52 protein-coding genes (1 of these 52 only partly in view) are annotated in these 55206 nt (G+C 64.5%); 31 read left to right on the top strand and 21 right to left on the bottom strand.

Annotated features, from left to right (window positions below; translation table 11 throughout):
* The 3 genes from BTJ49_RS14570 to BTJ49_RS15595 all read left to right on the top strand — a co-directional run.
* Positions 1–1525: the 3' portion of a M56 family metallopeptidase gene (locus BTJ49_RS14570; protein ID WP_113066155.1), read on the top strand. Its footprint begins 38 nt before the window's first position; 1525 of the gene's 1563 nt are visible here — the last part of the coding sequence; the start codon falls outside the window, past its left edge; the stop codon is at positions 1523–1525.
* A gap of 143 nt (positions 1526–1668) precedes the next feature.
* Positions 1669–2814: a serine hydrolase domain-containing protein gene (locus BTJ49_RS14565; protein WP_168184765.1), complete on the top strand. Its 1146-nt coding sequence runs from the start codon at positions 1669–1671 to the stop codon at positions 2812–2814.
* Positions 2811–3212: a hypothetical protein gene (locus BTJ49_RS15595; RefSeq protein ID WP_146742366.1), complete on the top strand. Its 402-nt coding sequence runs from the start codon at positions 2811–2813 to the stop codon at positions 3210–3212. Before BTJ49_RS14565 ends, BTJ49_RS15595 begins: the two co-directional genes overlap by 4 nt.
* A 180-nt stretch (positions 3213–3392) precedes the next feature.
* On the opposite strand, the gene trxC is transcribed toward BTJ49_RS15595, so the two are convergent.
* The 3 genes from trxC to BTJ49_RS14545 all read right to left on the bottom strand — a co-directional run bounded on the left by trxC (position 3393) and on the right by BTJ49_RS14545 (position 7908).
* The gene (gene trxC, locus BTJ49_RS14555; RefSeq protein WP_113066175.1) at positions 3393–3830 is read right to left on the bottom strand and encodes a thioredoxin TrxC; all 438 of its coding nucleotides are present in this window, start codon (positions 3828–3830) and stop codon (positions 3393–3395) included.
* A 114-nt stretch (positions 3831–3944) separates the two neighbouring features.
* Positions 3945–6254 (bottom strand): Tex family protein, encoded by a 2310-nt coding sequence (locus BTJ49_RS14550; protein WP_113066152.1) that lies wholly within the window; start codon positions 6252–6254, stop codon positions 3945–3947.
* Positions 6255–6369: 115 nt separating this feature from the next.
* Entirely contained in the window at positions 6370–7908 is a 1539-nt protein-coding gene (locus BTJ49_RS14545; RefSeq protein WP_113066151.1) for an oligopeptide:H+ symporter, read from the bottom strand.
* 336 nt (positions 7909–8244) lie between these two features.
* Between BTJ49_RS14545 and BTJ49_RS14540 the strand changes: the two genes are divergently transcribed.
* The 4 genes from BTJ49_RS14540 (at position 8245) to BTJ49_RS14520 (ending at position 14004) form a co-directional block, all read left to right on the top strand.
* Complete coding sequence (locus BTJ49_RS14540; RefSeq protein WP_113066150.1) at positions 8245–8997, top strand: DUF2189 domain-containing protein; 753 nt, start codon at positions 8245–8247, stop codon at positions 8995–8997.
* A 314-nt stretch (positions 8998–9311) separates the two neighbouring features.
* A complete protein-coding gene (locus BTJ49_RS14535) occupies positions 9312–10895 on the top strand; it encodes a serine hydrolase (RefSeq protein ID WP_168184764.1) in 1584 nt (527 codons plus the stop codon).
* 179 nt (positions 10896–11074) lie between these two features.
* The gene (locus BTJ49_RS14525) at positions 11075–11839 is read left to right on the top strand and encodes a hypothetical protein (protein ID WP_146742365.1); all 765 of its coding nucleotides are present in this window, start codon (positions 11075–11077) and stop codon (positions 11837–11839) included.
* A gap of 215 nt (positions 11840–12054) precedes the next feature.
* A complete protein-coding gene (locus tag BTJ49_RS14520; RefSeq protein ID WP_113066146.1) occupies positions 12055–14004 on the top strand; it encodes a M61 family metallopeptidase in 1950 nt (649 codons plus the stop codon).
* A gap of 65 nt (positions 14005–14069) precedes the next feature.
* Here BTJ49_RS14520 and BTJ49_RS14515 read toward each other — a convergent pair whose 3' ends face one another.
* Together BTJ49_RS14515 and BTJ49_RS15590 are read right to left on the bottom strand one after the other, a co-directional pair.
* On the bottom strand, positions 14070–14864 hold the full coding sequence (locus BTJ49_RS14515; RefSeq protein WP_146742364.1) for a sel1 repeat family protein: 795 nt from the start codon (positions 14862–14864) through the stop codon (positions 14070–14072).
* A gap of 235 nt (positions 14865–15099) precedes the next feature.
* The gene (locus BTJ49_RS15590) at positions 15100–15549 is read right to left on the bottom strand and encodes a hypothetical protein (protein WP_146742363.1); all 450 of its coding nucleotides are present in this window, start codon (positions 15547–15549) and stop codon (positions 15100–15102) included.
* A gap of 42 nt (positions 15550–15591) precedes the next feature.
* Here BTJ49_RS15590 and soxR point away from each other — a divergent pair, with 42 nt between their 5' ends.
* The 3 genes from soxR to BTJ49_RS14500 all read left to right on the top strand — a co-directional run bounded on the left by soxR (position 15592) and on the right by BTJ49_RS14500 (position 19356).
* The gene (gene soxR / locus BTJ49_RS14510; RefSeq protein ID WP_113066144.1) at positions 15592–16041 is read left to right on the top strand and encodes a redox-sensitive transcriptional activator SoxR; all 450 of its coding nucleotides are present in this window, start codon (positions 15592–15594) and stop codon (positions 16039–16041) included.
* A gap of 179 nt (positions 16042–16220) precedes the next feature.
* On the top strand, positions 16221–18332 hold the full coding sequence (locus BTJ49_RS14505) for a sulfatase-like hydrolase/transferase (protein WP_113066143.1): 2112 nt from the start codon (positions 16221–16223) through the stop codon (positions 18330–18332).
* Between the two features lie 100 nt (positions 18333–18432).
* Positions 18433–19356 (top strand): M14 family metallocarboxypeptidase, encoded by a 924-nt coding sequence (locus BTJ49_RS14500; protein ID WP_113066142.1) that lies wholly within the window; start codon positions 18433–18435, stop codon positions 19354–19356.
* Between the two features lie 64 nt (positions 19357–19420).
* Here BTJ49_RS14500 and BTJ49_RS14495 read toward each other — a convergent pair whose 3' ends face one another.
* A complete protein-coding gene (locus tag BTJ49_RS14495) occupies positions 19421–19912 on the bottom strand; it encodes a sulfur transferase domain-containing protein (protein WP_240601854.1) in 492 nt (163 codons plus the stop codon).
* A gap of 283 nt (positions 19913–20195) precedes the next feature.
* Here BTJ49_RS14495 and BTJ49_RS14490 point away from each other — a divergent pair, with 283 nt between their 5' ends.
* Positions 20196–20891: a DUF3011 domain-containing protein gene (locus tag BTJ49_RS14490; protein ID WP_113066140.1), complete on the top strand. Its 696-nt coding sequence runs from the start codon at positions 20196–20198 to the stop codon at positions 20889–20891.
* A 69-nt stretch (positions 20892–20960) separates the two neighbouring features.
* Here the strand turns inward: BTJ49_RS14490 and BTJ49_RS14485 are convergent, their stop codons facing one another.
* Both BTJ49_RS14485 and BTJ49_RS14480 read right to left on the bottom strand, forming a co-directional pair.
* The gene (locus BTJ49_RS14485) at positions 20961–21716 is read right to left on the bottom strand and encodes an alpha/beta fold hydrolase (protein ID WP_113066139.1); all 756 of its coding nucleotides are present in this window, start codon (positions 21714–21716) and stop codon (positions 20961–20963) included.
* 111 nt (positions 21717–21827) lie between these two features.
* A complete protein-coding gene (locus BTJ49_RS14480) occupies positions 21828–24230 on the bottom strand; it encodes a glycoside hydrolase family 3 N-terminal domain-containing protein (RefSeq protein WP_113066174.1) in 2403 nt (800 codons plus the stop codon).
* A 225-nt stretch (positions 24231–24455) separates the two neighbouring features.
* Between BTJ49_RS14480 and BTJ49_RS14475 the strand changes: the two genes are divergently transcribed.
* Positions 24456–25355 (top strand): endonuclease/exonuclease/phosphatase family protein, encoded by a 900-nt coding sequence (locus BTJ49_RS14475; RefSeq protein ID WP_113066138.1) that lies wholly within the window; start codon positions 24456–24458, stop codon positions 25353–25355.
* A gap of 19 nt (positions 25356–25374) precedes the next feature.
* On the opposite strand, the gene BTJ49_RS14470 is transcribed toward BTJ49_RS14475, so the two are convergent.
* Positions 25375–26271 (bottom strand): GGDEF domain-containing protein, encoded by an 897-nt coding sequence (locus BTJ49_RS14470; protein ID WP_168608162.1) that lies wholly within the window; start codon positions 26269–26271, stop codon positions 25375–25377.
* Between the two features lie 385 nt (positions 26272–26656).
* Here BTJ49_RS14470 and BTJ49_RS14460 point away from each other — a divergent pair, with 385 nt between their 5' ends.
* On the top strand, positions 26657–27043 hold the full coding sequence (locus BTJ49_RS14460) for a YkgJ family cysteine cluster protein (RefSeq protein ID WP_113066135.1): 387 nt from the start codon (positions 26657–26659) through the stop codon (positions 27041–27043).
* A 336-nt stretch (positions 27044–27379) separates the two neighbouring features.
* Positions 27380–29005 (top strand): S8 family peptidase, encoded by a 1626-nt coding sequence (locus BTJ49_RS14455; protein ID WP_113066134.1) that lies wholly within the window; start codon positions 27380–27382, stop codon positions 29003–29005.
* Between the two features lie 72 nt (positions 29006–29077).
* Here the strand turns inward: BTJ49_RS14455 and BTJ49_RS14450 are convergent, their stop codons facing one another.
* The gene (locus BTJ49_RS14450; protein WP_206098433.1) at positions 29078–30004 is read right to left on the bottom strand and encodes a DUF4886 domain-containing protein; all 927 of its coding nucleotides are present in this window, start codon (positions 30002–30004) and stop codon (positions 29078–29080) included.
* A 137-nt stretch (positions 30005–30141) separates the two neighbouring features.
* Positions 30142–30645 (bottom strand): hypothetical protein, encoded by a 504-nt coding sequence (locus BTJ49_RS14445; RefSeq protein WP_113066132.1) that lies wholly within the window; start codon positions 30643–30645, stop codon positions 30142–30144.
* Positions 30646–30845: 200 nt separating this feature from the next.
* Between BTJ49_RS14445 and BTJ49_RS14440 the strand changes: the two genes are divergently transcribed.
* From BTJ49_RS14440 to BTJ49_RS14420, 5 genes are all read left to right on the top strand, one after another.
* Positions 30846–31400, top strand: coding sequence for a hypothetical protein (locus BTJ49_RS14440; protein WP_113066131.1), 555 nt, complete (start codon positions 30846–30848; stop codon positions 31398–31400).
* Positions 31401–31464: 64 nt separating this feature from the next.
* On the top strand, positions 31465–31971 hold the full coding sequence (locus BTJ49_RS14435; protein WP_113066130.1) for a GNAT family N-acetyltransferase: 507 nt from the start codon (positions 31465–31467) through the stop codon (positions 31969–31971).
* A gap of 62 nt (positions 31972–32033) precedes the next feature.
* Complete coding sequence (locus BTJ49_RS14430) at positions 32034–32915, top strand: alpha/beta hydrolase-fold protein (RefSeq protein WP_113066129.1); 882 nt, start codon at positions 32034–32036, stop codon at positions 32913–32915.
* Positions 32916–32991: 76 nt separating this feature from the next.
* The gene (locus tag BTJ49_RS14425) at positions 32992–33570 is read left to right on the top strand and encodes a hypothetical protein (protein WP_146742361.1); all 579 of its coding nucleotides are present in this window, start codon (positions 32992–32994) and stop codon (positions 33568–33570) included.
* A gap of 88 nt (positions 33571–33658) precedes the next feature.
* Positions 33659–34120, top strand: coding sequence for a hypothetical protein (locus BTJ49_RS14420; protein ID WP_168184763.1), 462 nt, complete (start codon positions 33659–33661; stop codon positions 34118–34120).
* Between the two features lie 25 nt (positions 34121–34145).
* Here BTJ49_RS14420 and BTJ49_RS14415 read toward each other — a convergent pair whose 3' ends face one another.
* The gene (locus BTJ49_RS14415) at positions 34146–35003 is read right to left on the bottom strand and encodes a UDP-2,3-diacylglucosamine diphosphatase (RefSeq protein WP_113066126.1); all 858 of its coding nucleotides are present in this window, start codon (positions 35001–35003) and stop codon (positions 34146–34148) included.
* 266 nt (positions 35004–35269) lie between these two features.
* Between BTJ49_RS14415 and BTJ49_RS14410 the strand changes: the two genes are divergently transcribed.
* The gene (locus BTJ49_RS14410; protein ID WP_113066125.1) at positions 35270–35779 is read left to right on the top strand and encodes a fasciclin domain-containing protein; all 510 of its coding nucleotides are present in this window, start codon (positions 35270–35272) and stop codon (positions 35777–35779) included.
* A gap of 56 nt (positions 35780–35835) precedes the next feature.
* Here the strand turns inward: BTJ49_RS14410 and BTJ49_RS14405 are convergent, their stop codons facing one another.
* Together BTJ49_RS14405 and BTJ49_RS14400 are read right to left on the bottom strand one after the other, a co-directional pair.
* A complete protein-coding gene (locus tag BTJ49_RS14405) occupies positions 35836–36813 on the bottom strand; it encodes a zinc transporter ZntB (protein ID WP_113066124.1) in 978 nt (325 codons plus the stop codon).
* Between the two features lie 54 nt (positions 36814–36867).
* Positions 36868–38325, bottom strand: a complete 1458-nt coding sequence (locus BTJ49_RS14400; RefSeq protein WP_113066123.1) for an alanine/glycine:cation symporter family protein — start codon at positions 38323–38325, stop codon at positions 36868–36870.
* A gap of 129 nt (positions 38326–38454) precedes the next feature.
* Between BTJ49_RS14400 and BTJ49_RS14395 the strand changes: the two genes are divergently transcribed.
* The 4 genes from BTJ49_RS14395 to BTJ49_RS14380 are packed head-to-tail and all read left to right on the top strand — an operon-like array spanning position 38455 to position 40973.
* The gene (locus BTJ49_RS14395) at positions 38455–39579 is read left to right on the top strand and encodes a saccharopine dehydrogenase NADP-binding domain-containing protein (RefSeq protein WP_206098432.1); all 1125 of its coding nucleotides are present in this window, start codon (positions 38455–38457) and stop codon (positions 39577–39579) included.
* Entirely contained in the window at positions 39576–40124 is a 549-nt protein-coding gene (locus BTJ49_RS14390) for a DUF4166 domain-containing protein (protein WP_168184762.1), read from the top strand. Before BTJ49_RS14395 ends, BTJ49_RS14390 begins: the two co-directional genes overlap by 4 nt.
* A complete protein-coding gene (locus BTJ49_RS14385; protein WP_113066120.1) occupies positions 40121–40513 on the top strand; it encodes a thiol-disulfide oxidoreductase DCC family protein in 393 nt (130 codons plus the stop codon). Before BTJ49_RS14390 ends, BTJ49_RS14385 begins: the two co-directional genes overlap by 4 nt.
* Positions 40514–40517: 4 nt before the next feature.
* On the top strand, positions 40518–40973 hold the full coding sequence (locus tag BTJ49_RS14380) for an FKBP-type peptidyl-prolyl cis-trans isomerase (protein WP_240151518.1): 456 nt from the start codon (positions 40518–40520) through the stop codon (positions 40971–40973).
* A gap of 345 nt (positions 40974–41318) precedes the next feature.
* Here the strand turns inward: BTJ49_RS14380 and BTJ49_RS14375 are convergent, their stop codons facing one another.
* The 4 genes from BTJ49_RS14375 to BTJ49_RS14360 all read right to left on the bottom strand — a co-directional run bounded on the left by BTJ49_RS14375 (position 41319) and on the right by BTJ49_RS14360 (position 46793).
* Entirely contained in the window at positions 41319–42647 is a 1329-nt protein-coding gene (locus BTJ49_RS14375; RefSeq protein WP_113066118.1) for a bifunctional diguanylate cyclase/phosphodiesterase, read from the bottom strand.
* Between the two features lie 9 nt (positions 42648–42656).
* On the bottom strand, positions 42657–43913 hold the full coding sequence (locus BTJ49_RS14370; protein WP_113066117.1) for an HD domain-containing phosphohydrolase: 1257 nt from the start codon (positions 43911–43913) through the stop codon (positions 42657–42659).
* 132 nt (positions 43914–44045) lie between these two features.
* Positions 44046–45665 (bottom strand): carboxylesterase family protein, encoded by a 1620-nt coding sequence (locus tag BTJ49_RS14365; RefSeq protein ID WP_113066116.1) that lies wholly within the window; start codon positions 45663–45665, stop codon positions 44046–44048.
* 132 nt (positions 45666–45797) lie between these two features.
* Positions 45798–46793 (bottom strand): LLM class flavin-dependent oxidoreductase, encoded by a 996-nt coding sequence (locus BTJ49_RS14360; protein ID WP_113066115.1) that lies wholly within the window; start codon positions 46791–46793, stop codon positions 45798–45800.
* Between the two features lie 201 nt (positions 46794–46994).
* On the opposite strand from BTJ49_RS14360, the gene BTJ49_RS14355 reads away from it, so the two are divergent.
* The 3 genes from BTJ49_RS14355 to BTJ49_RS14345 all read left to right on the top strand — a co-directional run bounded on the left by BTJ49_RS14355 (position 46995) and on the right by BTJ49_RS14345 (position 49293).
* Positions 46995–47705: a hypothetical protein gene (locus BTJ49_RS14355; RefSeq protein WP_146742358.1), complete on the top strand. Its 711-nt coding sequence runs from the start codon at positions 46995–46997 to the stop codon at positions 47703–47705.
* Complete coding sequence (locus BTJ49_RS14350) at positions 47702–48358, top strand: flavin reductase family protein (protein ID WP_113066113.1); 657 nt, start codon at positions 47702–47704, stop codon at positions 48356–48358. The genes BTJ49_RS14355 and BTJ49_RS14350 overlap by 4 nt, the downstream gene beginning before the upstream one ends.
* A 308-nt stretch (positions 48359–48666) precedes the next feature.
* Complete coding sequence (locus BTJ49_RS14345; RefSeq protein ID WP_240601850.1) at positions 48667–49293, top strand: DUF998 domain-containing protein; 627 nt, start codon at positions 48667–48669, stop codon at positions 49291–49293.
* An 11-nt stretch (positions 49294–49304) separates the two neighbouring features.
* Here BTJ49_RS14345 and BTJ49_RS14340 read toward each other — a convergent pair whose 3' ends face one another.
* Entirely contained in the window at positions 49305–49679 is a 375-nt protein-coding gene (locus BTJ49_RS14340; protein WP_113066112.1) for an Mth938-like domain-containing protein, read from the bottom strand.
* 34 nt (positions 49680–49713) lie between these two features.
* On the bottom strand, positions 49714–50046 hold the full coding sequence (locus tag BTJ49_RS14335; protein WP_113066172.1) for a YhbY family RNA-binding protein: 333 nt from the start codon (positions 50044–50046) through the stop codon (positions 49714–49716).
* Positions 50047–50127: 81 nt separating this feature from the next.
* On the opposite strand from BTJ49_RS14335, the gene rlmE reads away from it, so the two are divergent.
* From rlmE to BTJ49_RS14315, 4 genes are all read left to right on the top strand, one after another.
* Positions 50128–50760: a 23S rRNA (uridine(2552)-2'-O)-methyltransferase RlmE gene (rlmE, locus tag BTJ49_RS14330; protein ID WP_113066111.1), complete on the top strand. Its 633-nt coding sequence runs from the start codon at positions 50128–50130 to the stop codon at positions 50758–50760.
* Between the two features lie 13 nt (positions 50761–50773).
* Positions 50774–52711: an ATP-dependent zinc metalloprotease FtsH gene (gene ftsH, locus BTJ49_RS14325; RefSeq protein ID WP_206098431.1), complete on the top strand. Its 1938-nt coding sequence runs from the start codon at positions 50774–50776 to the stop codon at positions 52709–52711.
* Positions 52712–52855: 144 nt separating this feature from the next.
* Positions 52856–53275 carry a biopolymer transporter ExbD gene (locus BTJ49_RS14320; RefSeq protein WP_146742357.1) on the top strand — a complete coding sequence of 140 codons (420 nt, stop codon included), beginning with the start codon at positions 52856–52858 and terminating at the stop codon, positions 53273–53275.
* 219 nt (positions 53276–53494) lie between these two features.
* Complete coding sequence (locus BTJ49_RS14315) at positions 53495–54061, top strand: papain-like cysteine protease family protein (protein WP_113066109.1); 567 nt, start codon at positions 53495–53497, stop codon at positions 54059–54061.
* 280 nt (positions 54062–54341) lie between these two features.
* Here the strand turns inward: BTJ49_RS14315 and BTJ49_RS14310 are convergent, their stop codons facing one another.
* Positions 54342–54836 carry a DUF4440 domain-containing protein gene (locus BTJ49_RS14310; protein WP_146742356.1) on the bottom strand — a complete coding sequence of 165 codons (495 nt, stop codon included), beginning with the start codon at positions 54834–54836 and terminating at the stop codon, positions 54342–54344.
* Positions 54837–55206: the final 370 nt, after the last annotated feature.

The raw sequence follows: 55206 nt of genomic DNA, 5'->3' as shown, positions 1-55206 counted from the left end.
CGCATTGAGCGCCGCGGCGCTGGCTGCGGAACGCGCTTCGCGGGTGCGTCATCGGGCCACGCGCTGGTTCTGGCTGGGCGCGCTCGTCGGATCGCTGGTGTTGCCCGTGCTGATGGCTTCGGTGTCGTTCCACTTGCCGGGCATGCTTCGGTCGGGCGCGATGCGACCTCCCATCGTCTTGCGTGATGTGACGTCCATACCGATGCCGGCGCTGCTGGTCCACCTGGGCGGAGGACAGCCGTACGGTGCGGTCGATCATGTCGCGACGATGATCCGCGGCGGATGGATGGCCATGTCGCTGCTGATGTTCATCGTGCTCATCGCCGGCTCCGTGCAATTGCGCCGCCGCAAGCGCGAGTGGTCCGAGCGCACGGTATGCGGTGAACGGGTGCTGGTCACGTCCGAGGTGGGACCCGCCGTGGCGGGGTTGCTGCGACCGCAGATCGTGGTGCCTGCGTGGTTGCTGGATGTTCCGGAGCGTCAGCAGCGTGCGGTGATGGTGCACGAACGGAGCCATCTGGACGCCCGCGATCCGCAGCTAGTCGTGCTGGCTGTGACGCTGGTGGCGCTGATGCCGTGGAATCCGCTGCTTTGGTGGCAGTTCTTCCGTCTGCGTCGCGCCATCGAAGTCGATTGCGATGCGCGCGTGCTGCGTAACGGCGGCAATCTCGGCGAATATTGCGAAACGCTGATCCACGTGGGCGAACTGCAGGTGTCGCGCATCGTGCTGGTTCCGGCGATGTTCGAATCGTGTTCCTTCCTCGAACAGCGTATCAAGATCATGCTGGCGCAGCCGCGAAAGTGGGCGGGGCTGACCGTGCTGGCGCTGGCTTGCGTATCGTTCGGCATGGCGGCGTTCGCCGCGCAGGTCACGCCGCCCGAAAGCGTTCCGGCGGGGACGGGTCACATCGTCACGCTCACGCCTTCCGTGCTGGACCGCTATGTGGGGTACTACAAGGTCAGCGCGATCTCGCGGGTCGTGGTCACGCAGGCCGACAAGGGTCTCAAGTTCGACATCAGCGCGCAGGCGGCCGCGCCCAAGCCGTTCTATGCGGTGCCGCTGGGTGCAAATCGCTTTGCCGTGCAGGGACAGCCCGCTGTCGTGCACTTCGATGTGGGCGCCAAGGGTCGCGCGAACCGGCTGAAGATTGAATACAAGGGCCATGTCGTGCTGGACGTGCAGCGCACGGACAAGGCCGAAGCCGATCGTATCGAGGCCAGGCTGGCCGCGCGCATCAAGGCGCAGAAACCCTACCCTGGAAGTCTGAAGGGGCTGAAATTGCTGCTCAGCGATCCCGACAATGGCGCCGGCATGAGCGCCGGCCTGGCGCGCGCCCGCGTGCAGCAGAGAGCTTCGCGCGAGGCTTATCTCGCCAAGCTCGGACCGGTCCAGTCCTATGCCTTCGCCGGGGTCAATCGGTTCGGCGATGACGTCTACACCGTACGGCATGCACACGGAACCGAAACCATGACGCTGGTAGTCGACCGTCACGGCATCGTGACGCGAGCGTTCCGCTATCGCTGATTTCGTCCTGTCATGTCTCGACCCGGCCTTCGATGCCCGGCCGGATCGGGTTGTCTTCAGCCGCGTCGACTCACCCGCGACGGCCCAGGGTTGTCGCCAGCCGGAGCGTGGGGCCGGCATCTTCTGCACACGAGGAACCATCCATGAATATTCTGTATGCATTGCGCTGCCGCGTGAGTCGAGGATGGCTCGCGGGTCTGCTCGTCGTCGCATTCGGTCCGACGCAGGCGGCTCCGGCATCCTGTGAGGCTGCGAATGCTTCCTATGCAACGGCGCTTGCGCGTCTGGACGGCTTCGCTCTCGGTCTGACGCATGCGGATCGGTTCTCGGGCGTCGTGCTCGTTGCGCGCGACGGACGCGTGCTGCTGGACAAGGCCTACGGAAAACGTGATGCCGAACGCAGCGATCCGGTGACCGTGGACACGCGATTCAATCTGGCCTCGGCCGGCAAGATGTTCACCTCGGTGGCGATTCTTCAGCTGATTGCCGCGCATCGGCTTTCATTCGACACGCACGTCGGCGATGTGCTGAAGCATTACCCGAACCGGACGTTCGCCAACACGGTCACGGTCCGCGAATTGCTGACCCATACCGGCGGCGCTGGCGACATTCCGCTGTTTGGTATCGAGAACGCGGCCAATCGTGCGCGCGTGCACAACGTTGCCGACATGCTGGCGCTGGGCGATCGGCGTCCGCCGGCGTTCAAGCCGGGAAGCAAACTGGTCTATGGCAACTTCGGGTATGTCGTGCTCGGACGCATGGTCGAGGTGCTTTCGGGCGAGGACTTCGAAACCTATGTGCGCCGGCATGTCTTCAAGCCGGCAGGCATGACGCAGACGGGATTCGTCCATTGCACCACGCACGACCCCTCGCTCGCGGTCGGCTACTCGACGGTCGATGGCAAGCGCGTGCCCAACTGCGCGACGGAGCCAAAGCACGGCTTTCCGGCCGGCGGCGAGGTCTCGACCACGCGTGACATGTACCGCTTCGTGCGCGCCCTGCAGACTGGAAAGTTGATTCCGCATGCCCTGTTCGCGAAGGCGACGCGGACTTATCGCGCTTACATGGGTCTCGGTTTCTTCGCCACCGGGTACGGTCTTGGAAGGCCCCGTCGCGATTTCCGTTGGGGTCACGGTGGGAGCGGCGACGGCATGTGCAACGACGTGCGCACCTACCCGGAAACGGGCGAGACGATCATCGTGCTCAGCAACCGGTCGCCACCGGTGTGCTACCCGGTGGCCAATTTTCTGCACCAGTACCGTGATGGTGAGAGCCACCGAACGAATTGATCCTGACGAAGAATTTAAGAGAGGATGGTGTTCAGCGTAGTCAGGACCGGCTGATTTGGTCGGTGGATACGGATGTCGAGGGACTATCGATGAACGCAGGTGTGCAGATATGCAGTCTTTGCAAGACGGCCATTAATCCCGGTGCGGTGGTTTGCGTAGGATGTCAGGGAAGCGTGGTCTACGGTGCAACGCAGGATGAAATGGCGACGGCGTTCAAGATTGGCGCGGTCATTGGTGGCATCGCCGCGCTCATGGCATGGCTGTATTTCGCGACCTATTCGCTCTCCGCGCTGTTGGCCATGGCGGGCGGTGCGGTGGTGTTTGGCGGCCTGCTGAGTTACTGGACCGCGAAAGCGAAAAGGGGGTTGGTGCGAACCTTCAGATACGTGCATCACTGAATCCTCAGGAGGCGTTTCACGGAAGCGTCGAAAAACGACCATTTACTGGCCCGATTCGATACGGTCGAATGTGCGCGCAGTTCTTTGTTTGCATCGGGAGTCTGCAGATATTCGTGTGGCAGGCGCTCCAAAGGTGACTTTTTTCAACCATTGATTGGAACTGCGGACGCTTCAGCGTGATTACATTATCTGGCCACGCACCCACTGCATGATGCCGGCAGCCTGCATCGCACCGGCCTGGCGCGCGATTTCGCGTCCGCCCCGGAACAGGGCTAGCGTGGGGATGCTGCGGATGCCGTGACGGGCACCGAGGTTCTGCTCGGCATCGGTGTCGACCTTGAGCAGGCGGACCCGGGGTTCGAGTTGCGACGCGGCCTTGGCGAATTCCGGCGCCATCATGCGGCAGGGACCGCACCAGGTGGCCCAGAAGTCCACCAGCACGGGGATGTCGTTGCGCGTCAGATGCTTCTGGAACGCCGCTTCGTTGACCGCCAGCGGCGCGCCCTGGAACAGCGCCTCATGGCATCGCCCGCAGGTGGGCGCGGCGTCCAGCCGGTCGGCGGGTACGCGGTTGATGGCTTCGCAATGCGGACAAACGATATGCAGCGGGGTGCTCATGACGACCATTCCCTGTGGGCTTTCCCCGGATATAGGGACGAAATGCGCCGAGAGAAAGGGGCGGTGCGGAGCCGGGGATGGGCATCCCCCGGCTCCGAGTCATGCGCCGCCGGCTCAGTCCTTCTTCGCGCGGGCGAAGGCGGCTGCCAGGGCATTGTTGGCCGGTGCGGCGGCGGGTTTCGGCGAACCCTTGCGCGCGCCCTTGCCGCGCGGGCGATCCTCGCGGGCGGGACGCTGGCTGCGCGACTCGCCGGGCACGTCGTCCAGACGCATGGACAAACCAATGCGCTTGCGCGCCAGGTCGACCTCCATCACCTTCACCTTGACGATGTCGCCGGCCTTGACCACATCGCGCGGGTCCTTGACGTACTGGTGCGACAGCGCCGAAACATGGACCAGTCCGTCCTGGTGCACGCCGATGTCGACGAAGGCGCCGAAGGCGGCGACGTTGCTGATGCGGCCCTCCAGCACCATGCCCACGGTCAGATCCTTCATCTCTTCCACGCCTTCGGCGAAGGAGGGTGTGACGAACTCGGGGCGCGGGTCGCGGCCGGGCTTCTCCAGCTCTTTCAGGATGTCGCGCACGGTGGGTACGCCGAAGCGTTCGTCGGTGTAATCCTCGGGCTTCAGATTGCGCAGGAAGGGCGCATCGCCGATCAGGTTGCGCACTTCGCGGCCGCAGCGGGCGACGATGCGTTCGACCACCGGATAGGCTTCCGGATGCACGGAGCTGGCGTCGAGCGGGTTATCGCCGTTGCCGATGCGCAGGAAGCCGGCGCATTGCTCGAAGGCCTTCTCGCCCAGACGCGGCACGTCCAGCAGCGCCTTGCGGGTGCGGAAGGCGCCGTGGCCGTCGCGGTGATGCACGACGTTCTCGGCGACGCTCGGCGACAGGCCGGCGACCCGCGAGAGCAGCGGCGCGGAGGCGGTGTTCACGTCCACGCCGACGCCGTTCACGCAGTCCTCGACGCAGGCGTCCAGCGAGCGCGCCAGCTTGGCCTGGTTGACATCGTGCTGATACTGGCCGACGCCGATGGCCTTGGGTTCGATCTTGACCAGTTCGGCCAGCGGGTCCTGCAGGCGGCGCGCGATGGAGACCGCGCCGCGCAGGGACACGTCCAGATCGGGAAATTCGCGGGCGGCGGTCTCCGAGGCCGAGTAGACCGAGGCGCCGGCCTCGCTGACCACGATCTTGGCCAGGTTCAATGCCGCGTGTTTCTTGATGAGTTCGCCGGCCAGCTTGTCGGTCTCGCGCGAGGCGGTGCCGTTGCCGATGGCGATCAGGGCGACCTTGTGCTTGCCGCACAGACGCGCCAGTTCGGCGATGGACTGGTCCCACTGGCGGCGCGGTTCGTGCGGGTAGATGGTTGCCGTGTCCAGCACCTTGCCGGTGGCGTCGACCACGGCCACCTTGACGCCGGTGCGGATACCCGGGTCCAGGCCCATCACGGCCTTGGGACCGGCTGGCGCGGCCAGCAGCAGGTCCTTGAGGTTGTCGCCGAACACCGAGATGGCAGCGTCTTCGGCGGCCTCGCGGGCGCGGCCGAACAGGTCCAGTTTCAGATGCAGGTGCAGCTTCGCGTGCCAGGCCAAGTGTACGGTGTCGGCCAGCCAGGCGTCGGCGGGTCGGCCCTGGTTTTCGATGCCGGCGTGAAGGGCGACACGCGCCTCGCCGGCGGCGTGGCCCTGCTCGGCGTCCGCGCCCGGCGGCACCAGTTCCAGTTCGAGGATGCCCTCGTTGCGCGCGCGCATCAGCGCCAGCAGGCGATGCGAGGGAATCCGCGCGATGGCCTCGCTGTGATCGAAGTAGTCGCGGAACTTGGCGCCTTCGTCTTCCTTGCCCTCGAACACGCGGGCGCGGATCGTGCCGCCGTCCCACAGCCAGTCGCGCAGTTCGCCGACCAGGGCGGCGTCCTCGGCGATGGTCTCCATCAGGATCGCTCGCGCGCCATCGAGGGCGGCCTTGGTGTCGGCCACGCCCTTTTCTTCGTCGACGAAGGCCTCGGCGCGTGCTTCCGGTGCCACGGACGGGTCTTCGCGCAGCGCCTGCGCCAGCGGCTCCAGGCCCGCCTCGCGCGCGATCTGCGCCTTGGTGCGGCGCTTCGGCTTGTAGGGCAGGTACAGATCCTCCAGTCGCGCCTTGGTCTCGGCGCTTTCGATCTGCTCGCGCAGGGCGTCGGTCAGCTTGCCCTGTTCGTCGACGCTGCTTAGGATCGCCGCGCGCCGGTCCTCCAGTTCGCGCAGGTAGCGCAGGCGTTCTTCCAGCAGGCGCAGCTGGGTGTCGTCCAGGCCGCCGGTGGCTTCCTTGCGGTAGCGGGCGATGAAGGGGACGGTGGCGCCGTCATCGAGCAGGTTCACCGCGGCGCGCACCTGGGCGGCCTGTGCGGCGATGTCTTCGGCAATGCGTTGTTCGATGCTGAGCATGGGGGCGTGCAGAGTCCTTGCGGTGTCGTGGAAACCCGAAGTCGGGCAGGGAAGCAGCGAAAGGAATCATTCTTTCGCTGCTGGCGTCAATAGCGTGGCGTGTGCGTCCGACGCGCTAGTGGGCGGGCACGGCCTCGGCCGACATGTCCGCGGCATCGCGCTTGCGTGTGCGGATCAGCTTGCGCAGGAACGGGATCAGCACGATCAGGGCAATGCCGACGGCGAGGCTTCCGCCGCCCAGCTTGGCGAACAGGCTGGCGTAGGCCGGGTCGGTCGCCAGCGCCGTGGCGCCGTCGGGTTCGGGGATCATGCCGGAGAAATCGCCCGCGTACAGCGAAGCCAGTCCCGTGACCAGCATCCAGCTGCCCATCATGATGCCCTGGTACTTGCGCGGCGCCAGCTTGCCGATCATCGCGTAGCCGATCGGCGAGATCAGCAGCTCGCCAATGCTCTGCAGGACATAGCTGCCGAACAGCCAGCCGAATCCGACCAGCCCCTGTCCGTCGGCGAAGAAGATACCTGCGGGCAGAGCGAGAAAACCCAGTCCCATCAGCAGCAGCGACACCGAGAACTGCGCCGGGATGTCGACGTTCCATCCACGCGCGCGCAGACGCTGGAACCAGGCGGCCATCAGCGGCCCGCCGACCACGATCACGACCGTGTTGATGTTCTGGATCCACTGCGGCGCGATGGTGACGCCCCACACGTGGAGGTCGACGTTGTTGACCGCGAACAGTTGCAGGCCGCTCGGCGCCATCTGGTACAGCGCCCAGAACACCAGCGAACCCAGCGCCAGGATCAGATAGGCCCACATGTTATTGCGTTCGAGCCGGTCGCGATGCCGGATCGTGAGATAGACCAGACCGGCGGCCACGGCGACACAGATGCCCTTGATCAGGGTCTCGGTCGAACCGGGGTGCAGCAGCAGGACCCAGACCACGGGCACCAGCCCGACCAGGATGGCGGCACCGACCAGGAAACGGCCCGCGTAGGCGCGACGCGATGCGTCCAGCAGCGGCGTGTTGCGGTCGGCGAGGGTCTTCCAGTTCAGCGCTACCAGCGCGATGGCGAGAAGGTTGCCGAGGGTCGCGAACAGGAACAGGCTCGCGTAGCTGCTGGTCAGCTGGTAGTGACCGGCCACGGTGAAGCCGATGAAGAAGCCCAGGTTCATGCCGGCGTAGTTCCACAGGAACGCACCTTCGCGTCGCGTGTCGTCGGGCGTGAAGCGCTGCGTCAGCATCATGTTGATGCAGGTGACATTGAGGCCGCTGCCGGTCAGGAACAGCGCCAGTCCCCAGTAGAGCATCGCCGAGGTGCCCAGCGCGATCAGACCGCAGCCGAAGACCTGCAGCACCATGCCGCCGGTAAACAGATTGCGGTTGCTCAGGAAGCGGCCGCTCAGGTACCCGCCGAACAGGTGCAGGCCGTAGTTGAACGCGCCGAACACACCCATGATCTCCGTGGCTTCCTTGATCGGAAAGTGCAGATGCTTGGTGGTGTACAGAACCAGCGTCGAGTACAGCACGGCGAAGCTCAGGGTCGAGGTCGTCTGGATGAAGAACAGAGCTGCGGTGCCCTTGGGCTGGTTCGAGAAGGCGCGGTTGAGCGATAGCAAGATGGTGTCCTGGATGTGTTGCAGGGTGCAGCGCCCCATGGCTGAGGCGTCGACATATCCGTTCAAGCATAAACCACTGCCGATTCGCGGGTGTTCAGGGCGCGAGCGCATTACCTGGCGCCGGCCAGGGAGCGGCCCGCTGCGGATGGTCGTCTCATCGGTGGTGGCGCGGCGCGAAGATGTCGCATTCACCGAGGAACGTTCGGAGTGGTCCACCGAGATTCCGGCTCCGAACGCGGTGCATGCCGCGAGCGTACGGTGACAGACTGGGCGTGGTTTCTCCGTCACGCTCTGGGGGAGCAGGCGGGCGAGACGTTGTCCGGGTTCCTTCGGCTTTGGCTATAGTTTGTTCGCCGATTCCGTCGAGGATGCGTCATGCGCGAAGAAGCCGAACGTCCCTTCGTGGTGCCTTGCCGGCGTCTGACGTGGTCCGCGCCTTGGCGCTGGCTGCGCGCCGGCTGGCGGGATGTGCGGCGGGCGCCGGGACTGACCGCATTCTTCGGCATGGTGATCGTGCTGGTCAGCGCCGTCGTGTCGCTGCTGGCCTGGCGGCTGGGTCGTTTCGCACTGCTGGCGCTGCTGCTTTCCGGCTTCGTGTACGTGGCGCCGCTGATCGGCGTCGGACTGTATTCGGTCAGCCGCGCGCTGCATGCGGGGCATCGGCCACGACTGCGTGATTCCTTCACCGTGGCGCGGCGCGTGATGGGGCAGGCCGGCATCTTCGCGCTGGTGCAGCTCGTCATCATGCTGGTGTGGTCGCGGGCGGGCATGATGCTGACCGCTTTCGTGCCGGTGCAGAAGGGCGTTGCCGCAGGCTGGATGGAATATCTGGCGATCGGATCACTGATCGGCGCGGTGTTCGCCGCGTTCACCTTCGCGGTCTCCGTGGTGTCGCTGCCGCTGATCGCGGATCGTTCCGTCGACATGGTCACGGCTTGCGTGTCCAGCCTGAATGCCGTGTTGCGCAACAAGCGTGTGATGCTGCTGTGGGGGCTGTTGATCGTGGTGTTGACGCTTGTGGGCTTTGTCACCGTGGTCGGACTGGGACTGGTCATGCCGTGGCTGGCCTACGCCACCTGGCATGCCGCGCGCGACACGCTGGATGCCTCGGACTGGCCCGCGGCGTGAGGGGCTTCCTGCGCGAGGGCGTGGGGGCGCGTTCGTGCACTCCAGGCGACAAGCGGATGCCCCTGCGATGGATACGCTGCGCAAGTCCCCGTTGGACATGCATCGAAGGTTGAAATGCCGCATGTGGATGAACCCATCCCGAGGCTTGCATTCTTTTCTGCGCGTCGGTTCATGCCCGGTGCGTCTGCAACCATCGCACTCGCGACGGTATCTGTGGTGGGCGAAGCGCAGCGTTCGGGATGCTGCGCCGCTTGAGCCTCGGCGGGCGCTATCGAAGTGCACGGCCTTCGGCAGACGCAAGGGAGATTTCATCCATGACTCAACGCATTGCTCCGTGGTTCGGAGCATGGCTCGGCCTGCTGGCGGTGCCCATGTTCGTCGCGGCTGCGCCACGTGCCTCGTCGCACTTCGACCGTTCCTCCGATACGGCCGCTGTGTCCATCTCTCATCGAGCCGACTGGCGCACGGATGTCGGTGCGTATGCGAAACGTCTGCTCGATGCCGGCTTTTTCCCCGGCATGCAGATCGCCGTGACCCGTGGCGACAAGGTCGTGTATGCGGCCAGTTTCGGTATGGCGGACTCGCGCAGCGGACGAAAAGTCGACAACCGGACACGGTTCTACATCGCCTCCACCACCAAGGCGCTGACTGCGACGGCGGTGATGCGGGAAGTGGCGCGCGGTGCGATGCGTCTGGATGCGCCGATCACCGATTATCTGCATGGCCTGCGTTTCAAGCCGCCGTTGCAGGCCGACACGGTGACGATTCGATCACTGCTCAGCATGACCGACGGTCTCGGTGCCTGCATGCCGGTGGTGTTTCGCACGGCGTTCAGTGGTGTGTTCACGCAGGCACAGCTGATGCGCCTGATGCGTGATTGTGGCCGTTCCAAGGCGGGGCATGCCTTCGTCTATCGCAATTTTCCGTACAACCTGCTCGGTATGGCGCTGGCGCCCGGTGTGAATCATGGCTGGAAGGCGGTCGTGCGCGCGGACGTGCTGAAGCCTTTGGGTATGCGCGAAACCACGGCACGGGTCTCGACGCTGCGGGGGGAGCAGATCGCGATGCCGCACGAAGCCGACGGTCACGGCTTCCGACGCATTCGGCTGGCCAAGGCGGACGCAAACCTGCATGCGGCGGGCGGCTATTTCACGACGGCGCGTGATCTGGCGAAGTTTGTTGCCGTGAACGCGGCGGATGGTCGTCTGGATGGCCGCCGCATCTTTCCGGCCGGCATGATTGCATCCATGCATGTCGAGCACGCCCGCCAGGATCGCGACTTCGGCCCGTATCATCGCTTCGGCTGGGGATACGGATGGGATCTCGGCACCTACGCGGGGCACATTCTCGTGCATCGTTTCGGTGCGTTTGCGGGGTATCGCTCGCATGTGTCGTTCATGCCCGACACCGGTATCGGTGTGGTGGTGCTGACCAATGGTGTGGGTGTGCCGTACGCGGCCGATGAAATGGCCGACTACATCTACGACCGGCTGGGCGCCCCGCGCAAGCAGGCTCGTGCGGAGCATGACGCGCAGTTCCGCCTGTTGCAGCAGCGCAAGGCGAAATTCGATCGGGCGTTGCGCGCCCATCAGCGCGTGCAGCGGTCTCGCGATGCGCATCCGCTTCCGCACCCTCTGCGCGCGTACGCCGGGCGGTATGTCAATCCGCTGCTGGGCACGATGCGATGGGCCGAATCCGGGGATCACCTTGATGTGTCGATCGGTGAGGCCCGCAGCAAGGCCGGCATCTACGACGCAGCCAGGAACGCCTTGCGCGTCGAGTTGACCGGAGGCGGCGAGGTCGTGCATTTCCATTTCGCGGACCACGCCCGCTTTGCGAATTCGCTGACGTATCACGGATACCGCTTCGATCGCGTGAAGCCGTCCGCGACGCGGTGACTGCCGCGCAGGACCTCGGACAGGCTGTGGCGACGGGTTCCATCGCGCACGACACGGTCGTGTTGCGATCGCGTCGAGAATGTACGTACAGTGCGCAGGCGGTATCGCGGCTGGTCCGGACAAGCCCGGCGCCGGTCGCCTTCCGGTCAAGAATCCTGAGCGTCCATGGAGGAAGTGCGATGCACGGAGGCGGTGGTCGTCGAGGCGGAGGGCGTCAGCCGGGCCTGTTCCAGGGTGGCGGCGGTGGCGGTGACCAGGGCGATCATGTCCTGGCCCATGGTCTGATCCGCCAGGGCATACGTGGCGAATTCCAGCGGCAGGTCGACAACGGTGTGGCGCCGAGGCAGGCCGCTCAGCACGTGGGCAACCAGATCCGAGGCATGCCCGGACACAATCGGGGCGGCCCGAATCCCTTCGATGCACAGATGAATCAGGCGATCCAGCGATTGCCGAATGTGCCCAATCTGCGCCAGCGGCGCGACGCCGTGCAGGGATTCTTCCAGGCCGCCGAGGGGTTCGAGCAGCAGAACCCGATCGGGGCCGTGCGCTTCGGCGGTGTCGGGCATGGCGAGGGACATCGCCTCAACGGCCTGCGCCAGCAGGAGCAGCAACTTCACAACGGTGGTGTCTTCAACCAGCCGCAGGCCGAGCGCAACATGCGCGGTCTGATGGACGCCGAGGCGTTTCACGGTGGCGTCGAGGCGCAGCACGACGCGAATCGACGCGGAGATGCGCCGGATGCGCATTTCCCCGGTTTCGTCGCGCTGCCGGACGGGCGGCCCAATCACGACGTCATGCATCAGGAGCAGGCGCAGCGTGGCGCGCAGATCGTGCAGATGGCGTTTCCCGAGATCCATCAAGCGCACGGCAACGTGCAGAACGTGTTCCAGCACCACCTTCAGCAGGGTGGCGACATGGACGTGGATCCGGATTTCGAGCTCTGAGCGAGCGTTGGATCGTTCGCAAGGCGGGTCGGTCGATCTGCGCTCGTTGTCATGCGCGAGGTGTGTGCCGCACCGCTATGGGCGCTCCCAGCGCCTGCGGACCTGAACGCGCCACTGCGCCTTCTGGCACGCGGAGCAGAGCGTTCGGCGCGTGGTCCATCGTCGCGGGCGCAGTGGTAACGTGAGCACTTTGCAGCGTTTTCCTTGGGGGTTCCATGTCCATCTTCTTCCGTTCCGGTCGGCCCGGTCTGCACCGCGTGCTGGTTCGTCTGGCTCTGATTTCCGGCATGGCAGTTGCCGCCGCTTCGGTGCAGGCGCAGCCGGCGCACAGCGCCAAGGTTCCCGCGCCCGTGGATACGCCGTATCCGGGCACGATTGCGCTGCATGTCGACGCCCGCGACACCGCGCAGGGCATCTTCCGCGTGCACGAGACGATTCCAGTCCGCCCCGGGCGCATGACGCTGCTGTATCCGGCCTGGATTCCCGGCGATCACTCGCCGACCGGGCCGGTTGCGATGCTGGCCGGTCTCGAACTCCGGGCGAACGGAAAGCCCCTGACGTGGACACGCGACGAATACGACGTCTACGCCTTTCATGTCGACGTGCCGGCGGGTGTCTCGCAGATCGATGCGGATTTCCAGTATCTGTCCAGTCGTCACGGCGGTTTCGAGATGACCGACCGCATGCTGATGCTGGAGTGGAACAAGATGGCGCTGTATCCGGCCGGGCACTACACCCGCCGCATCACGTTCAAACCGAGCGTGACGTTGCCGCAGGGCTGGAAATTCGGCAGCGCGCTGCGCGCCGCCTCGGCGTCGGGCGGCACCACCACATTCAAGCCGGTGACCTTCAACAACCTGGTCGATTCGCCGATCTATGCAGGCAAGTACTTCAAGCGCGTGGATCTGGCGCCGGGTGCCAAGGTGTCGGTGCATCTGGACATGGTGGCCGACGCGCCGAAGGATCTCGCGCTCACGCCCGAACAGCTGAAGATGCACCGTTCACTGGTCACGCAGGCGACCCGTCTGTTCGGTTCGCATCACTACGACCATTACGACTTCCTGCTGTCGCTGTCCGATCATCTGGCCGGCAACGGACTCGAACATCATCAGTCCAGCGAGAATGGTCTGGGTGCCGACTACTTCACCCACTGGGAGGCCAGCGCGCCGGATCGCGATCTGCTGGCGCACGAGTACACGCACTCCTGGAACGGCAAGTTCCGTCGTCCCGCCGATTTGTGGACGCCGAACTTCAATGTGCCGATGGGCGATTCGCTGCTGTGGGTCTACGAGGGGCAGACCCAGTACTGGGGCTTCGTGCTGACCGCGCGTAGCGGGATGTGGTCGCCGCGGCAGTTCCGCGACGCGCTGGCCATCGTCGCGGCCAAGTACGATCACGACCGGCCCGGTTTCCAGTGGCGCACGCTGGAGGACACCACCAACGATCCGACTGCCGCGCGCCGCGCGCCGCTGCCGTATCGAAGCTGGCAGATGAGCGAGGAGTACTACAGCGCCGGTCAGATGGTTTGGCTGGCCATCGACGCCAAGCTGCGCGCGCTGACGCACGACCGCAAGTCGCTGGACGATTTCGCCAGGGCGTTCTTCGGCGTCGACAACGGCAGCTACGTGACGCACACCTATACCTTCGACGACGTGGTGGCCGCACTCAACGGCGTGGCGAAGTACGACTGGGCGAAGTTCCTGCGCACGCACGCCTACACGCGCAACCCGCCGTTGCTGGACGGCCTGCGTGCCGCCGGCTGGAAGCTGGTCTACACCGACAAGAAGAGTCCGTACGAACAGCGTTACGACGACAGTTCACAGTCCGCACGGCATCTGTACAACTATGCCTGGTCCATCGGCATGACGATGAACAAGGACGGCACCGTCAACGATGTGCTGTGGGACGGTCCCGCCTTCAAGGCCGGCGTCAGCACGGGCGCGACGCTGATCGCGGTGAACGGACACGACTACTCCGATGCCGCGTTGAAGGACGCCATCGCCGCGGCCAAGGACGCCACGGCGCCGATCCGCCTGACCTTCAAGTATCAGGGCGGCATTCGCACGGTGAAGGTGGATTACCACGAGGGGCTGAAGTATCCGCATCTGGTGCGCATCAAGGGCACGCCGGACTATTTGAGTCGGATCATCGCGCCGCGCAAGTAGTCGCTTCTTAGTCGAAGAAGAGACCTTGCCGCGGCTGGCGGCAAGGTCTTCGCCGAGCATGCCGCTCAGTGTGAGATGTGCTTCGGGCCATGCACCTGCTTCAACGGGCCGACGTCGACGTGTCCTTCGGGAAGCAATCCTTTGAAATATCGGTCCGATGCCTTCTGCAGCTTAGCCTTGACGATGAGGGTCGGAGGGCAGGACCCCTCGGTGCCCGGGACCCCGTCACCGCCGCTTTGTGGAGGATGCGCCGCGACGCCCATCGGTGTGAGTCCGGCGATGCATACCCGGGTTCCTGCATCTCCGGCCCAACTACCGATCGCTCGCTGCATGGCGTGCGTGTAGCGCATTCTGGCGCGGTGGGCTGCGAAGGCGTCACCGTAGCGCGGGAGCAGTTGTCGATACAGTTTCATGGCCTGCGCGCGCTGCTGCGGCGATGCCACCTTGAAGGCAACTGCTGCGACGTTCTTGAACAGACGGGGTGTCTGGCGCTCGGCCGACAGCAACAGCCATGCCAGGCCACGCGCACGGTCGGTGGGTACATGATGGCCGTTGAAGTAGATCAGCCCCAGCGCGTACTGCGCGTTCTTGCTGGCCCAGCCTGCGGATCGTTTCAGGTCGTCCAGCCCTTGTTGATATCTGCCGGCGTGCCATTTGTTCATGCCATGGCAGTATGCGGTGTAGCCCGGAAAGAATTCGAACAAGTCATCAATGCACGGTAATCTTTCCGTTCGCTCCGTGGTCTGTTTGTTCAGCCCCGCATCCAGGGCTGAGTGTTTTGCAGGTGTTGCCAATGAGGCACTTGCGGCTGCAAGCAAGCAGGCACTGAGAATCGAGACAAGTGCATTCCTTGGATTCATTGTGTTTCTTCCTTTCATCAGTAGATGAAATTTTTGCTGAAATTCTTGTCGAATAAGTTAATCGCGGTGAGCGTAAAGACCATGTGAAATCAGGGTCGGATGAAGTGCTTGTGTCGAGGATGTTCGATGCGTTCGAAAATGATGTTCGATACCAGGATCTTCGGTGACGCACTCGCATTTTATTGCATGCTTGCGCTCATTGAGAATTTTCCGGTTATGCACAATGCGGCGAGTATCATGCCTCGAGATCTGCAAGATGGTCCGAGACCATCGCTGCGATAGCGGGGTGAGTAATCTGGACGAGTTCGAATACGCCGGCTTTCTTTAGTGGTTCGGCAAGTTCCAGTATGACTTTTTCGATGCGTCGCCGCGTCCATTCGCTTTCGGTCCGTTGCAATTTTCGGAGGCACGCAAGAAAAGTGCCCAGCGGCAGTTCCTGCAGCTGCACAGGTGCATAGGGCGATCCGTCTTGCCCCGAACGCGCTTGCGATTTTTCCCATGCTGACAGATGAAAAGTCTGATCGAGAAGGATGGCTCGGTCGCGCAGCGGCGCGTAGGCGTGAAGCAGTCGTTGCAGGAAGGTGCGGGCGTTTCTTTTCCGGACAGGCGGGGCATGCATGGCTTGATCCTCGTTGCGATGGTCGATATCGAGCGCGGGCTTGATCGGCTCTAGTGTCGGGATCAAGATACGGCCTCAAGTTAACTTTAGGTCAAGCAGGTGAAATCCATGTCGAACTCCGTCTCGCTCAGCGTGGGTGAAGTTGCGACACGCAGCGGGTTGAGCGTGTCCGCGATCCATTTCTACGAGAGCAAGGGGTTGATCCACAGTCGCCGCAATGTCGGGAATCAGCGACGCTACCGGCGCGATGTGCTGCGCAGGCTGGCCGTGATCCGCATCGCGCAACGGACCGGTCTGCCGCTTGCATCCATCGGCGAAGCGCTGGACACGCTGCCGCAGGCGCGCACACCGACGGTGGAGGACTGGCGGCGTCTGTCCCGGCATTGGCGCAAGGATCTGGATGAACGTATCGGGCGTCTGACTCAGTTGCGCGATCAGTTGACCGGATGCATCGGCTGCGGTTGCCTGTCGCTGAAGAAATGCCCATTGCGCAATCCCAGCGATGAACTGGGTGCGGACGGAAGCGGCCCGCGACTGTTGGATGCGGATTCGCTCTGATACGCAGCAGGATGCGTCGGCATGGCGCATCCCGCCATGCCGGCTTCATGCGTTCGTGTGCCGCGATGCGCACTCCGGCGAAAGTCATGGACGGACGCTGGCGCGACAGGTACCGTCGGCGTCATGTCCGCGCAGTGCGGCATGGAACCAATGGATGATTCACACCACGGAGGGATGACATGCAGGACGACAAGACGGTCGTCGCATCGGACGACGATGACTCGGGTGCATCGAAGGCGAAAGCGGTCGTGAATACGCGCCGGTCGCGCCCGAACATTCTCATGATCATGGTCGACCAGCTGCGCTATCCGGGCACGGATGGCGCCGAAGGCGGGTTCGCGGAGGGCATCAAGCAGGTGCTCGATTTCGTCGGCGACATCGATCCCGACAACAACGAGTGGGCGCAGTATTTCCCCGGTTTCTGCAAGCTGCGCGAGCACGGCGTGGTGTTCACCGACCACACCATTGCCGAGTCTGCATGCATTCCCAGCCGCGCCAGCATCATGACCGGACAGTACGGTCCGCGCACCGGCGTCACGCAGACCGACGGGTTGTTCAAGAGCGGCGACGCGCAGAATTTTCCGTGGCTGAAGGCCGACGGCGCGCCCACCATCGGCGACTACTTCCGCGAACTCGACTACACCACGCATTACTTCGGCAAGTGGCATGTGAGCGATCCGCCGGAGCACACACTGCAGGGGTTCGGTTTCGGCGACTGGGAGCTGTCCTGGCCGGAACCGCATGGTTCGCTGACCAACAACATGGGCGCCTATCGCGACTATCAGTTCGCGGACCTGGCCTGCACATTCCTGCGCGCCCGTGCGCTGGGTGTGCCCTATGCGCGCAGTACCGGAACGGTCAGTGCCAAGGCGCCGGAGGTCTCGACCGTGCCGCCGCCGAAACCGTTCTTCGCCGTCTGTTCGTTTACCAATCCGCACGACATCGCCACCTATCCGACGCTGCCGCGCATGCTCAAGCCGCAGTTTCCGCCGCAGCAACCGAATGAGCCGCCGCAGGAGCAGGAACCGTACGGGCCGGGCCTGTCGGTGCCGGTCCCCGAGCAGGGTACCTACAGCGCCAAGCCGCTCAACGGTACGTTCCATATTCCGCTGAATCCGGCCGGTTTCCGACAGGACTGCGCGACCGCGTCCGCGACACAGGGCGAGGATCTGTGGACCAACAACAAGCCGCGCGCGCAGTTCGATTATTCCTACAAGGTCGCGCTGGGACTGGCCGCGAAGACCGGACTGCAGGTGGCGGAGCAACTGGGCGGCGATCCGGGCGAGCAACTCGAGGAAGCGGTCAAGGCGACGCTGGCGGTGCCCATTCCCTTCCAGTTGCAGGAACGCGCGGATGCCGCCGCCACCGGTTTCCTGCAGTACTACGGCTACATGATCTCGATGGTGGACCGGCACATCCTGAAGGTGCTGGAGACGCTCGAGGAGACCGGATTGCGTGACGACACCGTGGTGGTGTTCGCCTCCGACCACGGCGAGTACGGCGGCGCCCACGGCATGATGATGGAGAAATGGCACGGGGCCTATCAGGAAAGCGTGCACGTGCCGTTCGTGATCAGTTCGAAGCACTACAACGGCGCCGTCGAGCCGGTGAGTATCGATGCGCAGAGTAGCCACATCGACATCCTTCCGACGCTGCTGGGCATCGCCGGTGCGGACGACAAGCAGATTGAACGCGCACGGCGCAATCTGTCCAAGACGCATCCCGCGGCGCCGCTGCCGGGCGCGGATCTGACTGCCGTGATCGATGCGGGCGGCGGTCCGGTCCGCGGTCCCGACGGCCGTGAGCGCCTCGGCGTGCTGTTCGCCACCGACGACATGATCACCGAGCCGCTGCCGCGCGACGATGATCCGCACAACATCAACTCGCAGCGGCAGTACGCGGTGTTCACCGCTGCGGTGGAAGCGCTGCGTAGTGGCAAGGCGCCGCGCGCTGTGCCCGACCTCACGCCGGGTCCGGTGTGTCAGCCGGCACATGTCCGCGCGCTGCGTTCGGGCGACTGGAAGCTGGTGCGGTATTGCGACCCGTGGAGTCCCGATCCGGTCCCGGATCAGTGGGAGCTGTACAACCTGGCCGTCGACCCGACCGAATACGTGAATCTGGTCGTTTACAACGGGACCTTCCCGACGCCGATTCCGGACCAGGATCTGCCCAGGGGGCTGACACAGGACCGTGTCGTCGAGGTTGCCCGGACCCTGCATGCCGAGCTGATGCGACAAGAGGCGACCCTGCTGTCGCCGTACCCGAGCGCATATCCCACCGGTCGGCCCTGAAAAGACGGAAGCGGGAAGGGCGGGGCCGCGTTTGCGCGGCCTCCGTCCGACGGCAGTGGTACAGTGGCGCGCTCTGGTTTCCATCGAGAACGAGTCGTCCATGACGCATCCCGCACCGTATCCGATCGGCACGCCCGGACGCCCTTGGGGCGCGGAGGAAAAGGCCCAGTGGCTGTCGCGGCAGCGCCGCCAGCGCAGCTACGAAGAGGACGTGTTGCAGCGCATCGAGTCGTTGCGTGCCGCGTTCGACGTCACCGAGTACGGATGTCTGGACTACGCGCCGGACCGTTATCCGCTATACGCCGTCCGCAATCGTGACTGGCGCGATGGACGGCCGCATGTGCTGGTGACGGGAGGCGTGCATGGCTACGAGACCAGCGGCGTCCATGGCGCGTTGCAGTTTCTGGAGCAGCGTGCGGAAGCCTATGCGGATCGCATCAATCTGCTGGTGGTGCCGTGCGTCAGCCCGTGGGCGTACGAGCGCATCCATCGCTGGAACGCCTACGCGCTGGACCCGAATCGGTCCTTCCACGCGAACAGTCCCGCGCCGGAATCGGCCGCGCTGCTGGATCTGGTGGCGCCGTATCGAGACCGCTTCGTGCTGCATATCGACCTGCACGAGACCACGGACACGGATGAATCCGAATTCCGCCCGGCGCTCGCCGCGCGCGACGGCGTGGCCTACGAGCCGGGCGAGATTCCCGACGGCTTCTATCTGGTCGGCGATAGCGAAGATCCGCAATCCGCTTTCCAGCAGGCCATCATCGAGGCGGTGGCGCAGGTCACGCACATCGCGCCGGCCGACGCCAACGGCGAGATCATCGGCTCGTCCGTGGTCGCGCCGGGCGTGATCAACTATCCGCTGAAGAAGCTGGGTCTTTGTGCAGGGATCACGGACGCCCGCTACCGCACCACAACCGAGGTGTATCCGGACAGCCCGAACGCCACGCCGGAACAGTGCAACGATGCGCAGGTGGCGGCAGCTTGCGCGGCCATCGACTTCGCGCTGGAGCAGGGTGTCTGATAGATACGCATGATCGTCATGAACGTGGATCGTGTCCGTACAGATCCGCGTTCATGGCATGGCGTTAGTTTTCTTTCGTGGTCGGCGCGTTCAACCTGGCGCGTACCGCCGACGCCAGACTCTTCAGGCCCCAGCGTTGCCCTTCGGCCAGCGCTTCGGCCGGGCTCTTGTGCTGCAGCCAGGCCGCACGCAGCGCGATCATGGCGCCGACACGGTTGCTGGATGCACAGTGCACCAGCGTGATCTTGTCGCCGGCCTGGCGAAGCAATGCGTCAAAGCGTTCCACATTGGCGCGCGTCAGGCCCTTGGCACCATGAATCGGCAGATTGCGGTACGTCATGCCGGCGGACCGTACGACCTTTGCTTCGTCGAATCTGGGGGTTTCCTCGGGCGTGCGCAGGCTGATGATTTCTTTGACGCCGGCTTGACGCAGCGTGGGCATATCGGCTGCGTCGAGGGCGCCGGAGGCCATTCGGTGCGGTGCCGGATGGCTCAGATTCCTGATCGAGGGCGATGCAGCGGACCCGGCGAACGCCAGGTTCGCGGCGAGCAGCATCACGCTGCACAGGCAGGCTCTCCACATGGTGCGTTCTCCTTTACGGTTCGATTCGATCGGGTGCGAGGCCGAGCGTACCCGATTGCGGTGAAGGATGGACTTTCGCGAGGGCGAGATGCCGCCAGCGTGCGATGACGCGAATCGGAGTATGCCGGCCCGTCTGGAGAGGGCTGCGGCGGGTCGCAACGCATCGCTAGGCCTTTCGACGTGTCCCCGATTGCCTATGGCGGCGGAGCGGCACGACAAGTAGAACGGGCGCACTCCATCATTGCAGGAGAGACTCATGCGCATACTCGTTTCGGCCTCGATCATTACATGCCTTGGTGTTGTGGCACTCGGCGTGCCACAGACGGCCCATGCGGACGACTTCGTGACTTGTTCCAGCAACAAGGGACGGCACACTACCTGCAGGCTGCCTCACGCAGGACGCGTGCAACTGGACGATCGGCAATCGCGCGCGCAATGTCGGCAAGGTCGCGACTGGGGCTACACGCGACACCATGTTTGGGTCGATAACGGTTGCCGGGGCCGGTTCCGCGTCAGTTGGTACGGTGGACATCACGGATATGACTATCGCGGGCATCACCACGACAAGCATCACGGCAACGATGCGGCCAAGGTGGCCGCAGGCGCGTTGATCGGTGCGGCCATTCTCGGTGCAGTAATCAAGAATCGGCAGCAGCAGAATGAAGCGTCGGTCTCGTATGATCGCGGTGGCGAGGCGAGGGAAGTGCCCAATTGGACAATCGGGACGTTCCTGGGACACAACCATCGCTACAACGCCGACGTGGTGTTGCGGGTGGAGCCGGACGGACGCGTACGCGCCACGGCGGAAGGGCAGGATGTCGACGGTTGGATCCGTGGCGATCATCTGCACGTGAGCGATGCCCGGTTCCGTCTTACGCGTACGTCGGAAGGGTTCATGACTGCCCAGGTCGGCGACAGCAGCAATCGCGTCTACTATCACCGCGTTCGCTGACCCGGACCGCACAATCTTCCCGGTCGAAGACCGTGCGGCATCGGCTTCATGCGTGAGACCGGCGAATCGCTAGTCCTTGTTGGCGCGCTGAAGCAGGGGAGCGATGGCGGGTTTCCACAGATTCCAGTTGTGGTACCCGGGGCGTTCTAGCAGATGTCCCTTCGGCAGTACGGGTTTCAGTAGCGTGATCGGCTTGCGGAATCGTTCGTTGGCGCCGTAGGTGATCCAGACGGTGCGCGTTCGATGCGGCGTGTCGGCCCAGCCGTGCAGGTATCGCCACAGTTCGCGCTGGAAGGTCGCTTCCGTCATCGGCTCGGCTGGGCCGGGCCGCCAGGATTCGAGTCCGCCAGCGGCGCGGATCTCGCGATGGATCGGGCGGTCGCCGAGGTACGGCGAAAGCAGCAGCAGTCCGGCGGCCTGCTCCGGATAGCGGCGATCGTAAAGCAGCGCGCCCATGCCGCCGAGCGAGATCCCCAGCAGCCAGACCGGTCGCTTCGGATGGGCCTCGAGCAGCGGTTCGATCACTTCGTCATGGAGTCGCTGTGGTGCGTGACCCTGGCGATAGAACGGCATGGTCAGGCCGGTCAGGATCACGTCGGCGTCCGGCCATTGGGCCTGAATCAGCGCGGCCGCATGGCGTTTCTCGAGCGATGCCAGATCGTCGCCGCGACCGGGAAGCATGACCACCACGCGTTGCGTCGCATGCGGGGCCGGATAGTAGGCGGTCGGAATCGGGCGGGTGATATCGCCGCCGGCTGTGCATCCGCCCATCAGCAGGAAGGTCAGCGTGGCAGCGAGCGCGTAGAGCCGTGTGCGTCCATTCATGCGAGGGGATTCCGTCGGGCCGATGGCCTCTCACCCTAGCGCAGTTGGCGCGCAAGAAGCAGCCCCCGGAACGCAGCGCTTCAACGCGTTGTTCCGAGGGCGGGCATCTCCTCAGGGCGTGACGATGAAGCTGGCTTCTTTGTTCGCCAGCGAGCTGTCGCCTACCCATACGGTGTAGTGGGTCGCCTCGACGACCTGCTTGCTGTGGATGTTCCAGAACGACAGTTCCGGGAAGCCCAGTTCGAAGGTGATCGTGCGCGACTCGCCCGGCTTCAGCGTCACGCGGCGGAAGCCCTTCAGACTGCGCACCGGCTGCTCGACGCTGGCGCCGAGGTTGCGTACGTACAATTGCGCGACATCGGTGGCGGTGCGCGAGCCAGTGTTCTTAACTGTCGCGGTCGCTGTGACCAAGTTCTTTGCGCCCGGACGGTTGGCTTGCGCCAGCGGCAGCTTGCTGCGTGAGACGTGCACGCCGGAGTAGGCGAAGTGGCTGTAGGTCAGGCCCCAGCCGAACGGGAACAGCGCAGAGTTGGGTACGTCGATGTAGCGCGAGATGAAGCGCGTGTCACCCTGCGGCGGTTTGCTGAGATCGGCCTTGCCCGGCGGGCGGCCGGTGGGGAACTGGTTGTAGTACAGCGGCTCCTGGCCGACGGCGCGGGGGAAGCTCATCGGCAGCTTGCCGCTGGGCGAAACATCGCCGAACAGCACGTTGGCGATGGCGTGGCCGGCTTCTACGCCCGGGAACCAGGTCTCCATGATCGCGGGCACGTGCCGGGCGGCCCAGTCCAGCACCAGCGGTCGGCCGGAGAACACCAGCAAGACGACCGGCTTGCCGGTGGCGACCATGCTTTCCAGCAACTGCTGCTGCTTGCCCGGCAGGTCGAGGTGGGCGCGCGAACCGGCTTCGCCGCTCATGTCGCCGGACTCGCCGAGCGCCATCACCACCACGTCGGCCTTTTCGGCGGCCTGGCGCGCGGCGGCGAAGCCGGCGGTGGAGTCGCCCTTGATGTCGGTGCCCTTGGCGTACAGCAGCGTGCCGCCGTTCTTCTTCATGCGTGCGGCCAGCGCCTGGCGCACGGTGATCACGTCGGACTTGCGGTACGCGCCGCCCCAGGCGCCGGTCATCTGGTTGGCATCGTCGGCCAGCGGGCCGATCAGGGCGATGGTCCGGACGTCGGAAGAAAGCGGCAGGACCGGTTTCGCGCCGACCTTGTCGTTCTTCAGCAGGACGAAGGACTCCTCGGCGGCCTTGCGCACCAGCGGGCGGTGCGCGGGCACGGCGTGGGTCACCTCGGTGCCGCGTGCGTAGGGATGCTTGAACAGCCCCAGCGCGAACTTCACGCGCAGCACGCGGCGCACGGCTTCGTCGATGGTGGCCATCGACACCTTGTGCTCCTTGAGCAGCTTGGGCAGCTGGGTGTCGTAGTAATGCGACATCATGTCGACGTCGGTGCCGGCATCGATGGCCTTCTTCGTGGCCTCGGCCGGCGTCAGCGCGATGCCGTGATGGGTCAGCTCCATGATCGAGGTGTAGTCGCTGACCACGAAGCCGTCGAAGCCCCATTCCTTGCGCAGGATGTCGGTGAGCAAGTATGGGTTGGCCGTGGCCGGCACGCCGTTGAGTGCGTTGAAGGCGCTCATGACCGTGGCCGAACCGGCCTCGATGGCCGCCTTGTAGGGCGGCAGGTAGACCTGGCGCAGACGGATGTCGGACATGTCCGTGGTGTTGTACTCGCGTCCGGCCTCGGCTGCGCCGTAGGCGGCAAAGTGCTTCACCGAGGCAGCCACGTGATCGGGTTTGGACAGGTCATCGCCCTGGTAGCCGTGGATATAGGCGCGCGCCATGGCCGCGCCGAGATAGGGATCTTCGCCGGCGCCTTCGACCGAGCGCCCCCAGCGCGCATCGCGCGAGATGTCGACCATCGGCGAGTAGAACCAGCGCACGCCGCCGGTGGTGGCTTCGCTGGCCGCCATGCGCGAAAGGTCCGTGACCAGCTTCGGATTCCATGATGCGGCCAGACCCAGCGGCACCGGATAGATGGTGCGATAGCCGTGGATCACGTCTGCGCCGAACAGCAGCGGGATGTGCAGACGGCTCTTCTCCACGGCGGCACGCTGGAACTTGTCGGTGCGCGCGGCGCCGACCACGTTGAGCATCGAGCCCATGCCGCCGTCCGCCGCCAGCTTCATGGCGTCGACGCACTGTGCCGTTGGGTTGGCCGCCATGGCCGGATTGTCACCGTCGGCCGTGGTGGGGGCAGAGCAGCCGGCGTCGTTGTACTGCATCAACTGGCCGATCTTCTCCCGCAGCGTCATCTTCTTCAGCAGTGCGTCGACCTTGCGCTCAATGGCCGGCGAGGCCAGCTGAGCGTTGGAAGGCCGGGTGGCGATCGTCGACGGCGCATCGGGCTGAGCCTGGGCGAGCGCGCCAGCGGATAGCGTCAACGCGCAGCCGAACGCGGCGCTCAACAGGGGCGCCTTGCGGCGTTGTGCGGATGGGGAAGGGGTCTTCATCATTTCTCCAGCAGTGCGCATGTACCGACATCAAGTCGCCGAGCGAGGCGACAGTCGTTTCCACCGGGTTCGGGCATCCCCGAACCGCTCTTGCATCGGTTATGGAAACGATTACATAGTGTAGCGGAGCCGTGTCCGTATGACAGCCACCGTGTTTCGAAATCCAGTCCCGGATGTGCTTTTCACGCCGGTGGAGAAGCGCTTTCCAGCCTGATCTGCGGATCCATGTCGTTGTTGCGAAGTCTTTTTTTCAGCTCGGAGTGCCCACGTGTGCCTTGTCGTCTTCTTGGTCCTGTCCTGATCGCGGTTTTCAGCCTCGCGGCATCCGTTTCTGTCGAAGCTTCGACGGCTCATGTCCTGCGGGTCATGACGTTCAATGTGCGTGTGCCGGTCGCCCGCGACGGCGTCCATGTCTGGTCCAAGCGGCGCGACCTGTTATTGCGCGTCATCCGGGCACAGCGGCCGGATGTGCTCGGGACACAAGAGCTGACCGAGGCGCAGGGCCGCTACATGGCCGCGCACCTGCCGGGCTATGCCTGGTTCGGCCAGGGACGGGAAGGAGGCGTCAAGGGCGAGCACATGGGGGTGTTCTACCGCACTGACCGTCTGAAAGTGCTGGCGTCCGGCGACTTCTGGCTTTCCGATACGCCGCGGGTGCCGGGGAGCCGGACATGGGGGCAACCGTATCCGCGCATGGTGACCTGGGCGCGATTCCGCCTGCGTGGCGAGGGATCGGTTTTCTATTACTTCAACACCCATTTCCCATATCGCCAGCAGGACGTCGAGGCGCGGAGACGCAGCGCCGACGAGGTCCTCGGGTGCATCGCCGGGTTGCCGGCGACGGCGCGTGTGGTGCTGACTGGAGATTTCAACAGCGCGGCGAGCAGCGCGTTGCACGCAAGACTCGCGCGCGCTCTGGACGATGCTTGGATGCATGCGAAGCGCCGCACAGGACCGGCGGGCACTTTCCATGGGTTTACTGGGCGGCCTGCTCGCCGGATCGACTGGATTCTCACGCGCGGTTTCACGCCGCGCGAAGTGCATACCGTCACCACGCACGAAAAGGCAGCGTATCCCTCCGACCATTTCCCGGTGGTGGCGATGTTGGCGTTCGACGGCGGTTGAGGGGGAGGTCGAGGCCGAGTCAAAGGTGGCGCTCGATGCCCCTGGAGGTAGTGGCGGGAGGATCGTCACTGGCCGTGACGACGCGATTGCGTCCCTGCCGCTTGGCTTCGTACAGCGCTGCGTCGGCGCGCGCAAAGAGCGCATCCGCTGAATAGCCCGTGTCCGGTCCGGCGTGCGCCAGCCCCATGCTCAACGTCAGTTCGGGCAGCGGAGGTTCATGCCGCGCCGCTTCCGTCTCGACGGCGCCGCGTATGGCTTCGGCCAGCGCGGCGGCCGAAGCGGGATCGTGGTCGGTGCAGGCGATCAGGAATTCGTCGCCGCCGAAACGGCCCAGCAGATCCGCGCTGTCCAGATGCTCGTGTGCGACGCCAGTGACCAGCGTCAGCGCCTGATCGCCGACGAGGTGGCCCATGCGATCGTTGATGGCCTTGAAGTGATCGAGGTCCAGTACGATCAAATGGACGGATTGGTCGTAGTGCGACAGATGCTCCAGCATTTCGCGCAGACCGCTGGCGAAGGCCTGGCGATTCAGCACACCCGTCAACGGGTCGTTGGTAGCCTGCTGACGCAGTTGTTCGGACTCGTTGCGCAGGCGTTTGTGGATACTCTGCAATGCCCGGTGCTGGCGTGCGAGTCGATCGGTCTCGCGCGCGAGTCTGTGGCTACGCCGCCACAGCAGCCAACCGGTTCCGGCAAGAACCAGCAGGGCCAGCAGCAGCCATGCGGGTGTGCGATTCGCGGTTGAATGGGCAGCGGACAGGTTCGCTGGCGTCGCCGTGGCGGGTGATTGCGCCGGGACCGCAATTACGCCGAGTGTCCGGGCGCTGGTATGGCCGTTCGGCGTCGGTGCCGGCGATGACACCGGCGGCTCTGTTTGCTGCGGCGGCGCGACCATGAAACGGTCGATGCTGGGCAACGGGGGGTCGTGCTCTGCGGGCCTTGTCGGCGCGGCGAGCAAAGGAGGCGGCGGGATGTGCGGCGGAGGCGGAGGCGGCCGGAATCGCGGTGCGCCCGGCGGGGGCGGCATCCCTGGCGGAGGCGGCGGCATCGGCGGCCTGGCGTACGTCAGCGACACCGCACTGGATGCGAGCAGCATGATGCACGCCGTCAGCAGGCGCGAAAATGTGTTCAAACCGGAAATCCCGTTCGGGGCCGTGGAAAGTCTACCGTGATTCGGGGTCGTCGTTTGCGGTTCACGAAGCGGTTTCGAATTGGTTTGCCTGGCAGGATGTTCAAATCGATGCGAAGCGCCTAGAATCCGCCGCGCTCCGCGCCGTGGGGTGCGGTCGACATGCCTGAAAATGAGCCACCCGTGCCTGCGCTGCGGCGCCTGCTGTGCGTTCTATCGTGTTGCATTCCACTGGTCGGAGGCCGAGTCCTTTCTGGGCGGCGAGGTGCCGCCCGCACTGACAGTGAAACTCGATCCGCATCGTCTGGCGATGTGCGGTACCGATCTTCGCAAGCCGCGATGCGTGGCATTGCAGGGGGAGGTTGGCCGCAGCGCATCGTGTGCGATCTACGTGCAGCGTCCTTCCGTCTGTCGCGAGCTGATGCCTTCCTGGTCGCAGGGTGAATCGATCTCGCAATGCGATCGTGCACGGCAGGCGCACGGTCTTCGGCCCCTGCAGCCATGTGATTGGCTGGAAATGGGTGAACCGGATGCCGAGGCGCTACCGGATATGGCCTGACCGAATGCTCCGGCATCGTCCATGCGCGCTAGGCCATACGATATAGAGTCTCGACGTTTGTCCTGCAGGGAATTGTTTTTGCAGGGTAAATGAAGAGGGTGACGTTTTCGGCCGACTGAAGTAGCGCGAGCGGCACACTTGAATTCGTGAACCAGTTCTCTAGTGTCGAGGGCGGTGAAAGATCCGGTTGCGCAGTTGTCTGGACGACCGCTGCGGGCCCGTCGGGGAGGGGGCCTCGACGCATGCTTTTTTGCCGTTGGGTTTGTTGCACGAGTTTGCCGCCTACGACGGGGGCCGGTCACGGCTCCCGTCCCTTGCATCGAGAGGGGATTCATCATGAGAACGCGTTTGGCGACCAGGACGCTCCTGTTCGTATCACTTGCCGTGGCAGGCGCATTCAGCGCGCATGCGGCCACACCGACCGTATCCAATTCGCGCGTGAACCTGAGTGCGCTGAAGGATACCGGGACCTATCATCGTTTCATCGTCACCTACAGCAACGGCAGCCTTCAGCGCAGCGACCGCACGGTGATGATGCAGGGCATCAACGGTGCCGTACGCCGCGCGGGACTGGACAAGACGAAGGTCACGGCTTCGTTCCAGCGCAAGCTGGCAACCGGCTCGGATCTGGTACGCACGTCGCGCGCGCTCAATCGCGACGAGGCCGCGGCGCTGATGAACCAGATCGCCGCCGACCCGACCGTGCTCGACGTGACGCCGGACGTGATGATGTATCGCGACCCGCTGATCAAGGCGCCGGCGCTGTTCCAGCCGACGACCTTCACGCCGAACGACACCTACTATCCGTTCTATCAGTGGCACCTGAAGGCACCGGACGGCGCGATCACCTACTTCGGTGACGCCAACCACGGTGGCGCCAACGTCAATGGTGCCTGGGACATCGCCGACGGCTCCAATGTCGTGATCGCGGTGCTGGATACCGGCATCACCGAGCACGTCGATGTCGATACCTCGCTGGCCGACGCCGGCTACGATTTCATTTCCGACGCCTTTGTCTCCGGACGTCCGACCGATGACCGCGTGCCGGGCGGCTGGGATCTGGGCGACTGGACCACGACCGAACCCTGGTTGTCGGCCTGCACCAGCGCGAGCAATCCGCCCGAGGACAGCTCGTGGCACGGCACGCATGTGGCCAGCACGGCGGGCGCGGAACTGACCGACAACGCGCGCGGCATGGCCGGCATCGCCTACAACGCGAAGATTCTTCCGGTGCGCGTGCTGGGCCACTGCGGCGGCTACAGCAGCGACATCGCCGATGCCATCGTGTGGGCCGCCGGCGGTCATGTCGACGGGGTGCCGGACAATCAGCATCCGGCCGACGTCATCAACCTGAGTCTGGGCGGCAGCGGTACCTGCCGCACCTACGACCAGACGGGTTGGGCCGTGCACGTAGCCAATCAGTTGGGTGCGGTCGTGGTGGTTTCGGCCGGCAACAGCAACGACGATGCGCGCAACTACTCGCCGGCCAGCTGTCCGGGCGTCATCACCGTGGCGTCGACCGGTATCACCGGCAAGCGTGCCTACTACTCCAACTACGGCATGGCGGTGGAGATCGCCGCACCGGGTGGCGGTGTGTTCCAGGACGATGATCCGTCCACGGGTGTGATTTCCTACGACGGTTTCGTCTGGCAGGCACTGAACAACGGCGACACCACGCCGGTCTCGCCGGGCACCAGCTATTCCGGCTATGCCGGCACGTCGCAGGCGGCGCCGCATGTGGCGGGCACGGTGGCGCTGATGCAGAGCGCGCGCAAGGCGCTCGGTCTGCGTCCGCTGAAGCCGTTGCAGGTGCTGGCGATTCTGCGCAAGACGGCCATGCGTCCATCGATGTCGCTGCGTGACTACAGGCACTCGATCGGCGCGGGCATCGTCGATGCCGAGGCGGCGGTCGAAGCGTCGGTCAACGGCACGCGCAACGGTCCGGGCGGCTTGCCGCGCTGACCGAGTCTTCGTTCTCGAAGATGAAAACCCGGCGCAGCGATGCGCCGGGTTTTCTTTGCCCGCGGGTGGGAATCAGCGGTGGGCGTCGCGGGCCGGTGTCGCTTGTAACTGTCGGTAGGCGACCGTCTGCAGAGCCTGCGCCTGATCGGGCGAGATGCCCAGTTCCTGCGCGGCCTTCTCGCCGCGCCCCAGCGAACGCGGGTCCTTGCCGGTGATGGCACCGAAATCCATCAACGCCTCGAGGTAATAGCCGTAGGTGCTGGCGTGGTAGTGATCGTAGGCCCACAGGTCGACCTGACCGAAGGCGATGCCGTCGTAGGGATCGGGGTCGGCGACATGCTCGGCGATGGCGCGGTTGAACGCCAGGCCCAGCGGAATCACGCCGTTGATCTGCGGGTTCCCGTCGGCGACCTTGCGGTAGGCGCGGTACAGATCGCGCGCCATCGCCTGGATCGGCTGCCCGTACCAGTGCCCACGCTTGAGATAGGTCTGATCCGGTCGCGACCAGGTCGCCAGGAGGCGGATGTCGACCTCGGGATTGCGCCGGTGGAACAGGGCGGCAAGACGTCCGGCATAGCGGCGGAAGTCACGCGGGTCACCCGGGTGGGTCGGGCTGAGCGTGCTGTATTCCTGCATGACCACGTGGTCCCAGGCGCGGTCGAAACGGTTGGCGCGGTGCGTGAAGTGGAATTTCAGCGTCTGGCCTGCATCGGTTTCCAGACTGACGTCGTAGTGCAGACCCGCTTCCTGGGTGAATAGCTTGAACAGCGCCGGCACGCCGCCGACACCGTCGCTGTTGAGATCGTGCACGGTGCCGGCGCGATAGTGCCAGACCGGCGAATGCGCGCCGTAGGTGAAGCTGTTGCCGATGAACAGGATGCGCTGCGGCGATGCCGCCGACGCCGGCATTGACAGGAGCAGCGCGAGCAACAGAAGCACTGCGGCGCAGAGGCGCGGCGTGGCGGCTCGCGGGCGGTAGGAGGGAATGGGTGACGTCATGGCGGGTTCTTGTGGACAGAGGTGTGTCGTCGGGCGCGTGGGTGCCCGATGATCGCATACAGGCTCGGCAGTACCGCCTTTGCATCGCGCTCTGTTGTTCGGTTCATGCATGCGGCCAGGTGCTGCACGCTTGATACTCAACGATGGCCGTGCGGTCCGTCGAAATGCCCCTGGCTGACGCCGATGGAAATGCTCACACCGCCGGTGGGGTGGTCGCAGCTTCCGAAGGCGCGCGTGATGTTCACGCGGCCGCTCTGATACGAGCCGTCGACATGGTTTCCGGCCATCACGCCTGCGCCGACGCTGCCGTGGACCTGCGGTTGGTTGTAGGAGGCGTCGTCGCAGTGCGGCGTGTCGTCGGACGCGGTCGATGGCCCGACCTGGCCGCTGGTGTCGCCGTAGTAGAGGCCCGGTTGTGACGCGGTGTGTTCTTGCGCGCCAGTGCGTGTGGTGTCGGTAGAGGTGGATGCGTGCGCAGCGCTGGTTGCATGCGCTGGGGCCGCGGCAGTGCGGCCGCCGGATGGAAGCAGGTCCTGCGGCGGAAGTTCCAGGTTGAGCGGTTTCGACGGTGGTGTTTGGGCCCATGCGGAAGCGGCGATCAGGCAGGCCAGGCCGGCCAGCAACGTGCGTTCGAGATTCATGCCGACTCCGGGCGAAAGCGGGAACGTGGGGACAGGGACTTGGAGTGGCCAGTTGTGCCGAAGTTCCCTTGCGCATCGCATTCGGTGAGCCGGTAAATCCTTGTCTCGGCACGTTTTAGCACGTGCGGGCTGTGCTATCTTTGGAGGTGTCGAAGTGCTGTCGTTTCGCCATGATCCACCGAAACGATGCGAGGTGTTCCATGAAACGCATGCTCCTTCTAGGTCTGGCCGTAACCGCCGCGTTGCTTTCCCGCGCCGCGCTGGCCGACTCTTTTTCCGCCAATCACTTCAACCAACGGGTGCTGCCCGTGCTGGTGCATGTGAACAGTCAGGGCAAGGTGACGGATGTCGCGCCTTCGTTCACGTTGCGTCCGGCGATGGACCGTCTGCTGCGCAGCACGCTCGACGAGATGATCGCCAAGCCGGCCTACTACAAGGGGCGCGCCGTGGCATCCCAGTTCGTGATCAACCTGGGCATGGAAGCGACGCCGCGCGCGGATGGTCGCTACGACGCCCGGTTCGTCTACGTGTCCAGCAAGCCGGTGCCCTCGGGGCAGTGGTTCTGGCGTCATGTGGACGGGCATCGGCTGGTGCTCGTGCAGCAGGACGCAGGTTCGTTCGGGCCGCGCGGCAGAGAGCATTTCCGTTCGCGTCCGATCTACCGCCGCGTCGGGACGCCATGGGTGCCGACTCCGGCAAGGGCTCAGCCGACGTCCTCGGCGCGCACGCGGACAGGCACTGCGCGAATCCGTTAGTCTTCGGATCCGGCGCGCGCGGAACGCGAGCGGCCGCCACTCGTACCGCTGCACGCAGGTCCCCATGCACCCGTCCTACCGCATTCGCCCCATCGCCGCCGCCGACGATCGCGCTATGGCACACGTCATTCGTACCGTGATGCCCGAGTTCGGCGCCGGCGGCGCCGGCTTCGCCATCCATGATCCCGAAGTGGACGCCATGCATACCGCGTATGCGGTCGCCGGGTCGGCTTATTTCGTGGTCGAGTCCGATGGCCGGGTCATGGGTGGCGGTGGCATCGGCGCGCTCGAGGGCGAGAAGGATGCGGTCTGCGAACTGCGCAAGATGTACTTTCTGCCGGAGCTGCGCGGCCGGGGCGCCGGGCGTGCGCTGATGCAACGCTGTCTGCAGGCAGCGCGTGAGCTCGGGTATCGTCAGTGCTACATCGAGACGCTGACCGGCATGGACGGGGCGCAGGCGTTGTATCTGAAATCGGGTTTCCGGCGCATCCCTTCCCGCATGGGCGCGACCGGTCATTTCGGCTGCAACCTGTTCTACCTGCGCGAACTGGAGACGGATTCCGCTGCCTAGTCTGTGCGGCCCGCCCGCAGCATCGGCCGGTGTCTTCTTTTCGCCGCTGCTTCGGAGTTTCCATGCCGTACCGCATCCGTGTCGTCCTTTTCTGCCTCGTTGCGCTGTTCGCCTTCCACGACGCCGGTGCGAAGCCGTTCTCGTTGCCGAACACCCGCGTCGTCACGTTGAAGAGCCACGTCAACGGCCAGACTTACACGTTGTATGTGTCATTGCCGCGTGGTTACGTGCGGCACCCGGAAAGGCGCTATCCCGTGGTCTACACGCTGGATGCCGACTATGCCTTTCCGATCGTGAGTTCGGTGACGACCCACTTCGCCGATCGCGGCAACATGCCCCCGGTGATCGTGGTCAGCATCGCGTATCCGGGCGGCATTTCGGACATGGATGCCTATCACCGTAACCGCACCCGCGACTACACCCCGACGCACACGCTGAAGGGCGGATACGGTCCGGAGGTCCAGAAACTTTCCGGCGGCGGCCACGCGTTCCGACGTTTCATCACCTCCGAATTGTTCCCCTACGTGCAGAAACACTGGCGCGCCGATCCTGCCGACCGCACCTTCGTCGGACATTCGTTCGGCGGGTTGTTCGGCGCCTACGTGCTGCTGACGCAGCCCAGCGCGTTCCGCAACTACGTGCTGGTCAGTCCTTCGTTGTGGTATGACGACAAGACCATCTTCCGTCTCGAATCGGCGTACGCGAAGAAGCACAAGGATCTGCCGGCGCGGGTGTACATGGTGATCGGCGCCTATGAAAATCAGGCGCCGCCGAGCCATGCCATGATCGACGACGCACGCGCGCTGCTGAAGCGCATCCAGTCGCACGGCTACGCGCATTTCGAGGGCGCGGTGCGCGTGCTCGATCGGGAAACCCACAACAGCGTTTTCCCGGCGGGCGTCACCCGCGGTCTGCGTGTGCTGCTCGATGCCCATGCCCAATGACACGGGACTTTGTCGCCGTCATGGCGTACACAGGGAGCGGGTTCCGTGGCGGGACCGTTTTCGGGGAGAGTCTTTCATGCAGGCAGCATCGATTCGAACACTGATGGTCACCGGCGCACTGGCGCTGGCCATGACATGGTCGCATCCGACCGAGGCACAGCAATCCGCGACATCGCCGGCGCATGCCGCATCCGCCGTGCCGGCGGCGCGGCCGTCCGATGTGAAGTCGATGGATGCGATCATGCACGCGGTCTACGACGTCATTTCCGGGCCGGCCGGTCAGGCGCGGGACTGGAAGCGCTTCCAGTCGCTGTTCCTGCCCGGTGCGCGGCTGATCGCGGTACAGCGCGACAAGCAGGGAGCCGACCATGCATTGACGTTGACGCCGGAAACCTTCGCAGAAAAAGCCGGGCCGTACATGCGCGAGCACGGCTTCTTCGAGCGTGAAACGCATCGCAGTGTCGAGCGCTACGGCGCCGTCGCGCAGGTGTTCAGCACCTATGCCTCGCGCTATGCGAAATCCGACCCCAAGCCGTTCCAGCGCGGTATCAACAGTTTCCAGCTGTACTACGACGGACATCGCTGGTGGGTGGTGACCATCTACTGGCAGCCCGAGCGCGCGGACCTTCCGATTCCGAGCGAATACGGCGGCTGACGGTCGAACATCAGGATAAATAGGGGGAGGAATGAATGATGCCGGAATGAATGATGCTGAGCGACGCCGGCAGGCGTACCAGCGGTACATGGAGATGAGCGTCAGCGGGTTGCGCGAGCAGTGGGCGCGGGACGGCCGCACGGATTGGGCGGAGAGCGCGTTGCGCGATGCATTGCTCGACGCGGGTGTCGGGTCGGACGAGTTGGACGCGGTCGCGGCCCGGCGTAGCGAGATCGCCGCGCAGCGGCTTCCCGAGCTTAGCGCGACGTTATGGCAGTACGGTGCGGTCGGACGTGTTCTTGCGCTGGGCGGCGCATTCCTGGTGGGCGGAAGCCTGTACCACCTTGCCGGAATGATGGCCGCTACCGTGGGCGTGGCGGTGGTGCTCGGCACCTACATCAGCGTGCTCTACAAGCGTCAGAATCTGCATCGCGGACAGGCCATGCGGCCCATAGCGCGATTCTGGATGACCTGGCAGTTCATCGAGGCGATTCTCATCACCGTTGTGGTGGTGCTCGGCATGTTGGCCAAGATGCTCCTCGTGCCTTGAGGTCGCAGGCGTCGGTCGATGACGCTCAGGCAGCGCGATGCAACTGCGACAGGTTGCGCTGCATGGCCGTTAGGGGCGCCAGCGCCAGCGCGGCGGCGGGCGAGGGCAGCACGATCTCGCTGCTGGCGCGCCCGAGGGCCGTGGCCTGTTCGCTCCAGTGCAGCAATTCCATGGCGCCGGTCTGATCCTCGACCAGCGCCGTGCAGTGTTCGACCCAGTCGCCGTCGTTGAGGTACAGCACACCGTCCATGCGGCGCACATGGCCGAAATGGATGTGTCCGCAGATGTGCCCGTCGAAACCTTCCTCGCGTGCGCGTTGCGCGACGCGGGCCTCGTAGGCGCGGATGTAGGCCAGTGCGCGGCCGATGTGCGACTTGATGATGATCGACAACGGCAGATAAGGCTTGGCGCGCCGCCGTCGCCAGGCGTGCAGTCGGCGGTTGGTCCAGCAGATCGCGCGGTGCAGGGCCTCGCCCAGCCACAACATCCAGCGTCGGCCGACGTGCTCGGGATCGAATTCGTCGCCGTGACTGACGCGGTATCGGCGGCCGTCCGCGCCGACATGTTCCGCCTCCAGTTCGATGCGGATGCCGCCGAAGGATTCGCCGGCCAGTCCGCGCAGCATGGCATCGTGGTTGCCGGGAATGTAGGTGACACGGGTGCCGCTGCGGGCGATGTCGAGCAGGGTCAGCAGTACTTCGCTGTGGTCGCTGTGCCACCAGCGCCGCCGACCCAGCGCCTCCAGGTCGATGATGTCGCCAACCAGGTACAGGTGCTCGCAGCGCACCGTGCGCAGGAAATCGAGCAGATAGGCCGCCTTGCAGTCGGGCGTGCCCAGATGCACGTCGGAGAGAAAGACGGACCGGAACGTCGTGCGGGACATGGCGCATTCACCGGTGGCTGGCTACCGGGGTCTCAGTATCGAGGTCGAAGGTAACGTTCCGATGGCGCTGCGATTGCAGTCATGTTTCTGCACGTGGTGGATTCGGGACGCTATCGGCCAAAACGCGTAGACCGAATGATGTTTCCATTTTATTGATATTGAAAAGATTTTTAACCTATCGGGAAGCGTTTTCGGGGCAGTCTGGGTGAACGTGCGGCGTGGTTCGCGCACGTGCCCATCCATGCACGATCCGGAGTTCTTTCATCATGAATGCCCATCTACGCAAGCTTGTGTCGATCACGCTTCTCTTGCTGTCCGCGCTGGCCGTTCCCGCACTGGCTGGAGGCGGGCATCACGAGAAGCCAGACATCGTTTCCACGGCGATGAGCACCGGCCAGCACGCCACGCTGGTGACCGCCATCGAGACCGCGCAATTGGCCGATACGCTGCGCGGAGCGGGACCGTACACGGTCTTCGCGCCGACGGATGCCGCCTTCGAACGGCTGCCGCCGGGCGCGGTCGATGATCTGCTCAAACCGGAGAATCGCGACAAGCTGCGCGCGCTGCTTCTGCATCACGTGGTCGCCGGGAAGGTCATGTCCACGCAGGCCATGAACATGGACACCGCCAGCACGTTGAACGGAACCAGCCTTCCGCTCAGCGCGCGTGCAGGGAAACTCTACGTGGCCGACGCCGAGGTCACCGGCGCCGATGTCGTCGCCGGCAACGGCGTGATCCATGTGGTCGATACGGTGCTGATGCCACCGGAGATATGAGTTCTTGAAGCACGCACCGTGGTCCCCGGATCACGGTGCGTGCGCATCTGCGGGTTTCAGAACCACTTGCGCAGTTTGAAGTAGGCCAGCTGCAGACCAATCACCAGAACCAGGAAACCGACCACGATGGCGAAGGCCGCCTTGTTGTCCGTGCCCGGAATGCCACCGACGTTGATGCCGAGCAACCCGGTGAAGAAGCTCAACGGCAGGAACAGCGCCGCCACCAGCGACAGCAGGTAGATACGCGCATTCATCTGTTCGGACAGTCGGTTGGCCAGCTCCTCGTGCGTGACCATCGCGCGTTCGCGCACGGAATCGAGATCCTCCAGGTAGCGTTGCAACTGATCCGCGCTCTCGCGTAGCCGGCTGCGTTCGCGTGCTCCGATCGTGGCGTGTTCGTCCGTGTACAGACGGGTCATGGCTTCGCGCTGCGGAGACAGGTAGCGGCGCAAGGTGATGGTCTCGCGGCGGATCGACGCCAACACGTTGCGCAACTCGGCGCCACTCTCACCTTCGAGAACGTTTTCCTCGGCCTGTGCGGCGCGATCCTGCAGGTCGTCGATGACGTTCTCCATGCGCGCGACCAGGCTGCCGATCAGGCGGGCCAGGCAGCCGCCTGCGCTCTTCGGGCCGGCATGGCTTTCGAACGTCTGCAGCACATCGGTGACCGACAGCAGCGTGCGCCGTCGCGCGGTGATGATGCGGTGCTTGTCGACCCAGATGCGGATCGACACCATGTCCTCGGGCTGCGATCCCGGATTCAGGTTCACGCCGCGCAGGAACACCAACGTGGCGTCGCCAATGTTCGTGGCGCGCGGGCGGGTTTCTTCGCTGAGCAGTGCCTGCGCGGCGAACTCGTCGATACCGCTCTGTTCGAGCACCCAGCGGCGTGCAGTGGGCTGGCTGTAATCGAGATGGATCCAGATCGGACCATCCTGCTCGCGCCATTCGGCGATCTCGTTCCAGCCGATGCGGCGCGCGCCCCCCTTGCCGTCGAGGATACCGGCGTAGATCAGCCCTTCTTCTTCATCCATGGGATGCAGTCTCCGTCGAGTTGCCCGAAGTGTATGCGCAGATACGTGGTGCAGTCAGGTCTCGTCGTCGGGTTCCGGCGTGGATTGTCCATGCCACAGGTTCGCGTTGCGGATGCCCAGCGCGACGGGATCGAACGTGGGATCGCGGCCCTGCTTCTTCTGTGACTCGTAGTCGCGCAGCGCACGCAGAGCAGGGCGCTGCAGGATCAGGATCGCGACGATGTTCAGCCACGCCATGACCCCGACGCCGACATCGCCCAGGGTCCACGCCGAGCCGCCCGCGCGCAAGATGCCGACGGCGACCGCGGCCAGGATCGCCAGGCGCAGCGCCAGCGTCAGCCACGGTCGATGCACCTTGCGGTTGATGTAGGCGATGTTGGTCTCGGCCATGTAGTAGTAGGCCATGATCGTGGTGAAGGCGAAGAACAGCAGCGCCAGCGCGACGAAGCCCGCGCCGAAGCCTGGTACCAGCGTCTCCACCGCCGACTGCGCATAGCCCGCGCCGGCCTCGGCGCCGGGCAGACCGTCGTACAGCATGCGTCCATCCGGCGCCTGCACGTTGTACATGCCGGTCGAAAGAATCATGAACGCGGTCGCCGAGCACACCAGAAGGGTGTCGATGTAGACCGAGAACGCCTGCACATAACCCTGCTTGGCCGGGTGCGAGACCTCGGCGGCGGCGGCGGCGTGCGGTGCGGTGCCCTGACCGGCCTCGTTGGAGTAGATGCCGCGCTTGACGCCCCATTCGATGGCCGTGCCGAGCATGCCGCCGAAGACGGCGTTGGCGCCGAACGCGCTGCTCACGATCAGCTTGAACATGTCGGGCAGCGCGTGTGCATTCAGGCCCAGGATCACCAGTGCGATCAGCAGGTAGGCCCCCGCCATGAACGGCACCACCACCTCCGCGAAATGTGCGATGCGGGTGACGCCGCCGAAGATGATGAAGGCCAGCAGCCCCATCAGCGCCAGTGCAGTGATCCATGGCTCGACGCCCCAGGCATTCTGCAGGCCACCGGCGATCTCGCTGGCCTGAACGCCCGGCAGCAGGAAGCCGCAGGAGACGATGGTCGCGACGGCGAAGATCCACGCGTACCACTTCTGCCCCATGCCCTTCTCGATGAAGTAGGCCGGTCCGCCGCGGTAGCGTCCCTCGTCGTCCTTTTCCTTGTAGATCTGCGCGAGTGTCGATTCGACGTATGCAGTCGACGCACCCAGCAGGGCCATCACCCACATCCAGAACACCGCGCCGGGACCACCGGAGAAGATCGCCGTGGCGACGCCGGCGATGTTGCCCACGCCGACGCGTCCGGATAGCGACATCGCCAGTGCCTGGAACGAGGAAATGCCGGCTTTCGATGAGCTACCGGTGAACAGCAGCCGCACCATCTCGCCGACGCTGCGCACCTGCATGAAACGCGTGCGGATGGAAAAGTACAGTCCGGCACCCAGGCACAGGGCGATCAACGCCAGGCTCCAGATCCAGTCGTTCAACGTGTCGATCACGGCTTGCATGCAGATGGTTCCCCAGTCGTCTCCTCTCGCGGTCTAGATTGCCTGATGCGGCCTCGGGGCGCGACTGCCCGCGCGCGTTCGCCCAGCATTGGCTATGCTCGGCGGGAGAAACGCCAGGGAATGGGGAATATGTCGTACACCGTGCTGCTACTCGGCGGCTACGGCTTCTTCGGTCGCCGGCTCGCGCAACGTCTGGCGCGTATCGAAGGGTTGCGCATTCTTGTGGCCGGGCGTCGCAAGATGCGGGCCGCCGAGTTGTGCGAGCACCTGCGCGCGGCGTTTCCCGCCACGCGCTTCGAGCCGCTGGCGCTGGACGTGCGGGCTGAGGACCTGACGCGCGCGCTGCGCGGTACTGGAGCGCAGGCGGTGGTGCATACCTGCGGTCCGTTCCAGGGGCAGGACTATCGTGTGGCGAAAGCCTGCATCGAGGCCGGCATCCATTACGTGGATCTGGCGGACGGCCGCGCATTCGTGTGCGGCTTCGGCGAGCTGGACGACCTCGCCCGAAGCGCGGGCGTGCTGGCCGTCAGCGGGGCGAGTTCGGTGCCGTCGTTGTCCGAGGCCGCCGTTCGCGCATGCAGTGCGGACATGGTCGCCGTCGAGTGCGTCGACATCGGCATCAGTCCGGGCAATCGCACGGAGCGCGGGCTGGCCACGGTCGAGGCCATTCTCGGTTACTGCGGGGTGCGTTTCGATGCATGGACGGATGCGCGTGCGCAGCCGGTCACGGGCTGGCTGCGGCCGCGTCGGTTCCGGTATCCGGCGCCGATCGGGACGCGCTGGTTGTCCGATTGCGATGTGCCGGATCTCGAATTGCTGCCGACGCGTTTCCCGGATGTGAAGGACGTGCATTTTCGTGCAGGGCTCGAGCTGCGCGTACTGCATTTCGGGATGGTGGCGATGGCCGCTCTGCGTCGGCTCGGTCTGGTGCGCGACTGGTCCCGTCATGCACGCTGGCTGAAATGGATCGGCGACCGCTTTCGACACCTTGGTTCCGAGGACGGATGCATGCATGTCGAGGTCGAAGGTATCGATGCGCACGGCCGGCGTCTGCGCCGTCGCTGGCTGCTGGTGGCCGAGCAGGGGGACGGGCCGTACGTGCCCACACTGGCGAGTACGGCGCTGATACGGAAACTGGCTACGGGTCGCATCGATCGTGTCGGCGCGGGTCCTTGTGTGAACATGCTGGAGCTGGACGAAATTCTTGCCGAAGCCGAAGATCTTGCGATACGCACGGAATGCGCGAAGCGATGAACGAAACGAGTCTCTATCAACATCTCATGCAGCGCGACTTCGAGGCGCTGGAGCCTGAGGTGCGGCAGTTCCATGCGCTGCGCGGCCACGTGCGTCTGCAGGGACGATGCCTTACGCGTGGGCCGCGCAACCCGCTCGCACGCCTGTTGGCCCGGGTCATGCGGTTGCCCGGACGCAGCGGTGAAAGCGCGCTGACTTTCGAATTGATCGCCGAGGCGAGAAGGGAATCCTGGATCCGTCATTTCCCGTCTTGCTGCATGCGCTCGGTGTTGTGCGCGGACGGCGACAGACTGGTCGAGCGACTGGGGCCGGCGCGGCTGTATTTCCGTCTGCGCCGGATCGAGGGTCGCCTGGACATGCAGTTGCTGGGCGTGCGCGTGTTCGGCGTGCCGTGGCCGCGTTTTCTCTCGCCGACGGTGCACGCGCGCGAGCATGGGCGCGACCGACAATTTCATTTCGACGTGGCGACGTCCATGCCCTGGATTGGCCATGTCGTTGCCTACTCGGGGCATCTGGACCTGAACAGCGCGGAGCGCCTTTCATGATCGTCGTGTTCGATGCCGAGTGCCTTCTGTGCAGCGCCTGGGTGCAGTTCCTGCTGCGCCACGACAAGCGCCGGGTGTTCCGTTTCGCCTCGATGCAGCAGGCGGCGGGGCGGCGATTGCTGGCCGAAGCCGGACTCGAGGTCGATCGCCTGGAGACCCTGCTGCTGGTGACCGAGCACGGCGCTTATCGCTACACTTCCGCCATCTTTCGCGTGCTGCATCAGTTGGGCTGGCCCTGGCGGCTGGCCTGGATGGCGTGGGTCGTGCCCGCGCCGATCCGCGATCCGCTGTATCGCTGGTTGGCGCGGAACCGCTACCGCTGGTTCGGACGCCGCGCGACCTGCTTCATGCCCGATGCGGGCGATGCCGAACGTTTTCTAGACGAGTGATTCCATGACTTCATCGAAGATGATCCTGCGTGCCGGCCTGCTGGGCCTCCTCCTGTCCGTTGCCGCCTGCAAGGCGCCGCCGAAACCCGCGATGCACGGCCAGGTCGACAAGCTCACCGTGATCGACCGAAGCGTCGGCACAGGCAAGGAAGCCAGGCCCGGCATGGACGTGCTGGTGCAGTACACCGGCTGGCTGTACGACGACCGCAAGGCGGACAAGCACGGTACCCAGTTCGATACCTCGCGCACCCGCAGCGCGCCGTTCTCGTTCGTGCTCGGCGAAGGGCAGGTGATTCCGGGCTGGGACCAGGGCGTGGCCGGCATGCGCGTGGGTGGCAAGCGCACGCTGCTGATTCCGGCGTCGCTGGCCTATGGCGCGCGCGGGGCGGGCGGCGGCGTGATTCCGCCGAATGCGTCGCTGGTGTTCAACATCGAGCTGGTCGACGCGCAGCCGCGTTGATCCATGCAAGAGAGGGGGCGCAAGGTGGCGGCCGATCCCTGGCCGCCGTTCCGCGCTCCTCCATGATTCGCGCCTGCCGCTCTCAGGGCGTCGGCAGGCCGAGCGTTGCGATCAAACGAATCCCTTTCATGACGTACTTGCTTGGATGGCTGCAGCGCTCAAGCTAGGCAGCGTGGTTTGCAGATTTGTGATGCCAGGATGACGAGCGGGGGGGGGGGGGGGAGCGGCGGAGCGGGGCGTGTAAACGTGACGTGCGGCACGTCTTCCTGGAGTCGGTAGTACGACGGTCCGTTCGAAGTTACCCGACGCCTGCCGCCCGGACACATCCGGCGGGGGATATCTCGCTCAGGAATGCGCGGTAGAACGGGAGCGTTTCTCGTTCGTTCCCGATTGCGCTCGTTCGCGCATCCACGCGACCAGCGCCTCTGCGGACATCGAACGGCCGAACAGGTAGCCCTGGCCGATTTCACAACCATGGTTGCGCAGCACATGCAGGGTGCGGGTGTTTTCGACGCCTTCGGCCACCACGTTGAGGCCGAAGCGGTGAGCCAGTTCGATGATCAGCACGGTGATGTCCAGACTGGCGGCATCGCTGAGCAGTTCGCCGATGAAGGACTTGTCGATCTTTAATTCGTCGGCGGGAATGCTCTTGAAATAGGCCAGGCAGGAATAGCCGGTGCCGAAATCGTCGATGGAGATGCGCACGTCGAGTTCGCGCAGTTGCAGCAGGATGTCGCGGCCGCGATGGCGATCCATCAGGGAATGTTCGGAAATCTCCAGCACCAGCTGGATGTGCGGCTTGCCCCACAGTTGCAGGGCGTTCTGCACCAGTTCGGGCAGGTCGGGCTGGATGGCCAGTTCGCTGGGCAGATTCAGCGCGATCGACAGCGGGCCGTGCTCGACGGGCCATTCGCCGGCCTGGCGCAGTGCGGTGTTGAGCGCCCAGATGGTCAATTTCTTGATCTTCCCCGCGCGCTCGGCGATCGGAATGAACAGTTCGGGCGAAACATCCTGTCCGTCACGTCGATCCCAGCGCATCAGTGCTTCCGCACCGACCGTGCGTCCGCTGCGCAGATGTACCTGCGGCTGGTAGTGCATGTGCAGTTCACCGCGCTCGATGGCGGACTCGAACTCCATCTCCAGCTGCCATTGCTCGGACAGCTCGATCCCGGACGTGGCTTCGGGGTCAAGCACATGATAGTCGGCGTGTTCGCGCCGCGCGGTGAGCAAGGCGGTTTCCGCTCGGCGCAACAGATGTTCCGCGTGGCTGGCGTGTTCCGGGCAGAGGGCCGCGCCGGCCTTGATGCGCAGCGAGACCTGCCGCTCGCCGACTTCCACTGGCGTATCCAGCAGGCGAAGCAGCTTGTGGATGGCCAGTTCGACGTGACCGTGATTGAGTACGTCCGACAGCACCAGGGCGAAGCGGTTGTCGCCGATGCGGGCAGTGAAATCCCGCTCGCGGGCCGCGTGCTGCATCTGTCTGGCGAGGTGGCGCAGGACACGGTCGCCGGCTTCGTAGCCGTGAGCGATGTTGATCTGTGTGAAACCGGCGACATCGACCACGATCAACGCCATCTTGTGGCCGGTCTCGCAGGCGCGCACGATGTGCTGTGCGAGACGTCTCAGGAAACTGCGTCGTGACGGAAGGTCGGTCAGGAGGTCTTTTTCTTCCATCACGTCGGCTCAGTCGAGAAAGAGTTCGGCGGGGTCGATGCCATGCGCCCCCTGCGGCAGGCCGGAACGGATGGCCAGTGCCGCGCGGCCGTCCTCCTCGTCGGGCACCGTGCCCAGGTCGAGCGATTCGAATTCGGCCAGCGGCTTCTTGTCCGCGTCCAGCAGCAGCATCACGGTCGGACGGAGTCTCTTCAGGCTGTGCACGGCGGTGACCACGCCGACGCGCCCGTCGGTCAGTTCCACCAGCGAGCCGGTGGGGTAGATGCCGCTGGTCTGGATGAACTGCTCGACCAGCTCGGCCTGGAACAGTCGGTCGCGCGATTCGTAAAGCTGCATTACCGCCTGGTGCGGTGACCGGCTGCCCATGTGCGGGCGGATGTTGGTCATCGCATCGTAGCTGTCGATCAGGCCGAGGATGCGTCCGAACATCGGTATCGAACCATTCTTCAGTCCGGCCGGATAGCCGCTGCCGTCGTGACGCTCATGGTGGGTGGCCACGGCATCCATGATGCGCTGGGACACTTGCACGCCGGAGGCTTCATTGAGGATGTCCAGACTGTGTTGTACATGCTTGCGCATGGTCTGGTGTTGCCGGTCGTCGTAGGTTTCGCGTGAGACCATGATCTGATTGTCGATGCGCGTCTTGCCGACGTCGAACAGCAGGCCGGCCAGGGTCAGCTCGGACAGTTCCTGCCGGTTCAACCCCAGGTGGCGACCGAAGCTCGCGGCCCAGACCGAGCAGGCCAGGGCATGGTGATAGGCATAGTCGTCCTTGCGCTTGATTTCCTTGAGCCAACTGAACGCGGTGGGATTGCGGGTGATCGATTCGACCATCGCATCCACGCTCTCGCGAAGCCGGTCCAGCTGCAGGTTGCGGCCGCGATATAGGTCCTGCATGACTTCGTCGATGCTGTCGCGCAGCTCGTCGTGCACCTGCTCGGCGTGCGGGATCTCCTCGGCGAATGTGTGCGTGTCGGTCCAGGTCTGTTTGCGCAGGGCCTTCAGCTCCTGCCGGGCGCGCTCCCGCGAGGACCGTTGCGGTGGATCGATCAGGATGAATCGCGGGTCGGGCGAGATGCCCCGCGAGGCATCGACGAAGACATACGCGCACAATTTGCCGATTTCATGCGCATCGTCTTCGGATTTGATCAGGAAGCCTTCGAGAGCGTAGGGCGTAGACAGCCAAGGCCTGTCGAGCCGGGACACGTACATGCCCACCTGCAAGCCTTTCACGCTGATCTTGAATTCCTGCGACGAGGCGTTCATTCGTGCATGGCTGGGAACACCCACCCCCGTGGTCGTCTCCCCCAAGACTAGCGCAGCGCACGGTCGAGGCAAAGCGGAAATGCGTTCGCGCTCCGGGCCGTGCACTGCGTGCTTTTGTCGCGTCGGCGTGCCTCAGAAAGCACTCGGACGGTGCGCGAAATATCGGGTCAGGAATCGTTGCCGCGCCGCATTCTGATCGGGATAGTTGCGAGTCGGCGTGCCGATGTGCTGACGCAGCAGACCGCCGCGCGCCTTGCGGACTGGCGACCAGTAGGGCAATCCGCGACCGTTCGGGTTGCCGTGCTTGATGAACTGCGCGAAGTAGCCTTCCATGATGCGCGAGACGTTGTGGTCCGCCGTCGTCCAGGCATAGACGCGGTTCGTGTCCAGGTTGCCCAGCGCGTATTCGATCTCGCCGCTGTGCACCGCGCCCGGGTTCGGCGTGTCGCCGGGTCTGGCGTCGCGCTTCAGTGGGCGCGCCTGATCGAAATAGTAGTAGTACACCGGTGCCTTGCCCGTTTCGCGCTGCTGGTTCATCCAGCGCCAGGTGCTGTGGGCGATGAACAGATCGCCGGCCAGGGCCGTGGCGGAGCGCTTGACCTGGGCCACGTTCTTGCCCGGATAGAGCTTGAGCGCCGTGGACGCTTCATCGCCGAACATCTTCTGCAGCGCCGCCTTGTAATGCGCGGGTGTTGGCGTGGCGTCCTTCAGGATCGCCGTGTAGAAGCCTTCCTGGGAGTTGGAGCCAACCAGCAGTGGGACATGCGCTTGCTCGCCCTTGCGGAAGGTGTCGACCGGGCGTTCGGTGAGGAAATAGCCGTCGATATCGGGTCCGAAGTGCACGGTGTCCTTGGCGCCGGTAGCTTGCAGCAACGCATCCGCAGGCATGCTGCGCAATGCTTTCAGCGACTCGGCGCCGACCTGCTGCATGAACTGCGTGCCACGCTGCTCGGCTGCCGCCAGCGGCAGCGGCGAAATCGGGGCGATCAGCGCGCCGCTTTCGCCGATGGCGCCGGCGATCAGTTTCCGCGAGAGTGGCGAGGCCATCTGCGCGTGCACCGAGATCGAACCGGCCGACTCGCCGCCGATGGTGATGTGATGCGGGTCGCCGCCGAATTGCGCGATGTTCGCGCGCACCCAGCGCAGGGCAGCGTTCTGGTCGAGCAGACCGTAGTTGCCGCTGGCGTGGTGCGGCGATTCGGCGGTCAGCGCGGGCAGGGCCATGAAGCCGAACACGCCCAGGCGGTAGTTCACGGTCACGGTGACGATGCCTCGCGCGGCCAGGCTGGCGCCGTCGTAGCGGTACTCCGAGCCGTCGCCGGCGATGAAGCCGCCGCCGAAGAAATACACCAGCACGGGGGGTTTCCGGGACGTGGCATTCGCGGGGGCCCACACGTTCAGATACAGGCAGTCCTCGCTCATGCCGTTGGAACGGAAACGCATGTCGCTGAAGATCGAACGCTGCATGCAGCGCGGGCCGAAGGCGGTGGCCTGGCGCACGCCGTTCCAGTGTGCGGCCGGTTGCGGCGGTTTCCAGCGGCGCGTTCCGGTCGGCGGCGCGGCGTAGGGAATGCCCTGGAACACGTTCAGGTTCACGCCGTCGACCTGCATCCTCCTGCCCTCGAGCACACCCGTCTGCACGGTGGCGTGCGGAGGCGTGGCGGCGATGGCGAGGCCTGTTGCGAGGCTGGCCATCCCCAGCACTACGCCGACGATCAGGCGGCGTGAAGATCGGGCGGCGTGTCGAAGCATGCGGACGTTCCTGGGCAGAGGGAACGTCCAGTATCGCGCGCCCGTGGCTGCATGCAAGCAGCCCGAGGAAGGGCGAAACCGGATGGGCCATATTCGAGCGGCACCCGCTCGGCGAGCGTCCGCGATGTGTCCTCAGGTCTCGGCGAGTTCGTTGTGCACTTCGGCTGCGATGGCGTAGGAATGCTTGCGTGCCGCATGGTCGAAGATGTTGGCGACCAGGATCAGCTCGTCCGGCGCGTGCCTATCGATGAAGGCGGCGATATGCTCGCGCACGGTGGCCGGCGCGCCGACGGCGGCGCAGGCGAGGGTGCGTTCGAGACCGTGCAATTCCTGTGGCGTGCAGAACGATTCGATGTCGTCGATCGGTGGCGGGATCAGTCCCGGCATGCCGCGGCGAAGCTTGATGAAACTCTGCTGCTGGGTAGTGAACAGTCGGCGCGCCGCGGCGTTCGTGTCGGCGGCGACCACATTCATGCCGAGCATTGCGTAGGGTTTGTCGAGGTGCTTCGAGGGGCGGAAGTCGCGTCGGTATACGGCCAGCGCCTCATCCATCGCGTCCGGCGCGAAGTGCGAGGCGAAGGCGAACGGCAGGCCCAGTCGGGCGGCCAGACGCGCGCTGAACAGGCTCGATCCCAGTAGCCACACCGGGACTGCGAGACCGGCGCCGGGGACTGCGCGCACCGACTGCCCGGGGACGGCTGGTTCGAAGTAGGTCAGCAGCTCGAGCACGTCGTCGGGGAACGCGTCGGCCTGATCGAAATAGCGGCGCAGGGCGCGCGCCGTGGCGTGATCGGTGCCGGGCGCACGGCCAAGGCCAAGATCAATGCGGTCCGGATGCAGTGCGGCCAGTGTGCCGAACTGTTCGGCGACCTGCAGCGGCGAATGGTTGGGCAGCATGATGCCGCCGGCGCCTACGCGGATGGTCGAGGTGGACGCTGCCACATGGCCGATCAGCACCGAGGTCGCCGCGCTGGCGATGCCCGGCATGTTGTGGTGTTCGGCCAGCCAATAGCGCTCGTAGCCCAGTGCCTCGGCATGGCGTGCCAGGTCTACGGTGTTGCGGAAGGCCTGCGTGGCGTCGCTGCCCTCGGTGATCGGGGCCAGGTCGAGTATGGAGAAGGGGATCATGCGGTACGTCCGGGAAAAGCCATGAGGCACACATGGGGACGATGCGGCGCGAGGCCAATGCAAGGTGCTTCGCGGATCATGTGCAGGCGCCATGCCCGCCGTTGTGGATGCCTCAGCTCCCTGATCCAGGCGCGTGAGGTTGTGCAAATATACGTTCCCGTATGCGGACTCATGGTGAGTGGCCGTTGAAGCGTGAAAGGGATGAGCATGGATGCGGCGAGATTTACGTTTGAGGCCCTCGACCAACGGTTTCAAACGCTGGGCAGCGCGCGTGACGAACCGAAGCAGAGCATGCTGCTGACGCGCTGGGGCGCTTCGCTTCTCCTGGTTGGTTCGGTGATCGGATACGGCGCGGCGACGTTTCTTCATTCCATGCCCGCTCTGGTGCTCTCGATCACCGGACTTGTCATCGAGATGCTGGGTGCCTGCGCTCTGTTTCTTCAGTTTCTGCGTTATGAGTGGCACCAAATTCGTCATCCGTTGCGGAATGATGCGCGCGAGTTGGACACGATATTCGAGCAAGGCATGCCCGTGCTGGCATGGTTGTGCCGCTTTCCTGCTCAGGAACTGGAGCGGCACTTGCGGTTCGTTCGTGATCGCACTATGACCTTCAACCAAAGCATGAGCTGGATGTTTGGTCCCATTGACCGTCTGGGTCCCTTGCCCGTGCTGGTCGCGCTGTATCTGCAATTCAAGGATGTCCGCACGTGGTGGCCGGTCCGTACTGATCCCGTGCACGCGGCGCTTGCCTTGCTGCTGATCTTTCTCTACCTGTTTGGCAGCGTGATCGTGATTCAGCGCATGCGCCGTCAGCGTTACGTGAACTGGCTGAGCGAAGCATTGATCCGCAAGCGCGAAGCCGGGCAGGATGATTCGTCCCAGAATCCGAGCACGATCGAGAGCACGCAGTGAGCGAAACCTATTCTTACGAAGTCGCGCAGGGCCATGGCCTGCCGCACGATCCGTTCAAGGCCATTGTGGCGCCGCGCCCGATCGGCTGGATTTCCACGCGCGATGCGGAGGGGCGCGGGAATCTCGCGCCCTACAGTTTCTTCAACGCCATCAGCGATACGCCGCCGGTGCTTGCCTTCGGCAGCAGCGGGTACAAGGACAGCGTGCGCAATGCGGAAACGACTGGCGCCTTCGTCTATAACTTGGCGACCGAGGCGCTGGCCGACGCCATGAACGGTTCCTCGGCGAATTTCGCCTCGGGCGAGGACGAACTTCGGGCGATGGGATTGACGCCTGCTGCCTGTCGTTGCGTGGACGTCGACCGCGTGGCTGAATCGCCGGCCGCGCTGGAGTGCCGCGTGCTCGACGTGATCCGGCTCAAGGATCTGCGCGGCGATGTGACCGACAGCTATGTGGTGTTCGGTCAGGTGGTCGCCGTGCACCTCGACATGGCCTTCCTGCGCGATGGCCTGTTCGACACGGCGGCAGCGGGTTCCATCCAGCGCGCCGGTTACATGACGGACTATGCCGTGGTCGGTCCGGACAGCATGCGTGCGCTGCGGCGGCCAGGATCGCCGGAAGAGGCGATCGCGAAGTACCGTCGCCGCAAGTGAGTCGGTGGCATGGGGTCTTGGCGATGGTTTGGTCGGAAGTCGCCGAACGGTCAGCCCCTTGTGCGCGGCACCGGTGGCGACATGGCGCAGGTGGCTGCGCGCGTGCCAGGGCGAATCGGAATGCTGATTACGGTGCGGATGGTGCAGTGCTGGTCCTGATCTAGCCGCCGCCTGGAACGCAGTAACTCCGGAACATGGGTCGCGCCTGAGACCGGTTCGGATACCATGGGTCGCTTGAAACGATGAAGGAGTCGCGCCATGACGCTGCGCCCGTTGCAGCACTTCGCCGCCGTTCCTTTGGACGCGACATGATGCGCGCATCCATGCGCCGGACGGCCGGCTTCGTACTGGCCGCAGTGGCGAGTTTCGCGGCAGTCTGTGCGGCGGCGCAGGTCCTGCGCACGGACCTGGACTGGGTGCGCGTGCCGCTGAGCTTCTACCTGATCGGACCCGGAAGCGGTTGGGTACGGGCGGCCTATGTGCTGCTGGCCCTGGCGCTCCCGGTCTTCGGGTGGAGTGCGTACCGTGCCTTGTCCCTCCCGGCGCGAAGCGCCGCGCCCTTGCTGCTATTCACGGTCGCGGGCATCGCCCTGTGCGTGACCACCTTCGCCACCACCAACACCTACGCGCATCCGGCGACCTTCCACGGGCTGATTCACGGCATTGCCGCGCAGACGACGTTCCTGTGCGTGACCGTGGCGATGCTGCTGCAGGCCGGGCGGCTGCGTCACGATGCGCGTTGGTGTCCGTACGCCGCAAGGGCGTTGACGTGGGCGGCGGTGAGCTTCGTCGGTCTGTGGGTGCAGGTGCTGTGGCGTGGCGCGCCACACGGCCTGTCGCAGAAGCTGCTGATCGTGTTCATCCTCGGCTGGCTGGCCTGGATGGCGTGGCTTCTGTGGCGGAAATCGGCTGAGGTTATCCCTTCAACTCATTGAAGGGTTGAGGTTTATTCCGGAAGGATGAAGGCGACGACCACGTCGCGACCCTCGCCGGCCAGCACGGAGTGTGTGCGCGCGGCGGCGGCGTTGTCCATCACTTCCACGCCCACATCTCGGCGCGTGAAGGCACCCAGCGTGTCCGCATTCGGGAACTGCTGGCGTGCGCCGGTGCCCAGCAGCACGACTTCGGGCTTCAGTTCCAGGATCAGCTGCACGTCCTCCGGCTGCATCTGACCAGCGTCGCGTACTGGCCAGTCCTCGATCACCTGATCGCGCGCGAGCACCAGGCTGCGCGTGAAGCGGCGGTCGACGATGGTCACGGCGTCGTCTTCGATGCGACGCACGTATAGGAAGTCCTCGGGACGTTCGAGCGAGAGCTCCATGGCAATCCTCCGCGTTATTTCGTCGCAGTGCGCATCAGCGCGGGAGGGCGAGCTTCGGTTCGTCCTCGTTGCGCAGGAACACGCTGGCAGTGTGGCCGATTTCCTGCACCAGCTCGGCGCCGGTGGCTTGAGTCAGTTCCGCGATCTGTGCGCGGCGTTCATCCTTGTCGGCGCCGGAAAGCTTGATCTTGACCAGCTCGTGACGATCCAGCGCCAGCTTCAGTTCCTTGATGACGGCGTCCGTCAGGCCTTTCGCGCCCAGCATGATGACCGGGTGCAGGCTGTGACACAGACCGCGCAGGTAGCGGCGCTGGCTGGGGCTGAGCGTGGCGGCGGCGCCGTCGCGCGAGGAAGTCGAAGCGGACATGTCGTTCAGGTTCAAGGTCGCGGAAATGCGGGTGCAAAGGGTATCATGGCCCGCCCGACGCAAGGCTGACCGGACGTCCGCATGGCCCGTAGCAAGAGCAGCTCCCGCTGGCTCAAGGAACATTTCGACGATGCCTACGTCAAGCGCGCGCAGGCCGAGGGCTGGCGTTCGCGCGCGGCCTTCAAGCTGGAGGAGCTGATCGACCGCGATCAGCTGCTGAAGCCGGGCATGCACGTGGTCGATCTGGGCGCGGCGCCGGGTGGCTGGTCGCAGCTGGTCCAGCGACGGCTCGGCGACAGCGGGCGCATCATCGCGCTGGACATCCTGCCCATGCAGGGCATCGGCGGCGTGGACTTCATCGAGGGCGACTTCCGCGAGGCCGAGGTGCTGGCCGAACTCGAGCGTCGGCTCGACGGCCATCCGGTCGACCTTGTGCTGTCGGATATGGCCCCCAATATGAGTGGTGTAGCTGTCGCCGATCAGATGCGGGCGATGGATCTTGCCGAGCTGGCGCTCGATTTCTGCCGGCATTGGCTGAAGCCCGGAGGCGCGTTCCTGATCAAGTTGTTCCAGGGCGCCGGGTTCGACGATTACTTGCGGGACTTGCGCGGTGAGTTCGACCGCGTGACGATGCGCAAGCCGAAGGCTTCGCGTGCGCGCTCACGCGAAGTCTATGCCTTGGCCACGGGACATCGCGCCCGGGCCGGCCACTGAACGAGACATGCGCATGAATGAAATGGTCAAAAACCTGCTGTTCTGGTTGATTATCGCCGTGGTGCTGGTGCTCGTGTTCCAGAGCTTCAGCCACAACGCCGGTCGTACCCAGCAGATGAGCTATTCGGCGTTCATCCAGCAGGTGGACAGCAACAACATCTCCGAAGCCACCATCAGTTCGGATACGCCGCCCGTGGTCAAGGGCAAGCTGAAGGATGGCAGTCAGTTCAACACGGTGGTGCCGCTGATCGGCATCACCAGCAGCGATCTGCTCAAGACCCTGACCAAGAACGGCGCCAGCGTGAAGCAGCAGCCGTCTGACAACGGCTTCTCGCTGTTCTCGCTGCTGCTCAACTGGTTGCCCATCATCATCTTCGTCGGCCTGATGATCTGGTTCATGCGCCAGATGCAGTCGGGCGGCGGCGCGCGCGGTGCGATGAGCTTCGGCAAGTCGCGCGCCAAGCTGCAGGGCGAGGACCAGGTCAAGGTGACCTTCGCCGATGTGGCCGGCTGCGAGGAGGCCAAGGAAGAGGTCGGCGAGCTGGTTGAGTTCCTGCGCGATCCGTCCAAGTTCCAGAAGCTGGGCGGCAAGATTCCGCGCGGCGTGCTGATGGTCGGCCAGCCCGGCACCGGCAAGACGCTGCTGGCCAAGGCCATCGCCGGCGAGGCCAAGGTGCCGTTCTTCTCCATTTCCGGTTCCGACTTCGTCGAGATGTTCGTCGGCGTCGGCGCCAGCCGCGTGCGCGACATGTTCGAGCAGGCCAAGAAGCACGCGCCGTGCATCATCTTCATCGACGAGATCGACGCCGTCGGCCGCCATCGTGGCGCCGGTCTGGGCGGCGGTCACGACGAACGCGAGCAGACCCTCAATCAGCTGCTGGTCGAGATGGACGGCTTCGAGGGCGGCGAGGGCGTGATCGTCATCGCTGCGACCAACCGCCCCGACGTGCTCGATCCCGCGCTGCTGCGTCCGGGCCGCTTCGACCGTCAGGTCGTGGTCGGTCTGCCGGACGTGAAGGGCCGCGAGCAGATCCTCAAGGTGCATCTGCGCAAGGTGCCACTGCACACCGACGTCGATGCGATGCTGATCGCGCGCGGCACGCCGGGCTTCTCCGGCGCGGACCTGGCCAATCTCGTCAACGAGGCAGCGCTGTTCGCCGCGCGCGAGAACGCGCGCGAAGTGCGCATGAGCCACATGGAGAAGGCCAAGGACAAGATCCTGATGGGCGCCGAGCGCCGCTCCATGGCCATGAGCGAGGACGAGAAGAAGCTCACCGCCTACCACGAGGCCGGTCACGCCATCGTCGGTCGCCTGGTACCCGAGCACGATCCGGTCTACAAGGTCACCATCATCCCGCGCGGTCGTGCGCTGGGCGTGACCATGTACCTGCCGGAAGGCGACCGCTACAGCATCAACAAGGTCGCCATCCGCTCGCAGCTGTGCTCGCTCTACGGCGGCCGCGTCGCCGAGGAGCTGATCTTCGGTCATGACAAGGTCACCACCGGCGCCTCCAACGATATCGAGCGCGCCACCAAGATGGCCCGCAATATGGTCACCAAGTGGGGCCTGTCCGATGAGCTGGGCCCGGTGACCTACGCCGAGGACGAGGACGAAGTCTTCCTGGGCCGCTCCGTCACCCAGCACAAGAGCGTGTCCGACGAGACCTCGCGCAAGATCGACGAAGTCGTGCGCAACATTCTCGACACCGCCTACGAAACCTCGACCAAGCTGCTGACCGACAACCTCGACAAGCTGCACCTGATGGCCGAGGCGCTGCTGCAGTACGAGACCATCGACGCCCACCAGATCGACGAGATCATGGAAGGCCGTCGTCCGGGCCCGCCCGCAGACTGGGGCGGCACCGACAACGACAAGCGCCCGAACGCACCGCGCGGCGGCGATGCCGGCACCAACGCCACACCGGTCGGCGATCCCGCACCGCAGAGTTGAGCGTCAGGGCGGTAAATGCTTGACACAGAAAAGGCGGCCAAAAGGCCGCCTTTTTTGCATTTGCATTCTTGGCTTCCGGTCATGTGGAAGGCTTCGAAGAGCATTGTGTATAGTGACGATGGGGGGTTCAGGAGAGGTCTTTGCATGTCCTATTTGCGCGCAGTGGAAAACCGCGAGGCCGCATGTCGGATCGACCTGACGCCGCTGGCGGGTGTTCTTCTGGTGCTGCTTGCCTTGTTCATGCTCGCCATACCGGAGTCGAAGAGACTCACCGGAGTCCACAATGGCTCGTACATGGAGTCTTGGGGAAGGATTCCTCCGGCAATCCACCTCGTCCTCACTCGCCATGATCGAATGTTCTGGAACCGCGAGGTGGTTTCGACACGTGAGGTGCATGCCCGGCTCATCGCGCTCGGTCACCAAATACGGCAGCCGTCTCTGCAGGTCTTTGCCGACGACGATGTGGCCTGGGATCGCCTGCATCGCATCCTTGTCGATGCGGACAATCAGGGCGTGAACACCATCGACCTCATGTCGGACCCTGATCTCGAGGGTTATCGGTAGATCTCGTGCTCGTTGTCGCATTGCGCAGTACGCGTGATCAGTAATCGTGCTGAGTTCGTGTCCGAGCACGATGTGGGTCTTTGCACAAAGGCACACAGGTGCGAATCACCCGAAAGATGCGCGATTACAACCAATGCTCTATGGCTGCGGGCGAGGTTCTGCGATACGAAATCCGAGCGTACATCTCTGACGCGCCGCATTGTGGTTTGGGAGACTCCAATGAAAAGGATTTTCGGCTTGTTGTTCGTTGTCTTTTCGGCTTTTCCCGTGGACGCCTGGGCCAAGGTTCCCCCTCCTGTCGATCTCGGCATACAGAATCTACGGCAAGAAACGCCCGTGTGGTGCTGGGTTGCGGTTGCCAGGCAGATCGTAATGTGGACGCGAGGTCAGCCGAACACGCCACCGCAGTGCGCGCTGGTCGCCGCGGCGAGCCATGTACCAGTGCAGGCATGCTGTCGATTCCCCACGCCATGCACGAGGACGGGATCTCTCCAGGAAATCCAGGGACTCATATTGCACTTCGGTGGGCACTACTCCTCGATTTCTCCGCCAGCGAATCCCATGGCGGTATATCGAACCCTGGCTTCCGGGCGGGCGATCATCATGGCCGTTCAGTCGAGTCCCTACTCGGGACATGTCGTCGTGATTCGGGGCATGGCATGGCTTCCTACGCCGAGCGGATTCCAGCCGGTGCTCTACATCAACGATCCGATGGATTATTTCACTCGGCCGGTGCCGTTCGTGAGATTCATCCGTTACTGGCGCGCCGCCATCGTGGTGTATTGAGTTCGCCGGACTCAATCACGGACGGAGCGCGGCCGGGACGACGTTCTCGGGCATGGTAAGGGATCGTTCCCGGTCGCTTTCTAGGAACTGGCGGCTGGCGACTGGCAGCAGCAAGTCTGCCAGCCCGATGTCCGGGGACGCTTGGAACGGCTGTAGAAGAATCCGGGCTACGAAATGTAGCCATGTCGTTTGAAACGGGTGGTGCGCTTTCGGTGCCCACCCGCTACATATCCACTGGCGAAGCGTGCCTGTCTGCTCGCCTTTCCCTGGCTCCGCTGGTTCACTTGACGTGATGCGGCGTATCGATAACGGAGCTGTCGCGGTAGATCTTCCAGGTGCCACTGGCGCTGCGCTTCCAGATATCGATGAATTTCAAGTGCACGGACACGAGTTGGGCAGCGTGCCCGGCCGTTTTTCTGTGTTCGATAACGTTTGCGAAGCCCCAGCGATAGGCCCAGGGGCCCGTTACCACGAGTTGCTTGACTTCGTACGTGTAGGAGACTTTCGTGCGGCACAGCTGGTCGAACAGCTTGCGCAATTGAGTCCTCCCCACGATAGGGCTGGCGTTGGGAAGCAGCAGGATGGCATTGGGTGCGTAGATGTCCGTGAGAGTCCGTGCGTCGCCGTTTTCAAAGGCATGAACCCATCGCTCGAATTGCTTCTGGATTTGCCTCCGGGCCGCTTCATGTGTCGGCGTGGCGTGGATGGAATTGGAGAATACCGAGGGCGATGCACATAGCAGTGCAGCCATCAGGACGAATAGGATGTGTTTCACGGGCAGCTCCCTGTAGTTTGAGTTCTTCCTGCATGTGGCGGTGCTTGGTGAGTCATCCAGACGCTTTCGCGCAGCGCTGGGAGTGTGAAGTCTGAAGCTTGCGGATGGCGATTTGCGGGCGCGTGCAGGGCGCGATGCGGGCGAATCAGGGATTGGCGTCACGGGTGCGGACCATCGTTCAACATTTGGTCGTGCTGTCGGGCCAGGATTAGACGCAGACTGGACGCAGTGCGAGGGCGGCCCTAAGAAGGGATTCGCACCGGTGACGTGGTGTTCTGCAACTGCGGACTGAAAATGGTGTCACCATTTCGCCGCCGCCTGTCAATAGAACCATAAGCGCCCGTCGCCCCGCTGCCGGGGAGATCGGTGC

Origin of the sequence: Oleiagrimonas sp. MCCC 1A03011 (genome assembly GCF_003267965.1) — a bacterium.
Taxonomy (GTDB): Bacteria; Pseudomonadota; Gammaproteobacteria; order Xanthomonadales; family Rhodanobacteraceae; genus Oleiagrimonas; species Oleiagrimonas citrea.
The sequence above is the reverse complement of the archived record's forward strand: the minus strand, read 5'-3'. Positions and strand labels throughout refer to the sequence as shown.

What these genes read in the sequence shown, in the direction of transcription:
- BTJ49_RS14345 (WP_240601850.1), top strand. Translation starts at nt 48,667, where the DNA reads ATGATGCGCGCATCCATGCGCCGGACGGCCGGCTTCGTACTGGCCGCA.
- BTJ49_RS14500 (WP_113066142.1), top strand. Translation starts at nt 18,433, where the DNA reads ATGACGCATCCCGCACCGTATCCGATCGGCACGCCCGGACGCCCTTGG.
- rlmE (WP_113066111.1), top strand. Translation starts at nt 50,128, where the DNA reads ATGGCCCGTAGCAAGAGCAGCTCCCGCTGGCTCAAGGAACATTTCGAC.
- BTJ49_RS14365 (WP_113066116.1), bottom strand. Translation starts at nt 45,665, where the DNA reads ATGCTTCGACACGCCGCCCGATCTTCACGCCGCCTGATCGTCGGCGTA.
- BTJ49_RS14380 (WP_240151518.1), top strand. Translation starts at nt 40,518, where the DNA reads ATGACTTCATCGAAGATGATCCTGCGTGCCGGCCTGCTGGGCCTCCTC.
- BTJ49_RS14515 (WP_146742364.1), bottom strand. Translation starts at nt 14,864, where the DNA reads ATGAATCCAAGGAATGCACTTGTCTCGATTCTCAGTGCCTGCTTGCTT.
- BTJ49_RS14535 (WP_168184764.1), top strand. Translation starts at nt 9,312, where the DNA reads ATGACTCAACGCATTGCTCCGTGGTTCGGAGCATGGCTCGGCCTGCTG.
- BTJ49_RS14390 (WP_168184762.1), top strand. Translation starts at nt 39,576, where the DNA reads ATGAACGAAACGAGTCTCTATCAACATCTCATGCAGCGCGACTTCGAG.
- BTJ49_RS14485 (WP_113066139.1), bottom strand. Translation starts at nt 21,716, where the DNA reads ATGAATGGACGCACACGGCTCTACGCGCTCGCTGCCACGCTGACCTTC.
- BTJ49_RS14340 (WP_113066112.1), bottom strand. Translation starts at nt 49,679, where the DNA reads ATGGAGCTCTCGCTCGAACGTCCCGAGGACTTCCTATACGTGCGTCGC.
- BTJ49_RS14415 (WP_113066126.1), bottom strand. Translation starts at nt 35,003, where the DNA reads ATGTCCCGCACGACGTTCCGGTCCGTCTTTCTCTCCGACGTGCATCTG.
- BTJ49_RS14545 (WP_113066151.1), bottom strand. Translation starts at nt 7,908, where the DNA reads ATGGGGCGCTGCACCCTGCAACACATCCAGGACACCATCTTGCTATCG.
- BTJ49_RS14445 (WP_113066132.1), bottom strand. Translation starts at nt 30,645, where the DNA reads ATGAATCTCGAACGCACGTTGCTGGCCGGCCTGGCCTGCCTGATCGCC.
- BTJ49_RS14370 (WP_113066117.1), bottom strand. Translation starts at nt 43,913, where the DNA reads ATGAACGCCTCGTCGCAGGAATTCAAGATCAGCGTGAAAGGCTTGCAG.
- BTJ49_RS14335 (WP_113066172.1), bottom strand. Translation starts at nt 50,046, where the DNA reads ATGTCCGCTTCGACTTCCTCGCGCGACGGCGCCGCCGCCACGCTCAGC.
- BTJ49_RS14430 (WP_113066129.1), top strand. Translation starts at nt 32,034, where the DNA reads ATGCCGTACCGCATCCGTGTCGTCCTTTTCTGCCTCGTTGCGCTGTTC.
- BTJ49_RS14410 (WP_113066125.1), top strand. Translation starts at nt 35,270, where the DNA reads ATGAATGCCCATCTACGCAAGCTTGTGTCGATCACGCTTCTCTTGCTG.
- BTJ49_RS14360 (WP_113066115.1), bottom strand. Translation starts at nt 46,793, where the DNA reads ATGATCCCCTTCTCCATACTCGACCTGGCCCCGATCACCGAGGGCAGC.
- BTJ49_RS14375 (WP_113066118.1), bottom strand. Translation starts at nt 42,647, where the DNA reads ATGGAAGAAAAAGACCTCCTGACCGACCTTCCGTCACGACGCAGTTTC.
- soxR (WP_113066144.1), top strand. Translation starts at nt 15,592, where the DNA reads ATGTCGAACTCCGTCTCGCTCAGCGTGGGTGAAGTTGCGACACGCAGC.
- BTJ49_RS14425 (WP_146742361.1), top strand. Translation starts at nt 32,992, where the DNA reads ATGCAGGCAGCATCGATTCGAACACTGATGGTCACCGGCGCACTGGCG.
- BTJ49_RS14460 (WP_113066135.1), top strand. Translation starts at nt 26,657, where the DNA reads ATGAGCCACCCGTGCCTGCGCTGCGGCGCCTGCTGTGCGTTCTATCGT.
- BTJ49_RS14550 (WP_113066152.1), bottom strand. Translation starts at nt 6,254, where the DNA reads ATGCTCAGCATCGAACAACGCATTGCCGAAGACATCGCCGCACAGGCC.
- BTJ49_RS14520 (WP_113066146.1), top strand. Translation starts at nt 12,055, where the DNA reads ATGTCCATCTTCTTCCGTTCCGGTCGGCCCGGTCTGCACCGCGTGCTG.
- BTJ49_RS14405 (WP_113066124.1), bottom strand. Translation starts at nt 36,813, where the DNA reads ATGGATGAAGAAGAAGGGCTGATCTACGCCGGTATCCTCGACGGCAAG.
- BTJ49_RS14490 (WP_113066140.1), top strand. Translation starts at nt 20,196, where the DNA reads ATGCGCATACTCGTTTCGGCCTCGATCATTACATGCCTTGGTGTTGTG.
- BTJ49_RS14400 (WP_113066123.1), bottom strand. Translation starts at nt 38,325, where the DNA reads ATGCAAGCCGTGATCGACACGTTGAACGACTGGATCTGGAGCCTGGCG.
- BTJ49_RS14420 (WP_168184763.1), top strand. Translation starts at nt 33,659, where the DNA reads ATGGAGATGAGCGTCAGCGGGTTGCGCGAGCAGTGGGCGCGGGACGGC.
- BTJ49_RS14385 (WP_113066120.1), top strand. Translation starts at nt 40,121, where the DNA reads ATGATCGTCGTGTTCGATGCCGAGTGCCTTCTGTGCAGCGCCTGGGTG.
- BTJ49_RS14480 (WP_113066174.1), bottom strand. Translation starts at nt 24,230, where the DNA reads ATGAAGACCCCTTCCCCATCCGCACAACGCCGCAAGGCGCCCCTGTTG.
- BTJ49_RS14525 (WP_146742365.1), top strand. Translation starts at nt 11,075, where the DNA reads ATGCACGGAGGCGGTGGTCGTCGAGGCGGAGGGCGTCAGCCGGGCCTG.
- BTJ49_RS14495 (WP_240601854.1), bottom strand. Translation starts at nt 19,912, where the DNA reads ATGCTGCTCGCCGCGAACCTGGCGTTCGCCGGGTCCGCTGCATCGCCC.
- BTJ49_RS14315 (WP_113066109.1), top strand. Translation starts at nt 53,495, where the DNA reads ATGAAAAGGATTTTCGGCTTGTTGTTCGTTGTCTTTTCGGCTTTTCCC.
- BTJ49_RS14440 (WP_113066131.1), top strand. Translation starts at nt 30,846, where the DNA reads ATGAAACGCATGCTCCTTCTAGGTCTGGCCGTAACCGCCGCGTTGCTT.
- BTJ49_RS14395 (WP_206098432.1), top strand. Translation starts at nt 38,455, where the DNA reads ATGTCGTACACCGTGCTGCTACTCGGCGGCTACGGCTTCTTCGGTCGC.
- BTJ49_RS14505 (WP_113066143.1), top strand. Translation starts at nt 16,221, where the DNA reads ATGCAGGACGACAAGACGGTCGTCGCATCGGACGACGATGACTCGGGT.
- BTJ49_RS14475 (WP_113066138.1), top strand. Translation starts at nt 24,456, where the DNA reads ATGTCGTTGTTGCGAAGTCTTTTTTTCAGCTCGGAGTGCCCACGTGTG.
- BTJ49_RS14320 (WP_146742357.1), top strand. Translation starts at nt 52,856, where the DNA reads ATGTCCTATTTGCGCGCAGTGGAAAACCGCGAGGCCGCATGTCGGATC.
- ftsH (WP_206098431.1), top strand. Translation starts at nt 50,774, where the DNA reads ATGAATGAAATGGTCAAAAACCTGCTGTTCTGGTTGATTATCGCCGTG.
- trxC (WP_113066175.1), bottom strand. Translation starts at nt 3,830, where the DNA reads ATGAGCACCCCGCTGCATATCGTTTGTCCGCATTGCGAAGCCATCAAC.
- BTJ49_RS14355 (WP_146742358.1), top strand. Translation starts at nt 46,995, where the DNA reads ATGAGCATGGATGCGGCGAGATTTACGTTTGAGGCCCTCGACCAACGG.
- BTJ49_RS14450 (WP_206098433.1), bottom strand. Translation starts at nt 30,004, where the DNA reads ATGACGTCACCCATTCCCTCCTACCGCCCGCGAGCCGCCACGCCGCGC.
- BTJ49_RS14455 (WP_113066134.1), top strand. Translation starts at nt 27,380, where the DNA reads ATGAGAACGCGTTTGGCGACCAGGACGCTCCTGTTCGTATCACTTGCC.
- BTJ49_RS14540 (WP_113066150.1), top strand. Translation starts at nt 8,245, where the DNA reads ATGCGCGAAGAAGCCGAACGTCCCTTCGTGGTGCCTTGCCGGCGTCTG.
- BTJ49_RS14565 (WP_168184765.1), top strand. Translation starts at nt 1,669, where the DNA reads ATGAATATTCTGTATGCATTGCGCTGCCGCGTGAGTCGAGGATGGCTC.
- BTJ49_RS14435 (WP_113066130.1), top strand. Translation starts at nt 31,465, where the DNA reads ATGCACCCGTCCTACCGCATTCGCCCCATCGCCGCCGCCGACGATCGC.